Genomic DNA, 57,671 nt, shown 5'->3' on the forward strand with positions numbered 1-57,671 from the left:
GGCGGCCCGCTCGCCGCGAGCCCACGCGCCGGGGAGCCGGTGCTCGGCGGCCCGCTCGCCGCGAGCCCACGCGCCGGGGAGCCGGTGCTCGGCGGCCCGCTCGCCGCGAGCCCACGCGCCGGGGAGCCGGTGCTCGGCGGCCTGCTCGCCGTGGGCCCTCGCGCCGGTGGCCCGGTGCTCGGCGCCCCGCTCGCCGCGAGCCCACGTCCCGGGGGGCCGGGGCCTTTGGGGGCGGAGCCCTTAACGGGTGAGGGCCCCGCGGCCGGTCGGCGTCAGGGCACGTGGCCGTAGGGCATCCTCGGCGAACCGGACGCCGGAGGGACCGGGGTACCGGGCAGAGCCGTCATCCGACGCACCGCGCAATCTTTCGACAGCACCGCCGCAGGCGGTACGCACCACCTCAAGGAGACTCGTGAAACCCGGACCGGACATTCTCATCGTCGGCGGCGGCCTCGGCGGCGTGGCGGCGGCACTCGCCGCGTGCCGCGCCGGGCGCGGCGTCGTACTGACCGAGGAGACCGACTGGATCGGCGGCCAGCTCACCTCGCAGGCCGTCCCGCCGGACGAGCACCCGTGGGTGGAACAGTTCGGCACCACCGCCTCGTACCGCCACCTGCGGGAATCCATCAGGTCGTACTACCGCCAGTGGTACCCGATGCGCTCGGAGGCGCTGGCCCTCACCGAGCTGAACCCCGGCGCCGGACGGGTCAGCAAGCTCTGCCACGAGCCGCGCGTCGGCCTCGCCGTGCTGGAGTCGATGCTCGCGCCGCACCTCGCGTCCGGCCGCCTCACGCTGCTGACCGAGCACCGCCCGGTCGCGGCGGCGGCCGAGGACGACACCGTACGGTCCGTCACGGTGGAGAGCCTGCGCGACGGCAGCCGCCGCACCATCGCGGCGCGGTACGTGATCGACGCGACCGAGACCGGCGAACTGCTGGAGCTGGCCGGTGTCGAACACGCCGTCGGCGCCGAGTCGCGCGACGAATTCGGCGAGCCGCACGCCCCGGAGACCGCCGACCCGCTCAACCAGCAGGGCATCACGGTGTGCTTCGCGCTCTCGCACCACGAGGGCGAGGACCACACCATCGACAAGCCCGCCGACTACGAGTTCTGGCGGGACTACCGCCCCGACTTCTGGCCGGGCCCGCTGCTCGGCTTCCTCGCCCCCGACCCGCGCACGCTCGAAGCGGTGCCGCGCACCTTCGTCCCCAACCCCGACCTCGACCCGCTCGACGTCAACGCCGACCAGTCGGAGGACGCGGGCGACAAGGAGCTGTGGGGCTTCCGCCGCATTCTGGCCCGCCGGTTGCACCGGCCCGGCGCCTTCGACTCCGACATCACGCTCGTCAACTGGCCGCTCAACGACTACTGGCTCAAGCCGCTGATCGGCGCGGGCCCCGAGACCTCGGCCCAGGCCGTGGCCGAGGCGCGGCAGCTGTCGCTGTCCGTCCTGTACTGGCTCCAGACCGAGGCGCCGCGCGCCGACGGCGGCAAGGGCTTCCCCGGCCTCAGGCTCCGCCCCGACATCACCGGCACCGCGGACGGCCTGGCCAAGGCGCCGTACGTCCGCGAGTCCCGCCGGATCAAGGCCGTCACCACCATCACCGAGCAGGACCTCGCGATCGACCTCGTCGGCCCGCACGGCGGCACCACGTACCGCGACTCGGTCGGCGTCGGCGGCTACCGCATCGACCTGCACCCGTCCACCGGAGGTGACAACTACATCGACATCGGCTCCGTGCCGTTCGAGATCCCGCTCGGCGCGCTCATCCCGCGCAGGGTCCGCAATCTGCTGCCCGCGGGCAAGAACATCGGCACCACCCACATCACCAACGGCTGCTACCGGCTGCACCCGGTGGAGTGGAACATCGGCGAGGTCGCCGGTGCCCTCGCCGCCCACTGCCTCGCCGAAGGCGTGGAACCGCACCGGGTCCAGGCCGAGGACAAGCGGTTCGACGCGTTCGCCGCCGTGCTCGACCGCGCCGGGATCCAGCGCCACTGGCCCGACGTGCGCGGCTACTGAGCGGGACCTGCCGCCCCCAAGGGAGAACGGCCGGACGGAAGCAGCTCCACCTGCCCCGCCCGGCCCACCGCCCGCGTATTCGCCAACACTGCACAAGGAGGTGCCCAGACCATGACCACCCACCGTATCCGCGTCGGCATCGACGTGGGCGGGACCTTCACCGACGCCGTGGCCGTAGACGCCGCGACCCTCGAACTCCGGGGGCAGGTGAAAGTGCCCACCAGCCACCACCACGAGGACGGCGTAGCCCACGGCATCGTCGAAGCGCTCGACCGCCTGCTGGAGCAGACCGGGAACGCCCCTGAGGACGTCGCCTTCCTGGCCCACGGTACGACCCAGGCTACCAACGCCCTCCTGGAGGGTGACGTCGCCACCGTCGGCCTGATCGGCATCGGTACGGGTCCGGGGGCCGCGTTCACCCGTCGGCTCGCGTCCTTCCGCAACCTCGAACTCACCCCCGGCAAGCGGCTCCCGCTGCACTACGCCCATGTCGCCGACCCCGACGACGCGGCCGATGTGCGCAGGGCCGTCGACGAGGTCGTACGGGAAGGCGCCGAAGTCCTCGTCGCCAGCCAGCCGTTCAGCGTCGACCGCCCCGAGGGCGAGGAGGCCGTGCTCGAAGCGGCCCGCGGCAAGGGCCTGCCGATGACGGCGGCCCACGGGATCACCTCGCTGTACGGGCTCCAGAAGCGGACCCGTACCGCCGTGGTCAACGCCGCGATCCTGCCGCGCATGCTCGCCACCGCCGACCTGGTCGACGCGGCCATCACCAAGGCGGGCGTCACGTCCCCGCTCATGGTGATGCGCTGCGACGGCGGCGTGATGTCGCTGGACGAGATGCGGCGCAGGCCGCTGCTGACCGTCCTGTCGGGACCCGCGGCCGGCGTCGCGGGCGCCCTGATGCAGGAGCGGATCAGCGAGGGCCTGTTCCTGGAGACCGGCGGCACCTCGACCGACATCAGCGTCGTACGGCGCGGCAAGGTCGCCGTCCGGCACGCCACGATCCTCGGCAAGACGTCCTATCTGTCCGCGCTCGACGTGCGGACGGTCGGCGTCGGCGGCGGGTCCATGGTCAGGATCAGCGGCGGTACGGGCGGTACGGGCGGTACGGGCAGGACCGGCGGCTCCGGCGGCTCCGGCGGGACGGGCGGCTCCGGCGGGACCGGCGGCTCCGGCCGGAAGGTCACCGCGGTCGGACCGCGCAGCGCCCACATCGCGGGCCTGCCGTACGCCTGCTTCGCCGACCCCGACGACCTGCGCGACGCCGCGCTCGCCACGGTCAGCCCGCTCGCCGACGACCCCGCCGACTACGCGGTCCTCGACGCCGCGGGCGGCCGGTTCGCGATCACCATGACCTGCGCGGCCAACGCGCTCGGCCGGGTCCCCGAGGGCGACTTCGCCCGCTCGGACCAGGAGACGGCCAAGGCCGCGCTGGCGCCGCTGGCCGCCGCGCTCGGCGTGGACGTCGCCACCGCCGCGACCCAGGTGCTCGACGCCGGTACGGCCCAGGTGAAGGCCGTGGTCGACACCCTGATCTCCGAGTACCGCCTGGACAAGGACAACGCCGTCCTGGTCGGCGGGGGCGGCGGCGCCGCGTCCGTGACACCGCACCTGGCCGTCGTCTGCGAACGCGAGGGCAGGATCGCCGCCCACAGCGAGGTCATCAGCCCCATCGGAGTCGCCCTCGCGCTGGTCCGCGAGCAGATCGAGCGGATCATCCCGGGCGCCGGACAGGAACAGATCCTGGCCGTACGGGCCGAGGCGGAACGCGCGGTCGTCGCCCAGGGCGCCGCCGCCGACGGCGTCGAGGTCGAGGTCACCGTCGACCCGCAGACCAGCACCGTACGCGCGGTCGCCACCGGCGCCACCGAACTGCGTACCCAGGACCGGGCCCACCGCGCCGACGACGGGGAACGGCTGCGCGCCGCCGCCGCCAGCCTCAAGGCCGACCCCGCCGAGGTGCGGGTGCTCGCGGGCACGCCCTCGCACACCGTGTACGGCACGGAGCTGCGCCGCCGGTACCGCGCCACCCGCCACCCCGTGCGGGTCGTGGACGCCGACGGAGTGGTCCGGCTGCACTCGCCCGACGCCCGCGTCGAGACCACCACGGCGGGCGCCGCGCCCCAAGTCCTCGCCACGCTCGTGGACGAGGTCACCTCGTACGGCGACGGCGGGGTCCGCGCGCCCGCGCTGCGGCTGCTCATCGGGTCCCGGATCTCCGACCTGTCGGGCGTCGTGGAACCGCAGTCGCTGCTCGCGCTCGCCCGCAGCGAACTGAGCAGCCGCGCTGCCGACGAGCCGGTGGTGGCCGTTGTGGAGGCACGGACATGACGGCATCCGTCCTGACCCGTACGCCCGACCTGGCCGCGCTGCGCCGCCTCGCCGACCTGGACGACGTCGAGTTCGGCGTGCGGCTGCTCGCGGGCACCCCGACCCACGAGGGCCGCGACCCCGCGCTGCTGCGTCAATGGGCCCGCGCGGCGGCCGAGTTCGGTGCCGCGCTCGCACCCGTCGCCTGCGCGGCGGACGTCGTGGAGAGCGACGGCGGCCTGGAAATGGGCCTGTTGGCGCGCTACACCTCGTGGCCCGACGCCATCGAGCTGTTCACCGACACGATCGCGGCGGCCGACGGCCTCGCGGAGCGGCTCGGCTGGCGCGACTGGTACCCGGCCGGTTCCGTCCGCGCCGCGGCCGTCGCCCACGAGGCCGCGCACGCGCGGCTCCACCACGGGCCGGCCAAGGCCGAGTTGAGGCGCGCGCTCGGCCATGTCGTGCTGCGGCTCGGCAGCCGCCGCTGGTACGGGCACGTCGCCGGCGCCGACGAGATCGCGGCGCACGCGTACGCCCGTACGGTCTGCGGTCTCGGCCGCAGTCCGCTGCTGCTGACGGCGGCGCTCGCCGAGTGGGTGACCGCGTCGCCGGGCACTGCGCCGGAGTCGCGTACCTCGCGGGCAGGCGCCTCTGTGGCGACCGCTGGGCAGGCACGTACCTCGCAGACACGCGCCCCTGTGGCGACCACCCCGCAAACACGTACCCCGCAAACACGGACCCCGCGGAGACGCACACCGCACGGAAGAGAGAAGTGACGCCATGGGTGTCGTCATTCTGCTGATCATGGCGGCGGGTGTCGCCGCGATGCTCACCCGCAAGCTCCCCACGGCCTTCGCACTCATCCTGCTGGCCGTCGCCATCGCCCTGGTCTCCGGGGCGCCGCTGACCGGCAAGAACAGCGTGCTGGACACGGTGCTCCAGGAGGGCGCCCCGGCGCTGGCCGCCACCATGATCGCGATCCTGCTCGGGTCGTGGCTCGGCAAGCTGCTGGACGAGACGGGCATCGCGGGCACCCTCGTCCGCAAGATCGTCGAATTCGGCGGCGACCGGCCCGTGGTGGTCGCGCTCGGCGTGCTGGCCGTCTCCACGCTGGTCGGCACGGTCACCGGCTCGGCGCCCGCCGCGATGCTCGCGGGCATCATCGGCATCCCCGCGATGATCGCCGTCGGCATCCCCAAGGCCACCGCCGCGGGCACGATCCTGATGGGCATCGCCGCCGGCATGCCGTTCGAACTGCCCGTCTGGCAGTTCTTCTCCACGGCGCTCGAACTGCCCGTGCACACCGTGCGCGGCTTCATGATCAAGCTGTTCCCGTTCGCGCTGGTCGCCGCGGTCCTCTTCGTCCTGATCGAGAACCGCCGCAAGGGCGTCGAGCACTCCTGGTCCCTCAAGTCGGTGGCCGAGCGGCCCGGGCCGAACTCCGGCACGCGCCGCAAGCAGCTCGGCGACGCGCCCTGGTACGCGCTGTTCACCCCCGCCGTGCCGCTGATCCTCGCGCTCGGCTTCGACATCGCGATCATCCCGTCGCTGCTGGCGGGCGTGCTCTACGCCCTGGTCACCACCACCCGGCCGCGCGAGATGAACAAGCGGCTGCTGCGTACGCTCTACGCCGGATTCGAGGTCGCGGCGCCGCCGATCACGCTCTTCATCTCCATCGGCATCCTGCTGGCGGCGGTGAAACTGCCCGGCGCGGTCGACGCGCTCGAACCGCTCGTGAAGGCCGTCAGCCCGCAGAACGCCGTGCTGTTCGTCCTGGTCTTCACCGTGCTCGTGCCGCTGTGCCTCTACCGCGGGCCGCTGAACGTGTTCGGTCTCGGCGCGGGCATCGCCGGGGTCCTGATCGCCGCGGGCGTGTACCCGGCGATCGCCGTCCTCGGCCTGACCACCTCGTACAACCAGGTCTTCGGCGTCGCCGACCCGACCAGTACGCAGACGGTCTGGGCCGCTCAGTACGCGGGCGTCACCCCGCAGACGGTGATGGTCCGCACGCTGCCGTACGTCTGGTGCGTCGCGCTCGGCGGCTTCTGCGTCACGGCCGTGCAGTACCTCTGAGCGGCTCGTCCGCGTTCCTTCGTACGTCCCGTACTTCCCGCTTCCCGTACTTCCCGTACTTCTGCCCTTTCCGACATCCCTCCGGGACGGAGTTCCCCATGTCAGAGCAGCAGAACCCGCAGAGTCCGCAGAGCCCGAGCCGTCGCGTCATCCTGCGCGGGGCCGTCGCCACCTCCGCCGCCCTCGCCGTGGGCACGACGGCGGGCACGGCGACGGCCTCGGCCGCCACCCCCGGCGGATTCCCCGACTACCGTTACGTCAAGACCCTTCTGACGCCGTCTCAGCTCGCGTACAACCCGACCGGCGAGATCATCTTCCCGTGCATACGCGGCACGGTCGGCCGCCTCACCGCGCCGCTCGGCCGCTACTACCTCTACTACGCGCCGCACGACGCCCCCGGCGGCGTCTGCCTCGCCTACGGCGACCACATCGAGGGCCCGTTCACGGAGTACGCGGGCAACCCGGTCGTCTCCCGCACGTGGTCGCCCCACTACTCGGTCAGCCATGTCTCGTCGCCGCACGTCATATGGGTCGAAGGCGCCAAGGAGATGTGGCTCTACTTCCACGGCGAGAACACCACGACCCGGCTCGCCCGGTCCAAGGACGGCATCCACTTCACGTACGACAAGGTGGTCCTGTCGACCTCGATGCTGCCGTCCGGCACCACCGAGACCTCCTACGCCCGGGTCTTCGCCCACGAACTCCCCGCGAAGAACGCCCACTTCGTCATGCTGTTCATGCTGAACAACACCACCAACCACCGTGACATCGGCTGGGGCTGGTCGGCGGACGCCCGCAACTGGACCTTCTCCCAGACGCCCCTCATCCGCCACACCGACGTCGGCGCGGGCGACGTCGGCGGCCCCCACCTGCTCACCCGCGACGGCAGCGCGTACGTCACCTACAACAAGGACAAGGCGCACGGCGGCGACCTGATGATCACCGAGGTCGGCAACGACTTCAGCCTCCGCAAGCACCTCGGCGTCTTCTTCAACTCCTCCGACGGAGCCCCCGACAACGGCCGCAGCGCCGCCCCCAGCTTCGGCACCGAGAACGGCGTCCCCTACATGGTCTACGAGTCCGGCGAACGCCTGGCCGGCAAAATCGCCGTAGCCCGCGGCTGACCCCCGCCCCTCACCCGCCCCCTCCCCGAACCGAGCCCGGCCCCGACGCACATCGCGCCGGGGCCGGACTCGTCGGACCGAGATCTGTGGTGCCCCCAACGGGATTCGAACCCGTGCTACCGCCTTGAAAGGGCGGCGTCCTGGGCCACTAGACGATGAGGGCTGGATGGCCGACCGTGGGCGCCGAGGCGCACGTCGGGGACGGGTGCAGCATATGGGATGGGCCGGGGGTTCGCCAAAACGCTTTTCGCGGCGGGGTGGCGGACAATGGGCAGCGTGCTGGAGATGACGCGTGAGGAGTTCGAAGAGCTGGTCGGGGAGGCGCTCGACCGGATTCCCGGCGAGCTGACCCGGCTGATGGACAACGTGGCGGTCTTCGTGGAGGACGAGCCCGCGCCGGGGGAGCCGGACCTGCTCGGGCTGTACGAGGGGACGCCGCTGACCGAGCGCGGCGAGTGGTACGCCGGGGTGCTGCCGGACCGGATCACCGTCTACCGGGGCCCGACGCTGCGGATGTGCGCCACGCGCGAGGAGGTCGTCGCCGAGACGGAGGTGACCGTCGTGCACGAGATCGCCCACCACTTCGGCATCGACGACGAGCGGCTGCACGCCCTGGGGTACGGGTGACGGTTTCGGGGGCCCTTTCGCGCTGACGGCCGCGGGCGGCGGCGCGGCTGCGCGCCACGGGTGACGCCAGGGACGCGGGGCGTGTCCTGGCGGGAGGCGCGGCGTTGGACACGGCGATCCGACCGCCGACCGGTGCGTACGGACGTGCGGCGGTACGACGACCGTACGACCGTACGCGTCCGCCTGTACCGAGCCCGAGGTGCGTACACGTGCTCCCTGCCCCAGACCGCCCCCGCGACCCCCGCCGCGACCGGGCCCGAGCCGTCCGTACGGGGCTGCGGTCCGCCGTCCTCGTCACGCTGGTGGCCGCCGGGGTCGCGGCGTGCGTGAGCGCGGGGAGCGAGTCCGACCCCAAGGCGCCGAAGCACGCGCCCGGCGTGAGCGCGGGGACCGTCGCGGACGGTTCGCGGGTCCCGCAGGGCGCGGGCGACCCGCACCGCGGCGGCGGCCCGATGTCCCCGTCCCCGTCCGTCACCGGTACGGCCTCGCCCGGCGACACGCGGGCCCCCGCGACGGCCCGGGCGGGCGGCGCGGGCGGCGGCCCGGCAGGACCCGGCGGCGTACCGACCGCCTCCGACGGCACCTCGGCGCCGCAGCCGACCGCCCAGCCCTCGCCGACGGCCTCCCAGCCGACCGGCCAGCCGACGACGGACGCGCCGACCGCGCCGCCGACCACCGACCCGCCGACCGCCAGCCCCAGCTCCGACCCCAGCGGGTCGCCCGACCCGAGCGCCGAACGGCGCGGGGACCGCCGCGACCGCTGACCGCATCGTGGCGGTATCGCCGCTGGTCAGCGCCCCGTCCGAAAGGCGATTGGCAAAGGCGCCGGCAGATGCGTATGCTGGTAGATCGTTTGATCCCACTGCCTGGCGCCTGATCCGATGTGCGCCGCGTGGCGCGTTCCTTTTCTCCTGTGGCTGACCGCATCGAGGCGGTTGTAAGCAACCTACGGAGCTGGCGCGTGCCGTAAGTCTCCGAGAGGTTTAGCTTCAGCATGTCCATTGACAGTGCCGACCGTTCCGTCATGCCCGAGAACGACGAGATCCTCGCCGTAGCGGACGTGGTGGACATCACCACCGCCGACACCGCAGAGAACACCGACATCACCGACATCACCGGCGCCGACGACGCGACCGACGTCCTCGACACCGGCATCACCACCGGCATCACCGACGTCATCGACGCGGACACCGAGGCCGACGCCGAGGACGACACCGACGCCGAGCCCACCGTGACCTTCGCCGACCTCGGCCTCGCCGACGGCATCGTCCGCAAGCTCGCGCAGAACGGCGTCACCACCCCCTTCCCGATCCAGGCCGCGACCATCCCGGACGCGCTGGCGGGCCGGGACATCCTGGGCCGCGGCCGTACCGGCTCCGGCAAGACGCTCTCCTTCGGCCTGCCGCTGCTGACCCTGCTGTCCGGCGGCCACACCGAGCGCAAGCGCCCCCGCGGCGTCATCCTCACCCCGACCCGCGAGCTGGCCATGCAGGTGGCCGACGCGCTCCAGCCGTACGGCGACGTCCTCGGCCTGAAGATGAAGGTCGTCTGCGGCGGCACGTCCATGCAGAACCAGATCTACGCGCTGGACCGCGGCGTCGACGTCCTCGTCGCCACCCCCGGCCGGCTGCGCGACCTGATCAACCGCGGCTCCGCCGTGCTCGACCAGGTGCAGATCGCGGTCCTCGACGAGGCCGACCAGATGGCCGACATGGGCTTCCTCCCCGAGGTCACCGAGATCCTCGACCTCATCCCGGCGGGCGGCCAGCGCCTGCTGTTCTCCGCGACGCTGGAGAACGAGATCGACAGCCTCGTCCGGCGCTACCTGGTCGACCCGGTCACCCACGAGGTGGACGCCGCCCAGGGCGCCGTCACCACCATGAGCCACCACGTGCTCGTCGTGAAGCCGAAGGACAAGGCGCCGGTCACCGCCGCCATCGCCGCCCGCAAGGGCCGCACGATCATCTTCGTCCGCACCCAGATGGGCGCCGACCGCGTCGCCGAGCAGCTCATCGAGGCCGGTGTCCGGGCCGACGCGCTGCACGGCGGCATGACCCAGGGCGCCCGTACCCGCACCCTTGAGGACTTCAAGGCCGGTCAGGTCAACGTCCTGGTCGCCACCGACGTCGCCGCCCGCGGCATCCACGTCGACGGCATCGGCCTGGTGCTCAACGTCGACCCGGCCGCCGACCACAAGGACTACCTGCACCGCTCGGGCCGTACCGCCCGCGCGGGCGAGTCCGGCACGGTCGTCTCGCTCGCCCTGCCGCACCAGCGCAAGCAGATCTTCCGGCTGATGGAGGACGCGGGCGTCGACGCCTCGCGCCACATCATCGGCGGCGCGGGCGTCTTCGACGAGGACGTCGCCAAGATCACCGGCGCGCGCTCGCTGACCGACGTCCAGGCCGACGCCGTACAGAACGCCGCTCTCCAGGCGGAGCGCGAAGTCGCCGACGTCACGCGTCAGTTGGAGCGGCTCCAGCGCCGCGCGACCGAACTGCGCGAGGAGGCCGACCGCCTCACCGCCCGTTCGGCCCGCGAGCGGGGTGAGGACCCGGAGGAGGCGGTGGCCGCCAAGGCCGCCGAACTCGCCGCCGAGGCCGCCGCGTTGGCCGCCGCCGCCCCGGCCCCCGTGCCGGAGCAGCGCGAGGACCGCCGCGACGACCGCGGCAACTTCGACCGCCGCAACGACCGTTCGTCCTACGGCAACCGCGACTCCCGTCCCTCGTACGGCAACCGTGACGACCGTCGCGACAGCCGCCCGTCGTACGGCAACCGTGACGACCGTCCCTCGTACGGCAACCGCGACGACCGCCGTGACAGCCGCCCGTCGTACGGCAACCGCGACGGCAACCGCGACTCCCGTCCGTCGTACGGCAACCGTGACGGCAACCGCGACGACCGCCGTGACAGCCGTCCGTCCTACGGCAACCGTGACGACCGCCGCGGCGACGACCGTCGTGACTCCCGCCCCTCGTACGGCGAGCGCAGCGGCCGTCCGTCCACCCCGTACACCAGCCGCGACAGCCGCGACTCGCGCCCCTCGTACGGCAACCGTGACGACCGCCGTCCCGCGTACAACAGCCGCGACGACCGCGACCGCCCCTTCAACCGCGACCGCCGCGACAGCAGCCGTCCGTCCACGTCGTCCTCGTACGACCGCCGCGACAGCCGCCCCTCCTACGGCGACCGCGACTCGCGTCCCTCGTACGGCAACCGTGACGACCGCCGCGCCCCCGGCGCCGCCCCGGCCGCCGGCTCCTCCTACGACCGCAAGCCCCGCTGGAAGCGCAACGGCTGACCGCTGACCGCTCAGCCGCAGAACGGGCCCGCCCGGTGTGATCACTTCACACCGGGCGGGCCCGTCCGCGTAGCCGGTTGCTAAGCTCTGCCGACTCTGCCGGGGGGCGGAGCGTATGCCCTGGGGAGGGAACCGGATGTCACGCCGTCTGGGATGGCCGCGGCGCGGGGTGCTCGCGGTGGTCGCCGCCGTCCTGACCGCCGGTCTCGGGCTCGGACCGCTGCCGGGCAGCGCGGCGGCCGACACGGCGCAGAACCCGGCCATCGCGCCGATCGGGACCACGGGCCCCGCCGGGGGACCGGTGACCGGCGTCGGCGCCACCGGGTACGTCCAACGCACCGACCACAGCGCTGTGTCGTTCAGCTACACCTGGCACTCCTTCGACGGCGTCGTGACCCGCGACCTCGGCGTGCTGCGCAACGCCCCCCGGCCGCTGCCGGGACCCGACGGCACCGAAGTGCTGGGCGTGCTGCCCGCGCTGGACCACCTCGTGCGAATCTACGACCTCGCCTCGGGGAAGTGGACGCAGTACCCGGTCCCGCCCGCGTACTCGCCGCTCGCCTTCTTCCCCAACGGCACCGGATGGACGATCCTCAGCCGGACACTCGCCACGGATTCGGGCGGCCACGTCACCTCGCAAGTCCTCCATCTGCTCGCCCCGGCCGCCGACGGCCAACTCTCCGAACGCCCGGTGACCGGCTGGCCCACGACGGGCGTCACCGGGCTGGACGGCTGGCGCAACAACCAGTCGCGCCTGGCGGTGGGTTACTCCCTCGGAGACGACCACCGGCTCGGCCTGATCGACTTCGCCACCGGCACCTTGGTGTCCTCGCAACCGCTGCCCGAGGCCGCTTCCATTTCCCGGCTGCCGCTGATCAACGACGTGTCCTTCGGCTGGTACGCCCACGGCACGGCCGAACTGCGGCCGATCGCGGACCCGCAGGCCGCACCGCGGCGCCTTACGGTGCCCGGCGGCGACACCACCGAATTCGTCACCAAGCTCACCGGCGACGCCCTGCTCGCCGTGCACGTGGATGCCACCATCCAGGACAGCAGGCGGGACCCGCTGTACTCCGTGCCGCTCGACGGCGGACCCGCGCGCGTACTGCTCGACGACGCGGGTCAGCCCGGTGTGGCCTCGGACGGCGGCTCCTATGCCGAGGGGAGCGACGGTTCCGGCGGCTGGGCCACCTACCGGATACCTGCGGTCGACGGTCCCCTCACCGTCCTGGGCCGGTTCACGACGTACACCCCCGAGCGGATCGGCCTCTCGCTCGCCCGCGGCCGGCTCACCTTCGTCCAGACCGCGCCCGGCACGTCCGTCACCTCGCGCACGTACACCGCCGACGTGGGCGACAATCTGACTCCCGGTCTGTTCAGCGAGCCGCAGCCGCTCAATTCGGGCACGCCGATGGACGACGCCATCCCGCGCTGCGGCGGTCAGGCCCGCTGCGTGCCGCTCGCCGACGGCGGGGGCACGACCGGCACCGGTGCTATCGAAGTGGACTACACCACAGGGCACGATTACGTGAAGGCGGTGGACGCCCCGTCGGGAGTCCTTCTCGACTCCAGCGGCGGCCGGATCGTCGCGGCCGGCAACCAGTACGTGCTGTACGAGAGCGGCTCCAACGGCAAGCAGTACGTCGTGAATCTCGCGGAGGGCCAGGTCACCTCCTCGGGCCCGATCACCACCGCCACGCTGTGGGGGGACACGATGTGGTCGGCCACGGCGACGGCGGGGCGGTTCATCACGACCGACCTCCTCACCGGCGGCGTGACCGGAACGGTGACGACGGACGTGCCGTGCGTACCGCGGGAGATCCAGGTACTGGGCCGCTGGCTCTACTGGTCCTGCGGCACGAACGGCCCCGCGGGTGTCCACGACCTCGACACGAAGAAGTCCGTCCGCGTACCAGCGGGCAACGCCCTGCTCGGCGACGGTTACGTCCTGCGGCACACCGACGGCCGGCTCACCCTGACCGACGTCCGCGGCGGCACCGCCGTCGACCGCACGATCGCGGATCTCCCCGCGAACGCCTACCCGGACGACCGCGGCGTCGTCTGGACGCTCGACAAATTCCGCGGCTTCCTCGCCTACACGGACGCCGACGGCACGACCCACGTCGTCCCGTCCGGTCTGCCGAGGACCGCGACCACGGTGCTGACGACCAGGAACGAGCCGCTCATGGAGGTGTACTACGCCCCGTGGACACCGCGGTGGGACCTCACGGGGCCGATCACCCACTGGACGGTGGAGCTGAGGAAGAAGGGGGTGTCCGCGGTCGTCCGTACGTTCCGCGGCACCGCCCGGGACACCGTCTCCCTGACCTGGGACGGTGCCAGGGACAGCGGCGCCGTGCCCGTGACCGGCGACTACATCTGGACACTGAGCCTGTGGACCCGGGACGCGCTCGTGCCGGTCACCACGAGCACCGGCACCGTGGCCGTCCACGGCGGGAGCGCCGAGCCGCGGGACTACACGCGCGACGGCGTCGGCGACCTGCTCGCGGTGACCTCGGCCGGCCGGCTCGACATCAGGACGGGTACGGGCACCGGTTCCGTCAGCGGGGGTTCCGGCCCGCAGGGGGCGGGCTGGCCGATGTCGTCCACGCTCGTCGCGGTCAACGACCTGACCGGCAACCGGTGCAACGACCTGCTGGTGCGCAACTCCGCCGGTCAGCTCACGCGTTACGACGACAAGTGCGGCGCGGCGCTCACACCCGCACTGTCGCGCAGGGTGATCGGGTCGGGCTGGAACACGTACAACTCCCTTGTCTCGCCCGGCGATCTGACCGGCGACGGCCGCCCCGACCTGCTCGGGCGGGACGCCGCGGGCGTCCTGTGGCGGTACGACGGCACGGCCGCCGGCGTGTTCACGGCGCGGGTGAGGATCGGGTCCGGCTGGAACACGTACAACCTGCTGGTCGGCGCCCAGGATGTGACCGGTGACGGCCTCGCCGATCTGCTCGCCCGTGACGCGGCGGGTGTGCTGTGGCGCTACGACGCCACGGGCGCGGGCACGTTCAAGCCGCGCGTCAAAATCGGCTCCGGCTGGAACGTCTACAACGCCCTCGTCGGCGTCGGCGACATCACCGGAGACGGCCGCGCCGACCTCGTCGCCCGTGACGCGGCGGGCGTGCTGTGGCGCTACTCCGGTACGGGCACCGGGCAGTTCGGCGCGCGGGTGAAGATCGGCACGGGGTGGCAGACGTACAAGTCCCTGTTCTGAGACCCGGCCCGCGGCGCGGAGCCGCGCTTCTTCGCCTGTGCTCCGCGCCTCTTCGCCCGTACTCCGCGCTTCTTCGCCAGTGCTCCGGGCTTCATCAGGCGTCCGCTGCGGACGCCTTCCTCAGGGATCAGCAGGAGGAACGGGTGGCCAAGCGCACCCTTGTCCGCGGCGGCGTCGCCGTCGCGATATCGCTCGCCCTCGCGGCGGGCGCGGCACCGTTCACGGGCGCGGGGCCGGCCGCCGCGGCGGAACCGGCGCCGTACGACGTGGTCGTGCCGCCGGTGAACAAGCCCGTGCTCGCCGAGGAATGGGTCGTCTCGTCCGGCGCCACCGGCTACCTGAGGGTGTTCGGCGGCGTCGACCAGTGGGTGCCGTACGGGACCGGGGCGCCGCGGACGCTCGGCAGCGGGGGCACCAATCTCGTGCTCCTGCCCGGCGGCGCGGAACGGTACGCCAGCACGAACCTCCGGAAGGGCGTGCGGCTGCTCGACCCGGCGGCCGGCACCGCCGTCGACTTCGCGCTGCCGCCCGGCCACACCTACCGCAGCGCGATCGGCACGCCCGACGGGTGGGCCGTGATCACGACGACGGACGACACCGACGGCACCACCGTCACCGGCCAGACCGTCCACCTGCTGACCGTTGCCGGGGACGCGACCGCCTTCACCGAGCGCCCGCTGACCGGGCTGCCCACGGGCGCCACGTACACCGCCACGCTGCTGCGCGGCGAGCGCGCGACGCGCGTCGTGGTCGCCACCACGGTCGCGGGCCAGATGAGCCTCAGCGTCCTGGACCTCACGACCGGCGCCGTCGTCCGCACGATGGAGCCACCCGCGGGCGTCCCCAAATTCAGCAACACGCGTTCCTTCGGCTGGTACAGCGCCGGTGTTCTGACGTACTACTCCCTGGACGACCCGCAGGCCGCGCCCCGTACGGTCGCCCTGCCGCCCGAGGCGCACGCCGACACCACCACGTACGCCGTCACCCTGTCCGACACCGCGCTGCTCGCCGTCCGCAAGGCCTCGGTCTGGAACGACGGCCGGGCCGACCCGCTGTACTCGGTGCCGCTGGACGGCGGCCCGGTCACCCAGCCGCTGCCGGACGCCGCGGCCCCGACCGCGTCGCAGGACGGCGGCACGGTCGTGAGCGGCGGCGCCGACTCGGACCACTGGAACTCCTACCGTTTCGCGCCGTCCGGGGCTGCCCCCGTCACGCTGTTCCACCACGAGGTCGAGAAGCCGGTACGGTACGGGCTCGCGCTGGCCCGAGGCCGTCTGAGCTTCATGGAGGGCATGCCGGACTGGACGGGTGCCGTCCCCGGAGCGCGTTTCTACGCACAGGACGAGGGGACGGGAGCGGTCCCGCAGCCCGTCACCGGGCCCCCGCACACCGTCGTGGAACCGAGCCCGGTCTCCACCTGCGGCGCGCCGGGCCACTGCGCGGTCAGCCTGGTCGCGGGCAGCGAAGGGCAGGGCACCGCCTACATCCGCGACAGTGTCGGCGGTGTCGGCGGTGACGTGGTCGACGTCATGAGCGGCGGCGGGTTCTACGGCGTCCAGGTCGCCGCGACCGGCGGCCGGATCGTGGACGCGTCGGAGAGATTCACGCTCTACAACGGTGGCTCCAACGGCCGTCAGTACGTCATCTCGCCCGGATACCGGAAGGTGGTCATCTCCCGGCCGACCGTCCCGGCGGCGCTGTGGGGCGACATCCTGTGGAGTGCGACCGCCGCCAAGGGGCAGCTCACCTCGACGGATCTGCGGAGCAACGACTCGACGGGGCCGGCCGCGCCGTCCTCGCTCACCACCGACGCGCCCTGCGCGATCAAGGAAGTGCAGGCGCTGGGACGCCTGTTGTACTGGTCCTGCGGCGCGAGCGGTCCGGCCGGTGTGTACGACCGTACGGCGAAGAAGTCCGTCGCCGTACCCGCGGGACCCGCCCTGCTCGGCGACGGCTTCGTCGTACGCCACTCCGGTGACCAACTCACGCTCACCGACGTGCGGTCGGGCACGTCGGGCGCGGGGAAGACGCGTGTCGTGGCCGAGCTGCCCGCCGACCCGAAGGCGCCCGGCGGTGACCGCGGACTCTCGTGGACGGTGGACAAGTACCGCGGCGGGATCGCGTATACGGCCCCCGACGCGTCAATTCACCTGATTTCCGCGGGGATCGCCCCGTCGGCGCTCAACGCCCTCTGGTCGCAGGTCGATCTGCCGGTCAGGCCGCGGCAGGCGAACAGCCGATGGCAGGGCTGGTGGGTGCTCAGCGGTGCCACCTCCGGGTGGAAGATCGACTTCCGCAACGCGGCGACCGGCGCGCTCTTCGCGACCGTCACCGGCGGGGCGGCCCGCGCGGAGGTCTTCGCGAACTGGGACGGCAAGAACGCCAAGGGCGCGTACGCCCCGGACGGCACCTACCGCTGGACGCTGACCGCCACCCCGGCCAACGGCCTGAGCCCCGGCACCACGGCCTCCGGCATGGTCGGGGTCGCCCGTTCCAGCCCCAACCACCACGCCCTCACCTCCGGAGCCGACGGCGGAGTCGTCGGCCTCACCCCGGGCGGCGTTCTGCGGCTGTACGTGGGCAATGGTTCCGGCGGCCTGTTGTCGCCCCGGACCGCCGACCACGGCTGGCCGACCACCGCCGCGTATCTCGCCTTCGACGACCTGGACGACAACGGCTGCGGCAATCTGCTGGTGCGCACCAGCGACGGTCAACTGCGTTCCTATCCGGGTGGTTGCGAGGGCTCCTTCCTGCGGTCCCAGCCGTCCAAGCTGATCGGATCCGGCTGGAACATCTACAACTCCCTTCTCTCGCCCGGTGATCTGACCGGCGACGGCCGCTCCGACCTGCTCGCGCGTACGCCCGGCGGCGATCTCTACCTCTACGCGGACAACGGCGCGGGCTCCTTCAGGACCCGGGTCAGGATCGGGCACGGATTCGGGATCTTCTCGGCGATCGTCGGGACGGGCGACCTGACGGGCGACGGCGTCGGCGACATCGTCGCGCGGGACACGTCCGGCGTGCTGTGGCGGTACGACGGCGACGGCACGGGCGGCCTGAAGGCGCGGGTGCGGATCGGCTCGGGCTGGAACACGTACAACGTCCTCGTCGGCCCCGGTGACCTGAACCGGGACGGTCGCGCGGATCTGCTGGCGCGGGACGCGGCGGGCGGGCTGTGGCGGTACGCGGCGACGGCGAACGGGCAGTTCGGCGCGCGGGTGCGGGTCGGGACGGGGTGGAACGGGTACGGGCGGCTCTTCTGAGGGCGTGTGCATGTCATGCCCTGGGTGCGGGAAGCCTGGGGCATGACACCTGAGGACGTCCCTGTCTCCGCGGCCCCCGTTTCCTCGTCCGTTACCTCTCCCGTTTCCTCGTCCGTGTCGGACGAGGAGCGGCTCGCGCAGCTCGGCTACACGCAGAATCTGGCGCGCCGGATGTCGGCGTTCTCGAACTACGCGGTCTCGTTCACGATCATCTCGGTGCTGTCCGGCTGTCTGACGCTGTACCTGTTCGGGATGAACACCGGCGGCCCGGCCCTGATCACCTGGGGCTGGGTCGGGGTCGGCCTGATGACGCTGGTCGTCGGGCTGGCGATGGCCGAGATCTGTTCGGCGTACCCGACGTCCGCGGGCCTGTACTTCTGGGCGCACCGGCTGGCCCCGGAGCGCAGCGCCGCCGCGTGGGCGTGGTTCACCGGCTGGTTCAACGTCCTCGGCCAGGTCGCCGTCACCGCGGGCATCGACTTCGGCGCGGCGTCGTTCCTGGGCGCGTATCTGAACCTCCAGTTCGACTTCCGCGTCAGCCCCGGCCGGACGATCCTGCTCTACGCCGCGATCCTGCTCCTGCACGGCCTGCTCAACACCTTCGGCGTACGGATCGTCGCCGTCCTGAACAACGTCAGCGTCTGGTGGCACGTGCTCGGCGTCGGCCTGATCGTCGGCGCGCTCGCCTTCGTGCCCGACCACCACCGGTCGGCGAGCTTCGTGTTCACGCACTACGTGAACAACACCGGCTTCGGCAGCGGCATTTACGTGGTGCTGATCGGCTTGCTGATGGCGCAGTACACATTCACCGGGTACGACGCCTCCGCGCACATGACCGAGGAGACGCACGACGCCGCCACCGCCGGTCCGCGCGGCATCGTCCGTTCCATCTGGACGTCCTGGATCGCGGGCTTCGTGCTGTTGCTCGGCTTCACCTTCGCGATCCAGTCGTACGACGCCGAGTTGGGCTCACCGACCGGCGCGCCGCCCGCGCAGATCCTGCTCGACGCGCTCGGCGCGACCAGCGGCAAACTCCTGCTGCTCGTCGTCATCGGCGCCCAGCTCTTCTGCGGCATGGCGTCCGTGACCGCCAACAGCCGTATGATCTACGCCTTTTCACGCGACGGCGCGCTGCCCTACTCGCGCGTCTGGCGCACCGTCAGCCCGCGCACCCGTACCCCCGTCGCCGCCGTCTGGCTCGCCGCGGCCGGCGCGCTCTGCCTCGGCCTGCCGTACCTCATCAACGCCACCGCCTACGCCGCCGTCACCTCGATCGCCGTCATCGGCCTCTACATCGCCTACGTCATCCCCACCCTGCTCCGCCTCCGCAAAGGCCCCGCCTTCGAGCCCGGCCCCTGGCACCTCGGCCGCTGGTCCCGCCCCATCGGCGTCGTCGCCGTCGCCTGGGTCGCCCTCATCACCGTCCTCTTCATGCTCCCCCAGCTCTCTCCCATCACCTGGAAGACCTTCAACTACGCCCCCATCGCCGTCCTCGTCGTCCTCGGCTTCGCCACCACCTGGTGGCTCGTCTCCGCCCGCCACTGGTTCCTCCGCCGCCCCACGGACACCCCCCAGCCCTAGGGCCTGTCCGGCGCCAGGCGCCGCCTGGACCGCCCATGATCCGCCGGACAGGCCCTAACCGGTTCGGCCTCCCCCGCAGGTCCCAGCTATGCTGCGGGGAGCGGGCCCTTAGCTCAATTGGCAGAGCAGTGGACTTTTAATCCATTGGTTGTGGGTTCAAGTCCCACAGGGCCTACAGGGTCAGGTCTCGTGACGAGGCGCTGACCTGCGGTTATAGTGCCCCGGTCGCCTGATGGCGGCCGGGGCACCGGCGTGCGGGGGCCGTGCGTGAGCGGGAGCGCGACGGCGAGGTTGTCGTGGCCGCAGCCACGCGGGGCACTGCCGCGGTGAGGACAGGTGACGGCTGTACCGCACCGCGACGGGTACCTACAGCTCCTTTGGCCGCCGACGGCGCGGCCAGGCGTCTACAGCCTGCTCAGGTCGGTGTCGCTGCCGCCATTTGCGCGCGGCCTCTTCGTTGAATCCGTGGGACCGGAGGACATCGAGGGCGGCTGCTCGCACGGCCCGCGCGTCGTCTGCCCGGTTAAGGCGGCCCTTCATGCGTGTCACCACGTCGTCGAGTTCGTACTCGTAGCGGCCGTTGACCTTCTGAGCGAACAGCGGCAATAGCTTGTAGTAGCGACGTTCGCTGATACCGACCTGCGTCCAGGGGTACCGTTCCGGAGCCTCCCCTTTCCTTCGCAAACCTCCTCCATGCTCGATCAACGGGGCGTTGAACTTGCTCGGTCCGGATGCGCGCGACGAATGCCCCGTCTGCGCTGTCCCTGGAGCCGACGATGAGATCGGGGACGTCCACAAAGGGCAATCCGGCCGCGCACAGCGAAAGGCTCCGGCCGTTCGGCGGGGGCGACGTGGGCTGGGCCCGGCGTCACGCCTGGGCGCGGACCAGGAGCGTACCGATGTGGTCGGGTTCGGGGGCGTCGAGGACGCGGGCTTGGGCATCGGTGAAACCGGCCCGGGCCAGCAGGCGTTCCCATACGGGCGGGCGGTAGCTGTAGCGGTAGGTGAACATGGCCTTCCCCGCGAAGCCACCCTTGTACATGCCCTGTGGGCCGTAGGCGCCCGGGATCGCGGGTGGCTGGGAGAAGACGAAGGTCCCGCCGGGATTGAGCCGGCGGCGGACGAGGGGGAAGAGCTTCGACGGGTCGGCGAACCAGGCCGCGCCGAAGATCGAGTACACCGCGTCGTAGGTCTCCGCGGTGGAGCCGAGGTAATCCAGCACTTCGGCGCAGTGGAACTGCGCTCCCGACGGGGCCCAGCGCTCAGAGATCTTCTCGACCATCACCGGAGACAGGTCCACGCCCGTGGCCTTCACGCCGCTCTGCGCCAGGTGCGCGAGCGCGCGTCCGGTGCCGCAGCCGATCTCCAGGACGCTGCCGGGGTCGCCCAGGAGCTCAGGGCCGGGGCCGTGTCCGGCGTACTGCGTCCAGTGGAAGACCGGCTCGGCTTCGTCCTTGAAAGCAGCGCGGGCGTAGGTGTCCCACAGTTCGGTCTCGGCGACGATGTCGTGTTGCGCAGGCATATCTGTCCTCTGCTTGCCGAAGAAGGCGGCGCCCCGCCCCATGATGCCCGCAGGCACCGGACGAGCGGGGCACCGTTCGGTTCAGTGGCTGTCGGGGACCTTGTTGTCGCACGGCGAGCAGTCCGTGCCGTCGATCGCCCACAGCTCGGTGTCGATCTCGAAGCCGATCGAGGTGAGGAAGTCGGCGGTGCGCAGGCACAGTCCGTCGCTGCGGCGCTCGATGAACGGAGCGTGGTGCTTGTACCGCCCGCCGTTGTAGAGATCGCAGAGGGCGAACCAGACAGGCGTGTCGAGGATGAGTTGGTGGACGCCGATGTCGACGAGTTTGCCGACCCCGAGGTGCACCTCGGGGTGCTCGATGCAGGCGAGGGTGTACATGACGGCGTTGCCGAGGATCCGTTCGGCCATGTCGCGGACCATGGTGTGGTCACGCAGCAGGAGGGCGATCTCGCGGTCCCAGAGCGTCATGCCGCTGTCGCGGATATTGACGGTCAGGTGCGCGATGTGCGGCTGGACGGCGTTGAGGAGTTCCTTCGGGTCCCGAGTGCGTGACTCGACACCACTGTCGATCTGCGGGGCTGTGGTCATGATGCTGTCCTCCTGATCTGGGGAATCGATAAGGCTTCTGGTTCGCCCGTGACTGCTGGAACCTCCTCGGCACCCTGAAGGCGTGACGTCGTGCAGTCCGGGGTCCGGTAACCGATGACGTCCACTGGCGCCGGCGGCTCTCCATGGGCGCTCGCACAGCCGCGCCAACAGGGAAGGGGAAGGGCCGGGGCGCCGAGTGTGCGGGTTATGTGCGGCCCGGCGGACCTGAGGCTGGCGAGCGATGCTGGGCTGACGGTTGGTGGGCGGCCCAGTCCTCGCGGGCGGCGATGAGCGCGGGGCGTACCTTCTCGTCGAGGAAGTTGGCGTGGGCGCGGAGCTTCGCGGCGGCCTCGGCGACTCCCGGCGGGTCCAGGCCGAGGATCCAGCGCCCCACGCAGACCTGGAGGTTGACGACTGGCACTCGGAGGTGCGGGTCCTCGTCGTACGGGTCGCAGTCGATGCTTCCCTCCAGGACGGCGTCCTCCTCGGCTCCGTCCCAGTGGTCCGGCGCGACGATCGGCATCATCAGGCCCTCGAAGAAATTCCGGTGGTTGATGTGTGCGAGGCGGGACGGGAGTTGGTCGGAAGGCACCCCAACCTCCGACGGGTCGTCCTCGGCCCACGCGGGCAGGTAACCGGAGGTCGCAGAGCCGTCGGTGGTGGTGATCCTCCACAGCCCCGGCGTGCTCCACGGTTGCGGCTGATGCCGTGACGCCGCCGCGAGGCTGTGGTGGTCATCCGGCCCGACCTCGAACCAGACGACCTTGCCCGCCGGATCAGGACTGCTTCCCCACACAGCGGACAGAGCCTCCACCAGGAGCAGGCCCCGCCCGTCCTCGGCGTCCACCGAACCGTGGCGTGGTCGCGGGCGAGCCGGGTCCGAATCGGTGACCTCGACCCGGATCCGTACCCCGGTCCATCGCACGGCCACCGCGCACGGGGCTCGGCTGTAGCGGATGGCGTTCGTGATCAGTTCCGTCGACAGCAGTTCCAGGTCCTCGTACGCCCCGTCCGCCAGAGGTATGTCCCAACTCCGCACCAGCGCAGCGATCTTGCGCCGAGCGTCGGGCACCGCCTCGGACTCGGCTTCGACCCGGAATCCGAATGGGCTCGCGCGATGGCCGGCCATCATGTGCGGCCCTGCACGTGAAGTCGGCCGCGATGACGCGGAAGTACGGTGCTGGGCATGGTGCTTGACCTCTCAGAAGCGTGACGGAGGGATTGACGACGCACCGTTGCGTCACCAGGAGCAACGGAGCACCCTCAGTACACGACTGCGTGCCGCACGCAAGAGACTCCAGCGCGTGACCCCAAGTTGGAGTCAGGGGGCGGATGCGGGCCGTAGCCTCGGACCAGACCGGTACGGAAGAAGGTGCTCGTGACCGTTGCGGAGCGCGAACCGCGCGAGATCGTCGCGGGACTTCTCGCCGACCGGCGGCTGCTCGCCGCCTGCGCGGAGCGGGACATGGGCACGCTGTTCCGACTGCTCAACCACCGTGGCATCAGCACTCGACGCATTGCCGCGGCCGTCGACATCACCCAAGGCCGACTCTACGACTACATGAACGGCAAGAGCAGGGTTGAAAAGCTGGCCATCTTCGAGCAGATCGCCGACGCCTTCCAGATTCCCGGTCACCTGCTCGGCCTGGCGAAGCGGCCCTGGGAGCCTGCCTCTCCTTCGTCGCCCAACTGTGTGAGCGAGCCCTTTCCGGATGGCGACGACATGGCCGCCATGGACGCCTTCCGCACCGCCGACCGTCAGGCCGGAGGGGGGCGTCTCTACAGTGCCGTGCTCCGGCACTTACGGGACAACATCGGCCCGCGGCTGGTCGATGCCGACGGTACGGCGCAGGTCTTCGCGGTGGCGGCTGTGCTCACGGAGATGGCGGGATGGATGGCCCACGACTCGGGCCAGGACGCTGTGGCCGGGCGCCACTTCACCCGCGCTCTGCCCCTCGCTCACGCCTCCGGTGACACACCGCTCGCGGCCAGCATCGCGGCGAGCACCAGCCATCTCGCCCTCCAGACCGGGGACCCGGCAGCAGCCGTGCACTGGGCGCAGACCGGACTCGACCTGGCGGAAGCCGGGCCGATCGTCCCCACCCTGATCGCTCGCCTCCACGCGATGTCCGCGCGTGCCCTGGCTGCCGCCGGCCAGCCCACTCCGGCGCTGCGGGCGCTCGGCCGCGCCGAGGAAGTTCTCGACAGTGCTTCGGAAGCGGAGCGACCCTGGCTCAGCCCCTTCGATGCCGCAGCGCTGGCGCTCGAATCCGCCCTCGTACTGAGCGACCTCCGACGCCACGATGAGGCCCGCACGCGTGCCGAACACGCCATTCACCTGCGGGAGTCGAACCGCGCGCGGTCGCTGGCCCTGAGCCGTATCACTCTGGCGGACCTGCACCTGCGTTGCGACGACCTTGAAGCCGCCGTCGCGGTCGGCCACGAGGTGCTCGCCGCTGACCCCAACCTCGGCTCGATCCGCGTGCTCCGCCAGCTCGACGGTCTCCACGCGGCGCTCGCCGTCCACCGCAGTCATTCTTCGGTCCGCGCTCTGCTGCAGCGTTTTGACGAAACGCGTCGGGCGAGAATGCTCTTACTCGCCGACATCGTTCCCCCGCCCAGCAAAGGCGCCACCCCATGAGGCCCACCCCCGCCGACCCCGAAGCCTGGAACGCCTACCTCGCCGAAGGCAACGCCACCCAGGCCCGCAAACGCGTTTCCGCGGACGTCCTCCTCCGCGACGAGCAGGGCCGCGTCCTCCTGGTGAAGCCCACCTACAAACCCGGCTGGGACCTCCCGGGCGGCATGGCCGAGGCCAACGAATCCCCCGACGACGCAGCCCGCCGCGAACTCAAGGAGGAACTCGGCCTCGATGTCACCCTCCACGGCCTCCTCGTCGTCGACTGGGTCCCACCCCACGGCCCCTGGGACGACCAACTCGCCTTCATCTTCGACGGTGGAGTCCTAAGTGCAGACCGCATAAGCGCCCTAAGTCCCAGCGACGACGAACTCGGTGACCTCCACTTCTTTACCGTGGGACATGCGGCTGATGCGCTGGGTCTCCGTCTGCGCCACCGCTTCCAAAGGTCACTCATGGCCCTAACATGTGCAATCCCAGAATTCCTCCACGACGGGACGCCCATGGGTTGGTCAAGACTCAGTTGAGGATGCTATCGGTGCTCGCCTGGGGGGCTTGAAGGATGCGCCAAACCCGGCTAGTCATGCCACGGACCGGGAGATAGATCCGGTTGCCGCTGGACTTGGCGGGGGCGATGAGTCCAGCTGCCGTGAGCTGCCGGAGCGCCTCCGGGACGAGGGCCCGGTGCGCGTCGTCAAGCCCTCGGAAAAGGGCGGAATCCTTCCGCCCAGTGCCTCGCTGGGCGTAGATCTTCTTCAATATGGTGAGCAGGACCTTGTTTATCGGTGTCATCTTAAGTGCGAGAATCCCCTTTGCTGTCGAGATCTGCGCGTCGAACTGGGCCACCTCGCATTTAACGAAGCAGTCTTTCTGGAGGGCCGACCAGTCGGCTACACCGGTCATCTGACCAATGAGGCAGCTCTGGAAATGCGGGAGCGGATACCCGTCGTGATCAGTGAGGTCCAGTTCCTGGATGACGCAGTCATGGAAGCTGAGCCAGTCATAGCCCGTGGCCTCAGCTGACAGAGAGAAGCCACGGAGCTCGATCCCGTGGAGAGAGATTGGTGTGCGGGGCGTGTCTCCGGGCCAGAGCCGGATTGCCACTCGGGTAAGATCTGCGATTACGGCGTCAGCGGTCCCCCGACGTCGGAGGGCGCTGGCAGACGAGTAAGCGCGCCCGGAACCTGTGATGTCCTCCCGCTCCAGTCGTACGGCGGCCACGTCTACGCCGACCTCGTCGAGGCAGGCGACACTGCCTGTCATTTCCAGCAGCGGGGTTTCCATATTGGGGTCGAGTAGACAGGTCACGACATCTCCCGCGCGGGCTGCATCGGCGAGGGAGACATCAACGAAGCTCCGGGAACCATCGACGCTGTCCATGGCCCCGAGGCCGGGGAGTCGTTGCAAGAGTTGGTACGAACCCTCGTCCGGCGCGTAACCGCACACGGAATGGAAGACGGATGTCAACTCATCCTGTGAGATTGGCCCTAGCCCGTCTGTGGAGCGCCGCGCCTGGGTGGCGAGCCGTTCCAGCACTTTACGGATGGTGAATCCATCTATCCCTACCTCCATACTGGCCTCTCGTTCGGCGATGCGGTCCAGCATCAGGTCCCAGCCCTCGCCTGCCGAGCGGCCAAACGTACCCTCGATGGATTCCTGAAGCGTGTCCGACGAGCCGAGGTAGCTCAGCAGCAGCGGGCGTGAGGGTAGCCAGCTCGGGAGCGCGTCGTGCCATCCGTAGGCGGCGAGTATCTCCTTCGCCTGTTTTTCCGTTGGTTCGCCCGCCATGAGAAAGAGGGAGTTGGCTCGGGCATTTAGCGCTCCGCGCATCTCGCGCTCGCTGTCGAAAAAGTGCATCCGTCCCGCAAGGACGACCGAGGTCGAGGCGCGCGACTCATCACAGAACCTGCGCACGAGCTCAACGGAGCGGCGGCGGATGTCACGCATCGCCGATGTCTTGCCGATCCAACCAGGCGTGGCAATTTCGTCGAAGCCATCCAGGATGAGTGTTACGTCACCCGAACGCCACGCGCGGACCAACTGTGAGGGGGCCGGAAACCCAATCGAGCGGGCGTGGCGTTCCAGTGCCTCGATGGGATAGACCTGGCCTTGGTGATCGCGCAGGTTAAGGAGGATCGGGAAGGTCCCGAACCTATCTCGGCGATGGGCCCTGGCCAGGAGCTGGAATAGTTCGCGCAGGAACATGCTCTTGCCCGTACCGTAATCACCGGACAGGAGAACGGACCTGCCGTCCTTCACTTGTTGCATCACGCGATCGACCGAGAATGGCGTGCCAGTACCGCTCTCCACCGGGTCGACCGCGATGTAGGGTTTGAGGTCTCCGTAATCGCCGCTGCTTGGCTCGCGTGCGCTACCGAACGGGTAAGAGTTGCGTAGCTCGAGATACCGCAGCGAGTCAACCAGTTGGCTCCGCAATTGGGCGAAGCTGCAGGCAACCAGGTGTGGACCAAACCTGTTGATGACTCTGCGTTGATCGGCGTGAGGTTCCTCGCTAGTGACGAAGAAGCCCCTGACGGATTTGAACGGATACTGACGGTTCATAGCTGCGCACGCCTCGTCGAGCTTCTTGCCGTCTTTCTCCGCTTTTTCCTTACGCCGGGAGACCGTGCACTCGACGATCACGACAGAGTCCGGTCCGATGAAGACGCCGTCACGTTCTGCGTTGCCGATATAGGTCGAGCCCTGGAACTCATTCTCCGGGGCGAAGAGCGCGCGGGATATCCGCAGAACGTCAGCCTCGAAGGCTGACTCATCCTGCTGCTTGTCGTTCGCTGGCATGGAGACCCCCTCTGATCTATCTCTGACGATGTATCATATGCTTTGGTTGGAGACTTGATCGTCCGATCTGTGCGTTGTGACGCCACATATGCCGGATCGCTGTCTACGGTCCAGTCCTCGGTCTTCAAGGTGCCGCCGTGCGTGAGCGATGCGTGAGCGGACGCGCTGGCACCAGGCGCTGCGGAGTGGACTGAACAGAAGACTCGGTCCAACTGACCAGCGGGTTTCGGATGGCGGCCTACCGCTCACAACCACCCGGCACGCTCTGGCCAGGACTTTTAATCCATTGGTTTGTGGGTTCAAGTCCCACAGGGCCTACGGGGTCAGGTCTCGTGACGAGGCGCTGACCTGCGGATTCACGGTGCCCCGGCCGCTCGAAGCGGCCGGGGCACCGTCGCGTGCGAGCCTGCGTGCCAGCGTCGTCGCGTGCTGCGCCATCGCCCTTTTCCACGGCCTGGCGTCCTGTTCGGCGATCTCCCGCCACAGAGTCGCGGTCGCCGTGCCGAACGCCGCGAGGGCCTCGGGCGCCGCGCTGCGCCAGGACGGGAAGCGGGTGGCGAATTCGATCGCGGCCTCGGCCGGGTGGCCAGCCTCCATGAGACGCAGGGCCAGGGCGCCCGGGTCGATCCAGGCGGCGCCGCGCGTCGGCCACGCCCAGTCGACGAGCCGCGCCCGCCCTCCGGCGATCAGGACGTTGTCCGGGGCGAAGTCCGTGTGCAGCAGCGCGTCACCGTCGAAGTGCTGAACGGTGCCTGGCGGCGCGTACTGCGCCCACCGGTCGACGGCCTGTTTGATCTCGACGTCCGCCGGTGCGGTGATCCCTTGCAGTTCGGCGAGCGCCGCTTCCACGAGCGGCAGGTCGGGAGAGCCGGGCGCGTAGTCGGCGTGGCGGCCGTCGATGACCTCGTAGCCGAGGAGGCTCCAGCCGTCCAGCTCCAGGTGCCAGTACAGGTGCGGGCAGGAGGCGGGCAGGTGCGCGGCCACCGCCGCCTCACGGCGCTGCGCACCGACCTGCGGATGGTCGGCCCGGATGCCCTTCACGAAGACGGGGCCGCTGTCCGTGTCGAGCACGCAGCCGAGGCCGGAGTTCATGCCGCCGGGCGCGGTCACCGCCTGGCGCAGGAAGCCGGTCTTGTCGGCGACAGCCTGGCGGACGTCGGCGGGAAGCTGCTCGAAGGGGATACGGGACATGGACACGACGCGCGGTTCCTTGGCTGCGGGGGGAATGGGGGGTGGGCATCTCCTCTGGGGTTAGTACGGTTGATCGTCGCCTGCCGAGCACGAGCACTCTGCTCCTTCGGCCGCTTCGTCAAGGTCGGCGATGATCTGGAACTCGTCGTCGCCGATCGGAGCGACGGTCAGCGGTACCGGCAAAACGCCCCTCGGTTCGGCAGGCGGTCGCAGGCCGATGGCGACCATCACCAGTTCGCGCGGCGGGGCCGGTGCTGCGGTTGGTGGTGTCATGATCCATAACCTCCGTGTTGGCAGTAGAGAACTCTGCGGTCCCCCGCCTCCTGGTAGAGCTTGGCCAGCGGCCGACACGTACGGCACGCGCCGGTCTTCGTACAGCCGGAGCAGCCACCGGTGCGGAGCTGTAGGGACTCGGCGATCGCGCCGAGCCGGGGGAGGGCTTCGACGCCCTCGGCGATGAGGTTCACGCTCGGATCGCGGCCGACCTTGCAGATCGACGCGATGCCGTGCGGGTCGACGTGAAAGAACGTGTGTCCCGCGTTGCAGCCGGTGAAGACGCTCCGGGGCCGCAGGTGGTCGTACGCCTGGGTCGCCAGCGGGTTCGCCGCGCCGTCGATCGTGGGCGACCGTTGGCGGTGACGCCCCGCAGCTCCTCGTAACGGACTTCGGGGATGCGTATGCCCGCCGCGTGACCGGGCTGGACGAGCAGGTACTGGCCGAGGAACGGACTGGCGACGAGGCGCGGTGTCTGGCTGACGCGCGGGTATGCGGTCATGACGACCTCCACGGGTAAGCGAGCGGTTAATCCGGATGGTGGGCGGCCCAGTCCTCGCGGGCGGCGATGAGCGCGGGGCGCACCTTCGTGTCGAGGAAGTCGGCGTGCGCTCGTAACTTCGCGGTGACCTCGGCCAGCCCCTGCGGGTCCAGGGCCGGAATCCAACGTCCGACGGCGACATGAAGGTTGACCACCGGCATGCGGAGGCGGGGGTCCTCGTCGTACGGATCGCAGTCGATGCTCCCCTCGAAGACTGCGTCTTCCTCCACTCCGTCCCATACGTCCGGGGCGGCCAGCGGCAGCATGGGGCCTTCGAAGAGGCTCCGGTGGTTGATCTGCGCCAGCAGCGACGGGAGCAGATCCGGCGGCACGCCGACCTCGGTGGGGTCGTCCTCGGCCCATTCGGGAAGGTACCCGGACACCACGGCGCCGCCCTCGGTGGCGATGGTCCACGTCCCTGGCGCGGTCCACGGCGCGGGCCGGCGCCCGGCACAGGTGTCAGGCTCGCCCACGGCTCCCGGTGATGCGGAGGAGCGTGGCTCGGTCACGGCCGCGCCCTCGGACGGCCAGGCGTCGGCCATGGTGAACGAAACGGCTGTTCCGCCGTACTGACTTGGCCTCACCTGCCAGGAATCCGACAGGGCGTCCACCAGCCACAGGCCGCGGCCATGCTCCGAATCCTCCAGAATCGCCGGGCGCTTGAGCAACTGCACCTTGAAGGGCGATCCCGGGTTGTGCACCTCGACGCGAAGGTCTGTCCTCTCGCGCCACCACTCGATTCGTACACGCCATGCGTCTTCTGACTCGCCGTAGAGGACCGCGTTGGTGACCAGCTCCGAGATCATCAGAACGCAGTCGTCAACGGAACACGCGAGTCCGTGGGGTTCGACGAAGTGCCGGAACCAACGACGCGCCCGACCCACGGACTCCGGGACGGGATAGAGCGTCATCGTCCCGTTCGGCTCCGGGCTTGTGTCGGAGCCGTGGGGATCAGCTGTGACGTCATTCATCGGGTGTGCTCCTTTACGCATGCCGATTCGGCCAAGGCGGCGCTCGGCGCGAGTTCCGCACAAGTGGCCTTAGCCACTTAGTGGATAGTGGCATTAGCCACTTGCGGTGCGCAAGTGGTTCGGCACACACGGTGGCGTACGTCAGGTCAGTTCGTAGCCCTGCTCGAACGCCCACCGGTCGGGCGGGTACGTGGCCTCGGCGAACTCCAAGGGCCGGTCCTGTGCGTCATAGACGACGTGATGTACGACGAGAACCGCCGACGCCGCCTCCAGCCCCAGGTCCGCGGCCTCCTCGTCCGTCGCCGCGCGGGCGCACATCCGGTCCTCCGCGTAGCTTCCCCGCCGACCCGTAGCGCGCTCGACGTACAGGAGCGTTCCTTCCCGGATGCGTTCCGGATTCAGGAGCTTCGGGGCCTGCTGCCCGACGTCGGCCGCGAACCAGGACGTGGACAGCGTGATCGGCCCGGTCTCGTTGTTGGTCACGCGCCGACGCTGGACGACTCTGCGGTCGTTCGTCAGCCCCAGCGCCGTCGCGACATGATCCGGGGCCTGCGACCACGCGGCCATGGTGATCACGGCGTATTCGCCGGGTGTGTAGATGTGCCCGGTCTGACGCGCCCGTCCGTACAACTCCCGCGCCCGCCGGTTGACTTCGAGACCCCGCACGTACGTGCCCGAACCCTGCCGCTTCTCGACCAGACCCTGACTGCTCAACGCCTCCAGCGAGCGGGCGGCTGTTGGGCGGGACACGTTCCACGAGGCCGCGAGCTGCCGTTCCGAGGGCACCTCGTCTCCGGGCCGCAAGTCGCCGCGCAAGATCTGGTCGCGGATGTGGTGCGCGATCTGGAGGTACTTCGGCTGAGCCTCCTCGATCTGCGGCATCACGCCTCCTCTTGTCCACAAGTGGCTATTACCTCTGGCCACTATAGGTGAGTGGCCAACCCCCGAGGCTCGTACGCTGGCCGCATGACGCGCTTGATCGTGGCAGCCGGCGGCGGGGGCGACGCGGTCGCCGCCGCAGTGGTGGACGCCGCCCTCTATGGAGGTGACGAGCCTGCCGTGATCCTCACGTACGCGTGGGACCGTCTGATCGTCGACCCCGTGCCGGGGCCCCGCGGGGCGGCGGATTTCAGGGGCCTTCGGCGGCTTACGCATAGCGTCCGGGCGGTTCCCGCCGACGCCAGGCCCGTCACGCCCGCCGGTTCCACGCTGCCGCGGCTCGCGGCGGAGCTGACCTACACGTTCGCTCTCTTGGACCCGCATCACGGCGTCGAGGGCATGACACGTCAACTGGACGAGCTGATCGCGGAGTTCTCACCGTCGACCGTCGATCTCCTGGACGTCGGGGGCGACATCCTCGCGCGCGGTGACGAGACCGGGTTGAAGAGTCCGCTCGGGGACGCGCTCTCTCTCGCAGCCTGCGCTCGGGCCGACGTGCCGATCCGCCTGTTGGTGGCCGGACCCGGTCTCGACGGCGAGATCCCGGCCGATGTCCTGCGCGATCGCGTGGGCTCTCGCGTTCATACGCTTACGGCCGAGCAGGTCGAGCCCGTCAGCGCCGTACTGGAGTGGCATCCCTCCGAGGCCACCGCGATGCTGGCCGCCACAGCCCGAGGCATTCGCGGCCTCTGCGAAATCCGGGACTCCGGACTCCCCGTCCCGCTCACCGACGAGGGACCGGCCGTCTACGAGGCCGACTTGAGGAAGGCGGCCGAGCGCAACGCACTGGCTCGCGCGGTCCGCACCACGACGAGCCTGGCTGAAGCCGAGCGGCACAGCCGCGAGGTCTGCGGCTTCTCGGAGATCGACTACGAGCGCGCCAAGGCCCAACGGCTCTCCGACCGGACGTCCGTGGCGTTCGACGATGCCGCCGTCCTGGCCCGCGTCGCCCACATCGCGGCAGCGGCCCGGGCCCGGGGCGTCACTCATACGACCTTCCGCCGCCTCACCGAAGCCCTCGGACTGCCCGGCACCCAACGCCGTGACCTGCGCGCGCTCCTGATCTCCACCCGCCCGGAGAACTCCACGCCACCCCTGTGGCACTTCGGAGGGGAGGGGTAAGCAACAGTCGCCGACCTGACTCGCGCACCCTGCGGAGGGACCGCCCCCATGAAGCCGAGCCCCGCCGACCCCGAAGCCTGGAACGCCTATCTCGCCGAGGGCAATGCCACGCAGGCCCGTAAACGGGTCTCCGCCGACGTTCTCCTGCGCGATGAGGAAGGCCGGGTCCTGCTCGTGAAGCCCACCTACAAGCCGGGTTGGGACCTCCCGGGCGGTATGGCCGAGTTTGTGTCCCCGCCCGAAGCCGCACCAGCGCACGCGACCGGCCGGCGACCCACGCGGCCATCGCCGAAGCGCAGTTGCAGTTCGGGCAGGTCGGATCCGCGGACGACGACCCACCTTGGGTGAGTTACTTCGACCGGACCAAGCTCACCGTGGACATCGGCATCGCGCTCGGGCAACTCGGGGACGTGGATGCCGCCGAGCCGTTGATCGCGGAGGCGCTGCGCGATGAGCCGGAGACCAATCTGCGCGGCCGGGCCTTCCATTCCTTCTGGCTGGCGAGGACCCGGTTACAACGCGGCCTGGTGGAGGAGGCATGCCAAGCGGCCAGTGACGCCCTGAACCTGTCCGCGACCATCGACTCGCCCCGTGTGACCTCACATTTGCGGGACTTCCGTCGCCTGCTCACACCATTCCGCACGTTTCGGCCAGTCGCGGAACTGGACGCCAGGCTGGCGGGGCAGCGGGCTGACTAGAGTCCGGCCTCGTCCAGCAGCAGGTAAAGGACTCCCACGAGTGTTCCGCTGCTGACGATTTCGCGGCGGTCGATCATGCCGCGCAACGTGGACAACGGGACCCACTCAAGCCGGTCGGACTCGTTGAGTTCGGTCGGCGGACCGGCGTACTCCACCGCGTCGGCGCGGAAGACGAAGTGCTCCGAGTCGGTGATCCCGTTCGCCGGCTGGGCGTAGATCAGGGGCGTCATCTCGCCGGTGCGCCAACCGGTCTCCTCCATCACCTCGCGGGCGGCGGCCTCGGCCGGGGTCTCGCCGGGTTCCACCAGACCCATGGGCAGTTCCCAGGCCCAGGAGTCCGTGATGAAGCGGTGGCGCCACATCATCAGCACCTGCTTCTCGCTGTTCACCACGGCTGCCACTGCCAGGTGCCGCAGCTTGAGCACATGGTGCTCCCACCGCCGCCCGTCCGGCTGCTCGACATCGACCAACCACACGTTCACCCAAGGGTTCTCGTAGATCGGACGTTCCCCGTGGATCTTCCACTGCATCGCTGCGGCCCCTCTCGATCGCCCTCAGCATCCCAGATCCGGGACTGTCGGGCCGCTGTTCAGGGCGACTTCACGTCACGCTGACGAGTACCGGGCAAAGCGACGGCCGGGCAAGGGGGCTGGCCTTGTGGCGCGCGGGTGCGGTGGAACTTCGCGGACGGGCTTCGAGTGGAAGGGCTAGGCGTTGGCGTCGGTCTCGGGCTCCTCGTCCGAGGCGCCGTACATCGCTTCGACCAGCCGCTGTCTGGCTTGGTCCAGCCTGAGGTTGTAGTCGGGCATGAAGAGTTCTACGAGAGTCTTTTCGAGCGTGCCCGAGATGGCGTGCAGCGGAGACCAGACCGCTCGGTCGTTCACGATGGTGTCGAGAGCGCCGGAGCCCTCCACCTCGTAGAGCCAGTGGGACAGCACGAACGCCTGGTCACGCGACAGCTTGATGGTCACCTCTTCGTCCACCTGGGCACCGTAGCGCGCGGGATCAACGGCGTCGCCCGAGTAACAAGCGTGGAGCCCAGCCCGACAGGTCGCACCGGTCCGTGCGGCCGGCGTGGAATCTGCCGCTCGGGGCTCGGGGCTCGGGCTCGGGGACGGGCCCGCTTCAAGACGGGGGCGGGGGCAGGGGGCGTTGGCGGGAATTGGGGGGAAACCGTCGTCGTACGGGAAGCGTCACATGCCAGGCGTTCCGCCGCCCACGGCGCGGTAGCGGATGAACGCCTCGCGTCCGTCGGGCACGAACTCCGGGCCCCGGGCGAGGGATTCGAGTTCGGAAGCGGTCAGCCAGGTGTGCCAGGGGACTTCGTACGGGTCGGGCCGGATCGCCGTGGTGACGACGGTCTCGTGGATGCCGAGCCAGTAGGGGCTGATGGCCCCGGCGCAGCGGAACTTGAGGACGAAGCGGGGCGCGGCCCGCACGCCCAGCTCCTCCAACAGCTCGCGGGCCGCCGCCTGTTCGTACGACTCGCCGACGTCGGCGGCGCCGCCGAGGAGCCAGTTGTACTGGTCGGGGAAGCGCGAGGAGTCGCGCGGGCGGCGGTGCACGAGGAAGCGCCCGGCCGGGTCGCGGCACACGATGGTGGCCACGCGGTGCAGCCAGCCCTCACGGATCGCCTCCGCCCGGTCGACGACCGCCAGGACGCGGTCCTGCTCGTCGACCCGGTCGACCAGTTCACTCATACGACGTCACGCCTACGCGGTCACGCATGCGACGTCCCCCACCCGGCCCGCGCTCACCGGAGCGTGAAGACGGCCACGTCGTAGCGCTCGTCGACCGGGGCCGGTTCGTCGTACGGCTCGCGGTCCGCCGCCGCGGCCAGTCGGTCGAGGCCGGACGCGAACTGGGTCGGCGTCAACAGGGCGAATTTCGACTGGGGTTGGGTCGTCATACGGGCGTGGTAGTCGCGCAGGCTGCGGGTCACGGGCTGGACGAAGGAGCGGATCTCGCGCAAGTCGAAGCCGGCGGCGGTGAATTCGGCCGTGACGTCGTCCTCGGCGGGGAAGCGGAGGGCGTCGGTGGCGCGCAGGGGCGGCCAGTAGTCGTAGACGACGGCGTCCAGGCGCTCCTTGAACGTGGTGCGGACGACGACCGAGCCGCCGGGGCGCAGGACGCGGGCGAGTTCGCGGGCGGCGGCGGTGCGGTCGGGGAAGTGGTGGATCACCCGGGAGAGCAGGGCGAGGTCGAAGGCGTCGTCGCCGGCGGGCAGCGCTTCGGCGGTGCCGTGCGCGTACCGCACCGACGGGTGCGGGTGGTGCCGCCGGGCCTCGGACAGCATGGCCTCGGAGGCGTCCACGCCCAGGACGCTCGCGCCGTCGATCCACCGGGCCATCGCCGCCGCGAACATCCCGGTCCCCGAGCCGACTTCGAGCACGTCGGGCGCCGGGCGGTCGACGTAGGAGCCGATCAGGCCGACCCACGCGCGCAGGGCGTCGTCGGGCATCTCGTTGCCCGACTCGTAGGAGCGGGCGAGCCGTTCGTCGTCGTAAGCACGCTTCATGCGGAACCGTCCTCAGGGTTGGCGGGCAGCGGCGTCGTACGTGGCCTGGCTCTGTTCGATCGCCGGATTGTTGTCGACCGCCCACTCGGCCAGGGCCACGGCGGGGGCGATGAGCGTGCGGCCCCGCGGGGTCAGCTCGTACTCGACGCGGGGCGGGACCTCGGCGTAGACGGTGCGGGAGACCAGCCCGTCGCGTTCGAGGTGGCGCAGGGTGCGGGTGAGCATGCGCTGGGAGATGCCGGGGACGCGCTGCTGGAGCTCGGTGAAACGCAGGCGCTCGCCGTCGAGGGTGGCGACGACCAGCAGCGTCCACTTGTCGCCGACACGGTCGAGGATGCCCCGGATCGCACGGCCGCCGTCGCCGCGGATGAGGCAGGAGTGGCGGTACTTCGACATCGGCGCCCCCCGTCGGTCACACAGCGCAAGCCCACAACGCAAGCCCACAGCACAAGCCCACAGCACAAGCCCGGAGCACACAGACCGTCGTACAACAGCCGGCACCGCGGCCGGTCCGTGTGCGTAAGGCACACCCATGTGCCTTTTGTAAGCGCCTCCATAGTCACCGATCATGTGCTTACTTACAAGTCGTAACCATGACGGAGGACGCACCCATGGAGACCGCCTACTGGATTCTGGCCGGGCTGCTCGCGGTCTTCTACCTCTACGCGGGCGGCAAGAAGACCGCGCAGAGCAAGGAGCGGCTCGCGCCCATGATGGGCTGGGTCGACACCGTCCCGATGCCCGCGGTCCGCGCCGTCGGCGCCGTCGAGATCCTGGGCGCCGCAGGGCTGCTGCTCCCGCCGCTCACCGGCGTCGCCCCCGTCCTCGCGCTGGTCGCCGCGCTCGGCTTCCTCGTCCTCCAGGTGCTGGCCACCGCCCTCCACCTCTCCCGCGGCGAGGCCAGGGTCACCGGCCTCAACATCGCCCTCATCGCCCTCGCGGCCGTCACCGCCTGGCTCGCCACGGCCTGGTGAGCGACGGCGCGCCGCCGTCCCGGCCGGTGATGTTGGCGAGTTGAAGCGGGTGGGAAATGTGGGCGTCACAGTCCGGGGTTAAGGTGCGCTCACACATGATCGGGGAAAGGCGCGCGGCCTCGGGGTTCCAGGGCCGTCGGCGGCTCGCGCCCGCATGGTCGGACGGCGGGCTCTGGGGGGTTCGCACGGAGGGCGAAGGAGTATCGCGATAGCACTTCGGATATGGCTCAGCAGCGCGGGGGTGGCCACGACCCAGGTGATGGGGATGCTGCGCGACAACCCGGACGCGGTGGACGTACGGATCTACGGGACCAATGTGCTGCGGGACGCGCCGGCGCTCGCGGCGTGCGATGTGGGGGAGTCGGAGCCGCGGTACGTCGGCGACGACGAATACGCCGCCTTCGCGGTCGAATTCTGCCGGCGGCACGCGATCGACGTGCTCATCCCGCCCAGACGGCTGGCGGCGCTCGCCGGGCGGGCGGAGGAATTCGCGGCGGTCGGCACGCGGCTGATGTGTTCACCGCCCGAGGCGGTCGACGTGCTGACGAGCAAGGGCCGTACGTACGAGGCCGCGCGGGCGGCCGGGGTGCCGGTGCCGCCGTGGCGCGTGGTGTCGGACGCCGAGGGGTTCCGGGCGGCGGTCGGGGAGTTGGGGGAGACCGGGGAACGGATTTGCGTCAAACCCGCCGGTGAGTTCTCGGCGTTCGGCTTCCGCATCCTGGAGGACCGGCCGCTGCGGCTCAAGGATCTGCTGGCCGCGCCCGTACCGCTGGCGTCGGTGGCCTCGGTGGCGGGCGCGCTGAAGCGGGCGGCGGACGAGGGCGAGGCCGTACCCGAATTCCTGGTGATGCCGTATCTGGACGGGCCCGAGGTCAGCGTGGACTGCCTGTCGGCTCCGGGCGGCGCCATGCTCACCGGCATCGCCCGCTCCAAGCAGGGGCGTTACCGGCTGCTGCTGGACGATCCCGCGCTCGTCGCCATCGCTCGGCGGCTGGTCGGGCACTTCCGGCTCGCGTATCTGTCCAACGTCCAACTCCGGTACCGCATGGGGCGACCGGTGCTTCTTGAGGCCAACCCCCGTGCCTCGGCGGGCATTTTCCAGACCGCCTTCACCGGGGTGAACCTGCCGTGGTCGGCGGTACGGCTGCTGCTGCGCGGTGACGCGGGCGCGCTTCCGGCGCCACGGCTCGGCGGGCGGATCGCGATCACGGAGAGCGCGACGGAGATGGCGGCGGCCATCCAACTCCCGGAGCCCGCACCGCTTCTGGAGCCCGCACCGCTTCTGGAGCCCGCACCGCTTCTGGAGCCCGCGGCGCTTCTGGAGCCCGCGGCGCCGCTCCCCGAGCCCGTACGCGTCCTCACCGGCATCGACGGCGCCCGCAGCGCCGCCCTGCGCACCGCCGCCCGGGACGCCGTCCCGCCGGCACCGCTCCTCGGAGAGACGGCCACAGCGGCGAGCTGAGCCCCCTCCAGGGGCGGCGCGAGGCCCCACGTAATAGGTCCCGCCCAAGCTCCCCCCAAGGCCCCCGGCCCCCGACCCCGCGTCAGTCGATCGTCCCGCCCGACCCGTCCGACCGCCACAGCACACCGGGCGCCGTCTCCTTCGGCTCCTCGTACCACCCTTCCGGCCGCTGCGGCCGGGGAATCTCGCCGCCCTGCCGCAGCATCCGCCCGTCCCGCACATGGCGCCCGAGCAGCGCGCCGCCGAAGACGACGAAGCCGACGCCGACCAGCCAGGTGACGACGGTGAGCACGGTCCCGACGGGGCCGTATGTGACGGCGTTGGAGACGATCATCGGGGCGAAGAAGAGGTGCGAGAAGAGCCGGAGGCCCGCGAGGCCGAGCATGGTGAACACGGCGCCGGGCAGGGCGGTGCGGACGTCCACGCCGCCGCCGAGCAGGAAGCGCTGGCCCCAGGCGAAGAAGACGACGCCGAGGACGAAGGTGAGGACGATGCGTACGCCGCCGCGCAGCAGCCCGCTGCCCATGAGCGCGGCGCTCTGCGACTCGCAGAACAGATAGGCGGTGAGCACCGCGAGCCACACCGCGCGCCGCACGTCGCGGTGCCAGGGCCCGGACGGCAGGTCCCAGATCTTGCGGTAGCCGGTCTCGACGCTCGCCACGAAGGTGAGGCCGAAGTAGGCGAGCGAGGCCAGGCTCCACGCGCTGGTGGCGCTCAGGATGTTGCGCGGCGCCGCGAACAGGCTGCGGACGCTGTGCGAACCGTCCGCGTTCAGACCCATGCCGTCGACGACCCACTGCGCGAAGCCGGGCCGGTTCTCCCACGGCGTCGCGGCGGCGACCACGACCAGCAGCGGCATCAGCGTGACGAAGCCGAGCGCGGCGAAGCCCATCGAACGGTGCATCAACTCTATGTGGGTGGCCTGCTTCCACAGCCGTCCCGGCGCGGACCGCTTCCAGGCAGCCGTCAGTCCAGCCATGGCCATGGTGTCACCTTCCCCCGCAGCATCACCGCTTGTGGATACCTGGCGGAGGACCCCGCGCGCAACTCGGGCCCCACAAAGCGCCGTTACGGGACACCGAATCGGGACAAGTGGCAGCGGCGGCCCGAGGGGCGGGGCCGCCGGGGGCTACTCCGGGACCGCGTCCGCCGCCACCGCGTCGTCGATGGCCTGGTGCACCTTCGACACCAGGGTGTCCGTGTCCAGCGCCGGATTCGCGGTGGCCAGCGCCTGCGCGAGGGTGTTGACGGTGGCGGTCAGCGCGGTCACGCGCGTGATCAGCGTCTTCACGTCGGCGTTGGTGCCGCGCAGATAGCTGTACGCGTCGTGCGGGTCGGCCTTGCCGTTGATCTGGCCCTTGTAGGCCCACAGGTCCTTGGGATCGGGCATGTCGTCCTCCGGGGTGCCGCTCGCCCACGCGCGCAGGGCGGCGGGGGAGAGATAGGCGAGATTTCGGTCGGTGGGAGTGCTGGTGAACTGCCAGAACAGCGGGCGCAGTCCGGACGGCGACGGCTGCGCGCGCTTCTCCGCGTCGGCGTACGACATGGCGCCCGCCGGATACGCCGGGTACCAGAGGAAGGCCGAATTGGCGGGCAGGTGCTTGGCCGCGATGTCGTCGGCGGAGGTGTAGACGCCGACGCGCTGTCCGGGGAACGCCTTCTGTACGGCGGTGATCCAGGTCTGCGCGTAGGCGCGGATCTGGGCGGCGGTACGGCCCGAGTAGTTGGCGCCGTCCGAACGGCGCTCCAGGTCCAGGACGTGCAGGAAGCCTTTTCTGGCATGGGACTTCACGGCGCCGACGTAATTGGCGGCCTCCGTGGCCGCGTTCTGGTTCGGCCAGCCGAAGTGGTAGGCGCCCGGCACGAGTCCGGCGCCGATGATGCCCGCGATGTGCGTGGCGAAAGCGCTGTCCTTGGTGTGCTCGCCCTCGCTCGCTTTGGCGAAGGCGAAGGTGATGCCGCTCCGGGCCAGGGACTTCCAGTCCTGATTGCCCTGGTACGACGAGACGTCGAGACCGCGAGACGTCGGCATGAGCCCTCCGGGTGGTCGTGGCGGGGCAGGCGTACAGTCCACCGTCACTCGCGGTGTCCGCGCAAGCGGAACGGGAAATGCCGCTCCACCAGAGGGCGTACGCGCAAGGGCTCGCGCCGGGCGCACTCCGCCGGTGACATCGCTCACCGCCTGTCACAGCGGATGCCTCAGGTCACGCCCTGCCTCATGCGTCACGGGTACGTACGCGTCAGCCGCCCGGCCGCTCCAACAGCCCGCGCGCCGTGGCGAGTCCGTACGCCGACAGCGTGTAACCGTCCGAGATCGCGCCGTCCACCAGCATGGTGTGGAACGCCTCGGGGGTCAGCGCCAGCCTCCGGGCGATGCCCTCCTCCAGCGCGCCCTCGTCCGGCTCCTCGCTGAAGTCGTCCGCGTCGACGCGCGCGAGGTACAACTGGTCGGCGATCGAGCTGAGTCCGGAGTCGGAGACGAAGGCGCCGAGGTGCACGACCTCGCGCACCTCGCAGCCCAGCTCCTCGCGGGCCTCGCGCCGCGCGGTCGCCTCGCCGCCCTCGCCCGCGTCGCCGAAGCCGCGCGGGATCTCCCAGTGCCAGGCGCGGGTGGCGTGCCGGAAGTGGTGGAGCAGGACGATCCGCCCGTCGCTGAGCACCGGCAGCGCGGCGGCCCCGCCGATCGCGGTGTCGCCCACCGCGCGGATGTACGTGCCGAGCCGTCCGCTCCTGAACCGGACCGCGTCGCGGACCAGCCGCAGATACGGGTCCCGGTAGACCACGCCGATGTCCCCGACGTCCTCCGACAGGCCGCAGGCGACCGCCGACTCGGCCGTCCGCCGGGTCACTTCGTCCTGGTCCGCGCTGTCGAGCAGGATCTCGACGGCCGCACCGGGCGGATTCTCGAACAACTCGGGACGCAGGGCGCGCAGTTCGTCGTACGCCGCCAGCCGGGCGCGGCGCCGCTCACGGACCCGGTCGGCCTCAGGGCCCCGGTCGGCCTCCCGGACCCGGTCGGCCTCCCGAGCGGCGTCGGCCCTGTCGGCGGCGGAGGCGGACCCCTCCGCGCCGCTGGAACCGCTCTCCGACGTCTCGTCCTCGGCGATGCCCATCCCCGTCTCCTGCCCCGTCGTCGGTGATCGGCGGCCTGCCGGCCGTCGCCTGGCCCGATCATAGATTCACAAGTACAGCGCCAGCGGCAGGCGTTCGACGCGCGCGGCGAGCCCGTCGTACGTCTCGATGTCCTGCCGGTAGTGCCGGTGCAGGGCCTCGACCACGTCGAAGACGCCGGTGCCGGCCGGACCGGGGCCCAGCACGCGGCGGCTCTCGCGCAGCAGGGCGCGCACGGTGGCGACCATCGTGGTGTCGAGGACCTTCCACAGCGGGACGCCGATCGCGCCCGCGCCGCTGACCATCAGCGACCGCATGAAGCCCAGGACGTCGCCGCCGTCCGAGCGCATGCCCTGGCCCGCGAGGCACGCGCCGAGCACGGTCAGCTTGTTGCGCGGCAGGCTCAGGTGCAGGGCGAGGTCGAACTGCGTGAGGACGTCCTCCTGGCCGAGGTTGAGCAGCGGCCCCGCGCCCTCGGCGGTGTCCACGTACGTGCCGTGCCCGGCGTAGACGAAGAACTCGGGCTTGCACTCCACGAGCGCCGCCACCCCCGACCAGTCGGCCGGGTGCCGCTGCGCGGCGCCGGGGGCCGTCGTGGGGTCGGGGAAGCCGCCGAAGACGTCACCGGCCAGCACGATGTGGTCCGGCGGCCAGCCGGTGCCGACGACCTCGCGGCCCGTCGCGTGCGCGTCGGTCACCAGCAGCGCCGCCAGATCGTCGTCCCGCTCCGCCAACTGCCGCTTGAGCAGGTGCCGTCCACGGGTCACGAAGGCCGCGACGCTCACCGAGTGCGACAGCGGTACGCGCGCCGCCAGCGGCCGGGCGTCGCCGCGCTCGGTCGCGACATGCAGCGGCATCGCGAAGAGGTCGTCGGTCGGGACGATCGTGAGATGCGTCAACGGGCCGCCGCGCGTGGCGTGTTCCCAGACCGGCGCGATCAGCAGGTCCCAGATCCGGTGGCAGGTCTCGGCGCCGGGCGCGCCCGCCTCCAGGTCGGCGGTCACCTCCCGCGCCAGCGCGGTCACGTCGTCGTACGGGACGGCGGGCAGCAGCGTCAGCAGGCCGTCGCGGCACACCATGACCCCGAGCCGGTCCGCGACGGCGGCACCCGCGCCGCCGTCGCGGCGCACCCCGTCCGGCGCCACGTAGCTGAAGTACCGCACCACACAGGACCCTTGGTGGTTGAGGGTGTACTGCACGAGCTGGTGGGCGATGTCCTCGTCGTGCGTGACCGAGGTGAGCGGGTGCTGGAGGAACCACTCCTCGTACTCCTGCTCGCGCCGCACGATCAGCGTCCGCAGCCGCTCCGCCTCCTCGTCCGCCAGGGTGCCGGGAGCGGCGCGCCGCCCCGTGCCAGGCGGCGGCTCCGCCCCGGACTCGCCTGCCTCGGCCCCCGCCTGACGGTCCGTCGGCGGCGCGAGCAGCGGCGGCCGTGAGGAGCCGAGCAGGTCGAGCAGTTCACGCCCCGAGGACTCCTCGACCAGCGACAGGATCTGCTCCAGATTCTCCCGCGACCCGTCGCCCGTCTCGACCCGCGCCGCGATGGCCTGGAGGTACGCGGGCCGCATGTGCCGCGCGTAGGCCCGCTTGTAGACCGGCAGCGCGACCGCGCCGCGTACGGTCCTGGCCATCGTCAGACGGCGGTCAAGGACGTCGGCGGGACGGCTGTCCTCGGGGAGCTGCCCCGCCACCCGCGCGTAGCCGCGCACCGTGTACGCGTAGAAGTCGACGTCCATCCCGGTCTGCCGGCCGATACCGCTGTCGTCCTGCTCCAACTCGTCCAGCAGCGCCGCCAGTTCGGCCAGCCCCTCGGGGCCGCCCCTCCTGATCGCGAGATTCTGCCGGGCGATCCGGGCACCGCGCGCCCAGGGCTGGTCGAGCAGGTCCTCGTAGTACGCGACGGCGTTCGCGGGGTCGCACTGCGCGCTCAGATTCGCCGACTGGGCGACCCGGTAGGAGTCGCCGAGGGCCCGACTGACGACCAGCGACTCGCCGATGACCTCCAGCGCCCGGCCCGCGTCGCCGTCCTGCCGTACCGCCGTCGCCAGATTGTGCAGGGCGTTCGCGTAGCCGCGCAGGAACTCCCGGTGCCGGGGCGGCGCGTCGGGCGAGGTGGGCAGTGCGATCCCGAACTCCGCCAGACCGGCGCGGACATCGGCGCACAGCGCCTCCAGCTCCGGTACGAGACCGTGCGCGTCGGTGCCTCCCGGGCGGTCGCGCGCGGTCTGGCTGCGCTCCTCGAAGGCGGCGCGCGCCTGATTGCTCCGCAGGTCGGGCAGCACCCACCACAGCCCGGCCGTCACAGCCGTGCGCACGGCCGTACCGAAGGCGATCCTGGCCGGGGTGAAGTCGCCCAGCCGGTACCGGATACGGCCGACGCCGTCGTACCAGCGGGCCACCGCGTAGGAGGCGAACTCGTCGGGCGCCTGCGCCAGGCGCGCCAGGAGCCCCTCGGCGTCGGCCCTGGACGCGTCGATGAGCTGCAGGCCGGTCAGCGGCTCGTACGCCATGTCCGCCCGGACGATCTCGCACCAGTACGCGCCGACGCGCCGCGCGGTCGTCCGCGTGCCGCCGCCGGGGGCGGGGGCGGGGCGGGACGCGAGCCGCAGCATGCCGACGGCGTCGGACTGGCGCATGGGGATGTCGAAGTCGACGTCGAAGCGGGTGATCAGGTCCTCGACGTCCAGCGTCTCGACGAAGGCGCGGATGGCGGAGGAGGCGGATCGGCCGCCGGGGGCGGGGGCGGGGCGGGACGCCGGGCCTAAGGCGCCTTCTGGGGAGGGTGACGCGGATGTCATGGGAAACCTCAGTGCCGTCGGGTGAGCCAGCGGGATGCGCCGTACGCGATCAGCCCCGACACCACGGCGCAGGGCAGTGTCACGGCGACGGGGAGCGGTCCGAGATCGAGGTGGCGGCGGACCAGGACGGTCACCAGCCAGCACAGGGACGCGCCGACCAGCCCGGCCGCCCAACTGACCAGCCACGCGTACGAGGTGGTCGCCCTGACCCCCGCCCAGCGCAGCACGGTCAGCGGCAGCGCCAGGGCGAGCGCGGTGAGCACGGCGATGGTGGGGGACTGGAGGAAGCGGGAGAGCGGTACGTGGTACGAGAACGACTGGACGGCGGCGAGCGCGGTGGCCGCCGCGCCCAGCACCGAGCCCTGGATGAGCGTCAGCTTCCCGCGCCGGTCGTCGAAGGCGCGGTCCACGATGGTGGTCGCCAACGCCCGTGCCGCCTCGGCGCGTTCGCGCGTCGTCTCCAGATACACCTGGTCGCTCTCGGCCTGCGCGATCAGCGCCTCGGCCGCCGCGAGGTCGGCCTCGGGCCAGGACGCGCCCGGGCCCCGGCGGTGGACGACGGGCGCGTGGATGCGCATGTTGGCGGCGGCGATGGCGACCGTACGGCTCAACTGCCGCAGCCCGGTGATCGTCCACGTCATGCCCTGCGCGCCGAGCTGCGTCCCGTCCAGCAGCGCCGCCGCGCGCAGCACCCGGCCGAGCGCGATCGGCTGCCCGGAAGCCGCGGGCTCCAACTCCCGTAGCAGCTCGCGCGTATGACGCTCACTCACTTCCACCCGTACGTGCACCGGCTCGTCGGCCGCGTACTGCCGTGCCTCGTACCGCAGTTTCGAGGCGTGCAGCAGATAGCGGGTCAGCGGCCGCAGTCCGCTCTCGCCGTCCACGGCCCAGGCCCAGGCGTCCAACTCGGCCTCCAGCGCGGCCGGGGCGAGCACGTAGAGGTGGGAGACGGCGTCGTGCGCCGGGTCCTCCTCGGGCCGCCACACGTCGAAGCCGTCGTCGGTACGGTCGAAGCCGCGCCACCAGGCGCCGTCGCGGCCCGAGCCCGAGGCCGTAGCGCCGAAACCCGTGCCGCCCGAACCCGTACCGCTGACCGACCCCGTACCGCTGACGGAACCCGGTCCCGGCACCGGCGGGCCGTACCGGCGTATCTCCTCGCACACCGTCTGGTCGTTCACGCCGACAGTGCGCCGGCGCAATGCCTCGAAGACGCGGAATTCGCCGAGGATTCCGTCCGGCGGGGGCCCGGCGCCCGGCCGTCCGGTGCTCGCGACCGCCGTGTTCCATTCGGTCAGCAGGTCATTCCACTGTTCGAGGCCGGAATGGGTGTCATTCGGGGCGAGCAGCGCGATCAGGCCAACGCTGTCGTGTTCCGCGAAGACGAAGGCGGAGTGAACGGAGGTCGCGCCGCCGCGTTCGGCCGCCGCGAGGATTTCCAGGTCCTTCGTATGGCCGGGAATGGCCGGTAAGCGGGCCGCGTGAAACGGAAGTCCGGTAATCGGCGATGTCATGCCGAGCGCTCGGCACGCCTGCCAGAGATCGTTGAGATAGGCGTGTGCGGATTCGTCGTCGGCGGAAGCGGTGGGGGCGAAGCAGGCGATGAGCAGGGCCGGTTTGACGATGCCGCGCATCAGGCGGCGGGGCCGGTCGACGAGGGGCCGCCGCCCGTCGAAGGCCCGGCCGCCGGGCCCCGGTCCTCGCTGCTCAGGTCCAACGTGAGCCGCCGCACCAGGATGTTGCGCTGCTCGCGCTGCCGCTGCGGGATGAAGGACTTCACCGGGCCGGGACGCGCCAGCGCGCGCCGCGACTCCTCCAGCCTCTGGAGCGCGCCGAGCGCGTCGCGCACGCCCTCCTCGCTCCCGTCCGCCAGCGCCGTACTCAACGCGTCCAGCGCGGCCCCCACCGCACCCCATTCCTCCGAGGTCAGCAGCCAGTCCTCAATGGCCTCGACCCGCCCGAGAACGCTCCGCACACTGAGCCGGTCCGTCATGGCCCTCCCCCCTGCCCCGAGAATGCGAAAGCCCCCCGGCACGCGCATCCGTTTCGGCGGAAGCGTATACCGGAGGGCTGACGGCGCACCCGGGAAATACCCGGAAGGATCTCTCCGCGGATCTCGGTACGGATCTCGATACGGATCTCTGTACGCCGATCGCCACGGGTTCAGTGCCGCGACGCCAACGCGCGATTGAGGTCGAGGACATTGACGTGCTTCTGGCCGAGAAAGCCCAGCTCGCGCCCCGACACATGGTCGGCCACCAGCTCGCGTACCGCGTCCGCGGAGAGCCCGCGGGCCTTGGCGACCCGGTTCACCTGCTCGTACGCGTACGCGGGCGAGATGTCCGGGTCCAGGCCGGAGCCGGAGGCGGTCACCGCGTCGACCGGGACCGAGGCCGGGTCGACACCGTCGAAGGCGGCGACGTCCTTGCGGCGCTGCTCGATCGTCTTGACCAGGCCCGGGTCGTTGGGGCCGAGGTTGGACGCGCCCGAGGCCAGCGGGTCGTAGCCGCCGGCCGACGGGCGCGGCTGGAACCACTTGGGGTCCGGACGGGCCGCCTCGTCGGCGTCGTCGGGGTTCTTCTTCGGCAGGTCGAAGCTCTGCCCGATCTGCCGGGACCCGACGACCTGGCCGTTCTGCGTGACTTCGGAGCCGTTCGCCCGGTCGCTGAAGGCGACTTGGGCGACGCCCGTGACGGCCAGCGGGTAGACGATCCCCGCGATCACGGTCATCAGCAGCAGGACGCGGAGCGCCGAGAGGTGCCTGCGGACCGCGCTGGAGTGGAACGTGAACATCGTGTCGCACCTTCCTTTCGTGAAGAGGTGTCGCTCGCCCGGAGGCGGCGGTCAGCGCAGTCCGGGGATGAACTGGATGATCAGGTCGATGAGTTTGATGCCGATGAACGGCAGGGCGAGGCCGCCGAGTCCGTAGACCCAGATGTTGCGGTTGAGCAGGGCGGCGGCGGACGACGGCCGGTAGCGGACACCGCGCAGCGCGAGCGGGATCAGCGCGACGATGATCAGCGCGTTGAAGATGATCGCGGAGGCGATGGCCGACTGCGGGCTGTGCAGGCCCATGACGTTGAGCTTGTCCAGGCCCGGATAGGCGACGGTGAACATCGCGGGGATGATCGCGAAGTACTTCGCCACGTCGTTGGCGATCGAGAAGGTCGTCAACGCGCCACGGGTGATGAGCAGTTGCTTGCCGATCTCGACGATCTCGATCAGCTTGGTCGGGTTGGAGTCCAGGTCCACCATGTTCCCGGCCTCCTTGGCGGCCGAGGTGCCGGTGTTCATGGCCACGCCGACGTCGGCCTGCGCGAGCGCGGGCGCGTCGTTCGTACCGTCGCCGGTCATCGCGACGAGCTTGCCGCCCGCCTGCTCACGCTTGATGAGCGCCATCTTGTCCTCGGGGGTGGCCTCGGCGAGGAAGTCGTCCACGCCCGCCTCCTCCGCGATGGCCTTGGCCGTCATCGGGTTGTCGCCGGTGATCATCACCGTGCGGATGCCCATCGTCCGCAGCTCCGCGAAGCGTTCGCGCATCCCGGCCTTGACGACGTCCTTGAGGTGGATCACGCCGAGCACGGTCGCGGTCGTCCCGCCGTCGCGGTGCACGATCTCGCCGACGACCAGCGGTGTGCCGCCGCTCGCCGAGATGCCGTCCACGATCTCGCCGACCTCGGGGCCCGGCTGTCCGCCCGCGTCGCGGATCCACCGGATGACGGCGGAGGCCGCGCCCTTGCGCAGCGACCGCTGGCCGCCGTCCTCGACGAGGTCGACGCCGCTCATCCGGGTCTGCGCCGTGAACGGCACGAACTCCGCGTGCGGCAGCTCCCCTTCGGCCCGCGCGCGCAGCGCGTACCGCTCCTTGGCGAGCACCACGACGGACCGTCCCTCGGGCGTCTCGTCCGACAGCGACGAGAGCTGCGCCGCGTCGGCCAGCCGGCCGATGTCGGCGCCGCCCAGCGGCAGGAACTCGGCGGCCTGCCGGTTGCCGAGGGTGATGGTGCCGGTCTTGTCCAGCAGCAGGGTGTTGACGTCGCCCGCCGCCTCGACGGCCCTGCCCGACATGGCCAGCACATTGCGCTGCACCAGCCGGTCCATGCCCGCGATGCCGATCGCTGACAGCAGCGCCCCGATGGTGGTCGGGATGAGCGCCACGACCAGCGCGACGAGGATCACGATGGACTGCTCGGCGCCCGCGTAGATCGCCATCGGCTGGAGCGTGACGACGGCCAGCAGGAACACGACGGTCAGCGAGGCCAGCAGGATGTTCAGCGCGATCTCGTTCGGCGTCTTCTGCCGTGACGCGCCCTCGACCAGGGCGATCATCCGGTCGATGAACGTCTCGCCCGGCTTGGAGGTGATCTTGACGACGATACGGTCGGACAGCACGCGGGTGCCGCCCGTCACCGCCGACCGGTCACCGCCCGACTCCCGGATGACGGGAGCCGATTCACCGGTGATCGCGGACTCGTCCACCGACGCGATGCCCTCGACGACGTCACCGTCGCCGGGGATGATCTGCCCGGCCTCGACCACCACGTGGTCGCCGAGCCGGAGTTCGGCGGCGGGCACGGGCTCCTCGGCGACCGCCCCCGCGGACCCCGCGGCGGAAGTGCCCTGCCCGTGACTCCAGTTGGCCAGCCGACGCGCCACCGTCTCGGTCTTCGTACGCCGCAGCGTCTCCGCCTGCGCCTTGCCGCGGCCCTCGGCGACGGCCTCCGCCAGATTGGCGAAGACGGCGGTCAGCCAGAGCCACGCGGTGATCACCCAGGCGAAGATGCTCGGGTCCTTGATCGCGGAGAGCGTGGTCAGCACCGCGCCCGCCTCGACCACGAACATGACCGGGTTCCTGGCCATGACACGCGGGTCGAGCTTGCGGCACGCGTCGGGCAGCGAGATCAGCAACTGCTTGGGATCGAGCAGCCCGCCGGAGATCCGGTGCGACGGCTGCGCCGCCGCGGCGCCGTGGCCCCCCGAGGGGGACGGCGGCCTGTCAGTGGTGACGGACATCAGTGCAGACCTTCCGCGAGCGGGCCCAGCGAGAGTGCGGGGAAGTAGGTGAGGCCGACGACCACGATGATCACGGCCGTGAGCAGGCCGACGAACTGCGGCCGATGGGTGGGCAGCGTGCCCGCGGTGACGGGCACCGGCTGCTGTCCGGCGAGCGAACCGGCCAGCGCCAGCACGAAGATCATCGGCAGGAAGCGGCCGAAGAGCATCGCCAGACCGAGCGCGGTGTTGTACCACTCGGTGTTGACGCTGAGGCCCGCGAACGCCGAGCCGTTGTTGTTGGCGGCCGAGGTGAAGGCGTACAGCACCTCGGAGAAGCCGTGCGGACCGGAGTTGAGCATCGCGGCGCGCTCGCCGGGCAGCGCCATCGCCGTACCGGTGCCGATCAGGACGACCGCGGGCGTGGCCAGGATGTACAGCGACGCGAATTTCATCTCGCGCGCGCCGAGCTTCTTGCCCAGGTACTCCGGCGTGCGGCCGACCATCAGCCCGGCCACGAACACCGCGATGACCGCGAGGATCAGGATGCCGTAGAGACCGGAGCCGGTACCGCCGGGCGCGATCTCACCGAGCATCATGTTGAAGATCGTCATGCCGCCGCCGCCCGGCGAGAACGAGTCGTGGAAGGAGTTGACGGCGCCGGTCGAGGTCAGCGTGGTCGAGGCCGCGAAGAGCGTCGACGCCCAGATCCCGAACCGCTGTTCCTTGCCCTCCATCATCCCGCCCGCCGCGTGACCGGCCGAACTGCTCACGCTGTGCAGCTCGTTGACGGTGATGAGCGCCACCGACGCGGCCCAGATCAGACCCATCACGGCGAGGATCGCGTACCCCTGGCGGTGGTCGCCGACCATCTTGCCGAAGGTGCGCGGCAGCGAGAAGGAGATCACCAACAGCAGGTAGATCTCCAGAATGTTGGAGATCCCGTTGGGGTTCTCGAAGGGGTGGGCGGAGTTGGCGTTGTAGAACCCGCCGCCGTTGGTGCCCAGTTCCTTGATGACCTCCTGCGAGGCCACGGGACCGCCGGTGATCGACTGCTTGTCGCCGATCAGTGTGGTGATCTCGTGGACGCCGTGCAGATTCTGCACCGCGCCCGCCGCGACCAGCACGATCGCGAAGACGAACGCCATCGGCACCAGCAGCCGTACGACGATCCGCGTCAGGTCCACCCAGAAGTTGCCGACCCGGTCCGTCCTGCGGCGCGTGAAGCCGCGGATGAGGGCGGCGACCACGGCGATGCCGACGGCGGCCGACACGAAGTTCTGCACCGCCAGACCCGTCATCTGGACCAGGTGACCCATCGTCACCTCGCCCGAGTACGACTGCCAGTTGGTGTTCGTCACGAACGAGGCGGCCGTGTTGAACGCCTGGTCGGCCTTGACCGGCGCGAAGCCCAGTGACAGCAACAGGTGGTTCTGAAGCCGCTGGAAGGCGTAGAGGAAGAGCACGGACACCACGGAGAACGCCAGCACGCCCCGCAGATACGCCGACCACTTCTGGTCCGCGTCGCCGTCGACGCCGCCGAGCCGGTAGATGCCGCGCTCGACGCGCAGGTGCTTGGCGGTGGTGAGGATGCGGGCGATGTAGTCGCCCAGCGGGCGGTAGGACAGCGCCAGTGCCGCGATCAGGACGGTGATCTGGAGCCAGCCCGCGAGAGTGTCGTTCACTAGAACTTCTCCGGGAAGATCAGGGCCAGCACGAGGTAGACGAGCAGGCAGGCAGCCACGACGAGGCCGACGACGTTCTCGGCGCTCACAGCTTCTCGACCCCCTTGACCACCAGGGCGAGCACGGCGAACACCGCGACCGTCACGAGGACGAAGACAACATCGGACATGGGCGAGAACCCCGGATCGTGTGGAGAGGTGAACGGAAGGACATCGCTCATGAGACGGCCTGACCGGGGCCCGTCCGGCGCTGTTAACGCTTCCCTGGCGCGGCGGACGGCCACGTTGACACCGTCTTGACGGCGCAGGCCGTGTCCTGCCGGGCTCTGCCGGGGTGTACGGCCGCGCCGCAGGTCAGCGGGGCGGCGCGCGAACGATTACGGCAGCCGGGTGAGCGGCGGCGGCGGGCTGGCGTCGGGGTCGCGGGGTCGCGGGGTCGCGGTCGTGTGGGCGCGGCGGGCTGGCGTCGGGGCCGCGGGGGGCGCGGCGGCGTGGCGTCAGGGTCGCGTCAAGACCGCGGGCGGGGGCGTCAGGGCCACGTCAGCGGTCGGTACGGGGCCGCCGGACGCTCGTAGCGTCGGAGACATGGGATACGGCGAGGCGGTCGAGACGGCGCGGTCGGGGGCTTCCCCGGTGTCGGCCGGGCACGCGCCCGCGGCCGGGCACGGGTACGGGCCCGCGGCCGGGTACGGGCCCGGTTCGGCGTACGGACGCCCGCGCCCGCGCGGCGCCGCGCACGTATCAGCGCACGTATCCGCGTACGGGCGGCTGCCCGGTCAGGTGCGCGTCCATCGGCCCGCGACGGCGTACGACCACGGGTGGCGCGCCGGATTCCGGGTCGCCCTCGGGGTGGCGGGCGGCCTGCTCGCCGCGCTGACCGCGGCGGACTGGGCGCTGGGCACCCTCGACCCCGTGCGGGCCGCGTTCTGGACCGCGCTGGCCGCCGCCGTCTTCGGGGCGCTGTGTCCGCCCCTGGTCACGGCGGGTGACGGCTGGCTCCGGGTGCGGGGCGTGCTGCGCGGCCACCGCGTCCGTACCGACCGCCTGGTCCGTATCCACCTCTTCCCCGGCCGCACCCCCCGGCTCCTCCTCATCGACGCCGAGGGCGGGCGCGCCGCCTTCGACCCGCGCGTGCTCGCGGCCAACCCCGGCCTGTGGCGCCTGCTGGAGGCGGGCGGGCGGCGGTCGTACGGCAGGGGGCTGCTGGTCGCGGGGCTGCCGGTGCTGGACGGACTGGCGGACGAGGCCGCAGGGGGCGCGGGGCGGGAGCCGGGACCGGAACCGGGCGCGGAATCGGGTTTGGAATCGGGCGCGGAATCGGGGCGGGAGCCGGGTCCGGGGTCGGGCGGCGGGCCGGGCCGGTCGGGTCGCGGCTGATCCGGGGTGCGGACCCGGGGCAGGCGGGGCAGGCTGGTGTCATGGACACTCCGCCGATCACCGTGCACCCGCCGGGCCCCGGCGGCGGGCGGCGGGTCACCATCCGCGGCACCGACGTGGGCCGCGCCCACCGCATAGCCGACCTCGTCGAATTCCTCCGCCGCGCCGGTCTGGACGACATAGAGGTCGAGGAGACCGACCTGATCCAGTGGGTCGGCGGCGACGCGGACACGTGGTCGTAGCCGATACGAGGCCGTCGGCCGTACGGCCCACGGCGGACGTGTCGGTGCGGGTAGGTTCGGACCCGGCGTAACGCCCAACGGGGGCGTCGGCGACATCCTGGAGGACCGGGCCGGTGTCAGAGCGAGTCGAGCGCAATCAGTTAATCATTGACCAATTCCGCGCCAACGGAGGCCAGTTGGGCGGCGGAGGTCTCCCTCTGCTGCTCCTCACCACCACCGGCGCCCGTACCGGCCGCCGCCTCACCTCCCCGATGGCCTACGCCACGGACGGCCCGGACCTCGTCGTCTTCGCCGCCAACGGGGGCCGTCCCACTCACCCCAACTGGTTCTACAACCTCCGCGCCGACCCCGCCGCCCACGTCGAGGTCGGCACCGAGTCCTTCGACGTCACGGCCACCATCACCGAGGGCGCGGAACGCGACCGGCTCTGGGCGCAGCAGTTGCGCGCGGCGCCCTTCTTCGCGGACTTCCAGCAGCGTGCGGGGCGCACGATTCCGGTCATCACGTTGAGCCGCTGATGTCGCTAGGGCGCTGAGTCGCTAGGGCGCTGAGCCGCTGAGCCGTTGGCCCGCTGGATTTCAGGCCCGCGCCGCCGAGGCCCGACGAGCGTCCTTCGGGGTGTTCCGTGATCGCCGCCGCTGCGTGTCAGTTCCGGCGGTGGCTCGTTGACCAGGGTGTGGCCCCGCGAATATGCGGCGGGCATGGGCGGTATCAGCGGCGGGACTCGGTCCCGGACCAAGGAGGAACGTGATGGGCGCAGAGGTGCGGGACATGGTCGGCGGCGTGGGCAAGCTGGGCGCGCGGGCCGCCGTGCTGGGCGCGGTCGCGGGAGCGGCGCTGCTTCCGGCCGGTGTCGCGCACGCGAGCGTCCTCGGGGTCGGCGACGCGGTGTTCGGCAACGCCTGCGTCAACCAGGACCACGGCGTACGGTCGGCGGGCGCGACGGTCGCGGGCAGCGGGGTGGGCGGCGGCAACCAGACCGGTCTGCCGCTCAGCCTGCCGCGCAACCACTGCGGCGGCAGCGGGATCGTCTGCACCGCCGTCTTCATGTCGTCCGTCTGACCCGGGCGGGAGCGGCGGAGCGGCGAGCGGCGACCGGTCGGATGACGGCAACGGCGGGCACAACGGTGGTTACGGTGGCGGGCGTTGGTACGGGCGTGGGTACGTGCGCTGCGCCGGGTGTCGGTACGGGTGTGGCCGCGAGTGCCGCGCCCGGCGACCGGGCGGTGGCCGAACTGCTCGCCCTCAGCGGGCAGGCGCTGCCGTCGCTCCGCCGGTGGGCGGCCTCGGAACCGGACTGCGGCCTGGCCCGTGCGCTGCTCACCCTGGCGACCGGCGACGGTCTCGGCGACGCGGAGCTGAAGGCGGAGTTGGCCGTCGCGTACCGCGACGCGCAGGCGGCCGGCGAGCGCGAGGCGAGCGTGGTGTACGGCGTGTTCCTCTTCACGCACCGGCAGTACGCGCTCACCGCGGACCACTTGGTGGGGCACTTCGCCCGGTGGCCGGCCGACGAGGTCGCCGGGCTCATGCTCGGCGCCTTCGCCGCGGACGCGGACCCGGCCGGACGCGCGCGGGGCGAAGCCCTCGTCGAGGAACAGGCCGCCCTCGCGGGCCCCGCCAACTGGCCCTGGACGAGCTGGCTGGCCGCCGCCCGCGCCGAGCAGGGGCGGGTACGCGACGCCCACCGCCTCGCGGTACGCGCCCTGGAAATCTGCCCGCGCTCGGGTGTCGCCGCCCACGCTCTCGCCCACGCCGAGCACGAGTTGGGCACCGGGCGGGCGGGCACGGAATTCCTCGACGCGTGGCTCGCGGCGGACCCGCGCGCGGTGCAGTCGCGCCATCTCACCTGGCACGCCGCGCTCCACTCCATCGCCTGCGGCGACTTCGCCGACGCCCGTCGCCGCGCGGACGCGGCCCTGTCCAGGTCCGACGTCGGCATGCGGGCCGCGACCAACTGGCGCCTGCTGCTGGCCGGACAGGAACCGGCCGGGCGCAACGACCCCGCGCACGTACGGGAGTTGCTGGCCGGACCGGGCGGCATGGCGGAGGTCTTCCACACCTTCAACCTCGCCCTCGCCCTGGCCGTGGAGGCCGCGACCGACGACCTGCACGCCCTGGCCCGCCGCGCCGCCGCCGACCCGCGCACGGAGTTCCGCGACGTACTGGCACCGGTGGTACGGGCGTTGGCGGAGATCACCGCGGGCCGCCCCCGGGCGGCGGCCGACCTCCTCGCCGACCTGGGCGAGGCGGCGGACCGGATCGGCGGGGTGCGCGTGGAGCGCGAGATCATCCACGACACCCTCGCCCGCGCCCTCGCGGACGCCGGAGAACCCGCCCGCGCCGCCGCCCTGCTCCACGACCGCGTCGCGGCCCGCCGCCACCACGTATACGAAGACCTTCTCCTTACGCCGGGCGGCCCGGTCGGCTCCGTTGACCCGGCGGCCGACCGCCGATCGCCACCTACTCCGGCGTGACCGCCACACCGCCGACCGCGTACCCCCGCGCCGTCCGTGGCCGTCCCGTCCGCCCGGGCGGCCGACCGCCCCTCGCCCCGCGCGTCCCCGTGCGCCGCACGCCTGGCCGTGTCCCGGCGGCCTTACGCGTGCGTGCGCGCCACGCCCAGGGTGGCTCCGATCGGACGGCCGCACCAGCCGCGCGGGTGCGGGCGCGGGCACCACGCGCTACGTACGTCGGTGTGACTCGCGTACGGGTGGCCCCTCGCGGGTGGCGACCCACCGTTTGGCCGCGCACCCGCGTGCACCACGCGCAACGTACTCCCGTGCGGCCCGCATACCGGTCGGCCACACGCGGGTGGTCACGTACCCGCGACCGGGCCCCGTGGCCGTGAGCGCCACGCGCCCACGTACCCCCGCCATGGCGCGCTCATCGCCGGGCATCAAGCCCGGCCCGCCCCGACTTCTTCGGAGAGTTACATGTCCGCTGCCCACTTGATCGTCGTGTCTTTGCCGGGCAGTGGGACGCCGGTGGTGGCCGGGATCACCGGCGCGCTCGGGTATGCCTCGCTCGGCACGATGAGCGGAGATCAGTCGGCCGGGCCGCGGCAGCCCGGTCCTGGCGAGGTGTATTCGCTGCTCACGGCCGCCTACGGTCCCGAGAGGGCCGCCCGCCTGCTGAACCCGAATCCGAGTCCGAACCCGAATGCGGAGCCCGCTTTTCACGAGGCGGTCAGCGCCCTGTGGCGGGTGTGGTGGACGCGCCTGGGCCAGCCGGTCACGCACGGCTCACCTGTGGACCCCGGCGCCGAAGCCCGGCTGGCCCGGCTGCCCGCCGCCGAACTGCTCGATCTGCTGCCGGGCAGGGGCTGTTGGTACGTCACCGGCCTGGACCTGCGCCGGGCCGACGCCGACCTTCTGCGCGTCTGGCACTCCGGCGGACGGCCGCCGATCGTCTTCCACCACCGGGACATCCGCGACCGGATCATCAGCCAGATCCGCGCCCTCACCCGGCCCGAGGGCCAGGTGGGCTCCCTGCCGGAACACCTCGTCTACCGCGACATCCTCACCGCCCTGCCGACCCTGGACGCCCGCATCACCCTCGCGCTGACCGACCCCGGCTTCCCCGGCATGCACGAGGCCCGCCGGAGCCAGTGGCTCCTCCGCCACCCGGCGGTCTGCGTGATCACCGACGAGGAACTCGCGGGCCCCGCGCGCGAAGAGGCACTCGCCCGCCTCCTGCGCGCGACGGGCCACACGTCCCTCCCGGCCACCGCACTCCCCCCGCCGGCCGCCCCCGGCGACGTACCGCCGGACACCGGCCGCGCGCTCTTCACCCCCGCCCACGACCGGCTCCTCCGCCTCCACCACGGCGACCTCCTGCCTCCCCTGGACGCGGCCACGTCCACGAGGTGAAGGCCGCCGTGCGCTCGGGCACCGTCCCCCGAATCCGCGCCGAATCCGCGCCGAATCCGCGCCGATTCCGCGCCGGAGGCGTCAGGTGCCGTTGACCAGGCGGATGTAGCGGACCCAGTCCCAGTTGGGTCCGGGGTCGGTGTGGTCGGTGCCGGGGACCTGGACGTGGCCGATGATGTGGTCGCGGTCCTTGGGGATGCCGTACTTGTCGCAGATCTCGGCGGTGAGGGCGGCCGAGGAGTGGTACATCGCGGTGGTGAAGTAGGCGGGCTGGTCGACCCAGCCCTCGTGCTCGATGCCGATGCTGCGGGTGTTGTAGTCCCAGTTGCCCGCGTGCCAGGCGACATCGCGCTCGCGGACGCACTGGGCGATGGCGCCGTCGCCCGAGCGGACGACGTAGTGGGCCGCCGCCGCGTGGGAGGGGTCCTGGAAGAGGCTGATGGTGTCGGTGAAGGACTCCTGGGTGACGTGGATCACCACGAGGTTGATCGGGTAGGTCGAAGTACGGTTGGACGCCGTGTAGTTGCCGGAACTGGCCGGGGTCCAGGAGGCCGACGGGTAGTCCACGGTGGCGGCCGACGCGCGGCCGATCCCGGACGTCAGGTCCGCCGTGACGCCGACGGTGACGGCGGCCCCGAAGGCGAGGGTGCCGCGCAGCAGCGAGCGCCGGGTGGGCGTCTCCGCCGCGAGCGGGACCCCGGCGGGGGCGCCGGGTATGCGCCCGGGTGAGCCGGTGGGTTCGGCGCCGGAGACGACCCCGGACGGGACCGGGACCCCGGACACGGCCCCGGACGTACCCGAGGACGTAACCCCGAGCGTGCCCCCGGACGTACCCGTGGACGTCACGCCGGGCGTGCCCCCGGACGTACCCGTGGACGTCACGCCGGGCGTGCCCGTGGCGTCGACTTCGCGCCCAACCTGGCCGGATTCACCGGCCGGGCTCAACGGGCTTGACGGCGCGGGTACTTGGGGGTCGCTGGGGCGTGCCATGAAAAGCTCCCTTGGGCGTCATGGAGAGGACGAGTGCATGACAGAAGTACGGGGCCTGCTCATGGTGGGGTCCGGGTGCGTGACCTGCCAAGCGATTCGCGAATTGGCAGAGGTCCACACCGGTGGCGAGACCGCGGCGGCCCCGTCGCCGCCCGTTGCTTGGCTGCCGGACCCCGGCCGTCGGTCGACGCCGTACACAGCCGTGCACACGGAATCGGCGCCGCGCCCTGACCGTACGTAATCGAACCGTCCCCCTGTGCATAACAACTGACACACACTCACATCACTACCCGGCCACATCCGGTGCCGGGTTTACCCGTATCACGCACTCCGTGACCGTTTGGTTCCCGACGTCAACTCTTTGATTCGGCTTGGAAAACGACCCCGGCTCTATTAACGTTCGATAACGCAGCGCGGTTGTCACCACCGCCACAGAGGCGGCACCGCGCGCTTGCCGAATCCCGTCCGCGGGAACCGGGGACCCGCCCTCCTGCTCGCCACACCCTGGCGTACGGGAGGGGTCCAATGGGGTGAATCGGGCAGCATCCAGGCCCGTAGGAGACCTTCCTGCTCCGAACCCGTCAGCTAACCCGGTAGGCGACAAGGAAGGAAAGGAGTGCGCCCGCGTGGCGTCCAACCAGCCTGCCTACGCTCCCGCCCCGGCGGCCCCAGCGGCCGATCCCCCCGGCGAGTGGGACGACTGGAATTCTCCAGGGGATTCCGCCGCCTCTGCCGAAGCCACTGCTTCTGCTTCTGTCTCTGCCTGTGTCTCTGCCCCTGCCGAAGCCGCCGCGTACGTCGCGGCCCAGGGCGACGCCGGTGCCGCGGGCGCGCAGGGCGGATA

Annotated in this window: 47 protein-coding genes, 2 tRNA genes, 3 pseudogenes and 1 riboswitch; of the genes and pseudogenes, 25 read left to right on the forward strand and 27 right to left on the reverse strand. The window is 71.3% G+C overall.

The features are described from left to right. Positions 1-412 precede the first annotated feature (412 nt). From ACIQCJ_RS02980 to ACIQCJ_RS03000, 5 genes and pseudogenes are all read left to right on the forward strand, one after another. Positions 413-2,023 carry an FAD-dependent oxidoreductase gene (locus ACIQCJ_RS02980; RefSeq protein WP_355336180.1) on the forward strand — a complete coding sequence of 537 codons (1,611 nt, stop codon included), beginning with the start codon at positions 413-415 and terminating at the stop codon, positions 2,021-2,023. Between the two features lie 111 nt (positions 2,024-2,134). Next, positions 2,135-4,354, forward strand: coding sequence for a hydantoinase/oxoprolinase family protein (locus ACIQCJ_RS02985; RefSeq protein WP_402710516.1), 2,220 nt, complete (start codon positions 2,135-2,137; stop codon positions 4,352-4,354). Further along, positions 4,351-4,965 (forward strand): annotated as a pseudogene (locus tag ACIQCJ_RS02990) (hypothetical protein); the annotation flags it as partial. The gene ACIQCJ_RS02985 and the pseudogene ACIQCJ_RS02990, both read left to right, overlap by 4 nt. Before the next feature lie 148 nt (positions 4,966-5,113). Further along, the gene (locus ACIQCJ_RS02995) at positions 5,114-6,406 is read left to right on the forward strand and encodes a transporter (RefSeq protein ID WP_355336186.1); all 1,293 of its coding nucleotides are present in this window, start codon (positions 5,114-5,116) and stop codon (positions 6,404-6,406) included. A gap of 98 nt (positions 6,407-6,504) precedes the next feature. After that, entirely contained in the window at positions 6,505-7,530 is a 1,026-nt protein-coding gene (locus ACIQCJ_RS03000; RefSeq protein ID WP_355336188.1) for a hypothetical protein, read from the forward strand. A gap of 87 nt (positions 7,531-7,617) precedes the next feature. Here the strand turns inward: ACIQCJ_RS03000 and ACIQCJ_RS03005 are convergent. Then, a tRNA-Glu gene (locus tag ACIQCJ_RS03005) sits at positions 7,618-7,693 on the reverse strand. Between the two features lie 113 nt (positions 7,694-7,806). On the opposite strand from ACIQCJ_RS03005, the gene ACIQCJ_RS03010 reads away from it, so the two are divergent. The 7 genes from ACIQCJ_RS03010 to ACIQCJ_RS03040 all read left to right on the forward strand — a co-directional run bounded on the left by ACIQCJ_RS03010 (position 7,807) and on the right by ACIQCJ_RS03040 (position 19,706). Then, positions 7,807-8,157, forward strand: coding sequence for a metallopeptidase family protein (locus tag ACIQCJ_RS03010; RefSeq protein ID WP_355336196.1), 351 nt, complete (start codon positions 7,807-7,809; stop codon positions 8,155-8,157). Positions 8,158-8,366: 209 nt separating this feature from the next. Further along, positions 8,367-8,921: a hypothetical protein gene (locus ACIQCJ_RS03015; protein ID WP_355336197.1), complete on the forward strand. Its 555-nt coding sequence runs from the start codon at positions 8,367-8,369 to the stop codon at positions 8,919-8,921. Between the two features lie 230 nt (positions 8,922-9,151). Further along, positions 9,152-11,458 carry a DEAD/DEAH box helicase gene (locus tag ACIQCJ_RS03020; protein WP_402710517.1) on the forward strand — a complete coding sequence of 769 codons (2,307 nt, stop codon included), beginning with the start codon at positions 9,152-9,154 and terminating at the stop codon, positions 11,456-11,458. Positions 11,459-11,594: 136 nt separating this feature from the next. Further along, on the forward strand, positions 11,595-14,687 hold the full coding sequence (locus ACIQCJ_RS03025) for an FG-GAP repeat domain-containing protein (RefSeq protein WP_402710518.1): 3,093 nt from the start codon (positions 11,595-11,597) through the stop codon (positions 14,685-14,687). 143 nt (positions 14,688-14,830) lie between these two features. After that, complete coding sequence (locus tag ACIQCJ_RS03030) at positions 14,831-17,950, forward strand: FG-GAP-like repeat-containing protein (RefSeq protein ID WP_402710519.1); 3,120 nt, start codon at positions 14,831-14,833, stop codon at positions 17,948-17,950. A gap of 42 nt (positions 17,951-17,992) precedes the next feature. Continuing rightward, positions 17,993-19,531 (forward strand): amino acid permease, encoded by a 1,539-nt coding sequence (locus tag ACIQCJ_RS03035; RefSeq protein ID WP_402710520.1) that lies wholly within the window; start codon positions 17,993-17,995, stop codon positions 19,529-19,531. Positions 19,532-19,633: 102 nt separating this feature from the next. After that, positions 19,634-19,706 (forward strand) — tRNA-Lys (locus ACIQCJ_RS03040). 693 nt (positions 19,707-20,399) lie between these two features. On the opposite strand, the gene ACIQCJ_RS03045 is transcribed toward ACIQCJ_RS03040, so the two are convergent. The 3 genes from ACIQCJ_RS03045 to ACIQCJ_RS03055 all read right to left on the reverse strand — a co-directional run bounded on the left by ACIQCJ_RS03045 (position 20,400) and on the right by ACIQCJ_RS03055 (position 22,773). Beyond that, positions 20,400-21,053, reverse strand: a complete 654-nt coding sequence (locus ACIQCJ_RS03045) for a class I SAM-dependent methyltransferase (RefSeq protein ID WP_402710521.1) — start codon at positions 21,051-21,053, stop codon at positions 20,400-20,402. An 81-nt stretch (positions 21,054-21,134) separates the two neighbouring features. Further along, on the reverse strand, positions 21,135-21,641 hold the full coding sequence (locus tag ACIQCJ_RS03050; RefSeq protein WP_402710522.1) for a hypothetical protein: 507 nt from the start codon (positions 21,639-21,641) through the stop codon (positions 21,135-21,137). Between the two features lie 205 nt (positions 21,642-21,846). Further along, complete coding sequence (locus tag ACIQCJ_RS03055) at positions 21,847-22,773, reverse strand: ATP-binding protein (RefSeq protein WP_402710523.1); 927 nt, start codon at positions 22,771-22,773, stop codon at positions 21,847-21,849. Positions 22,774-23,019: 246 nt separating this feature from the next. On the opposite strand from ACIQCJ_RS03055, the gene ACIQCJ_RS03060 reads away from it, so the two are divergent. Continuing rightward, the gene (locus tag ACIQCJ_RS03060) at positions 23,020-24,282 is read left to right on the forward strand and encodes a helix-turn-helix domain-containing protein (RefSeq protein WP_402710524.1); all 1,263 of its coding nucleotides are present in this window, start codon (positions 23,020-23,022) and stop codon (positions 24,280-24,282) included. Continuing rightward, entirely contained in the window at positions 24,279-24,806 is a 528-nt protein-coding gene (locus ACIQCJ_RS03065) for an NUDIX domain-containing protein (protein ID WP_402710525.1), read from the forward strand. Before ACIQCJ_RS03060 ends, ACIQCJ_RS03065 begins: the two co-directional genes overlap by 4 nt. Here ACIQCJ_RS03065 and ACIQCJ_RS03070 read toward each other — a convergent pair. From ACIQCJ_RS03070 to ACIQCJ_RS03095, 6 genes and pseudogenes are all read right to left on the reverse strand, one after another. Further along, the gene (locus ACIQCJ_RS03070; RefSeq protein ID WP_402710526.1) at positions 24,799-27,078 is read right to left on the reverse strand and encodes an NACHT domain-containing protein; all 2,280 of its coding nucleotides are present in this window, start codon (positions 27,076-27,078) and stop codon (positions 24,799-24,801) included. The genes ACIQCJ_RS03065 and ACIQCJ_RS03070 overlap by 8 nt on opposite strands. Positions 27,079-27,393: 315 nt before the next feature. Then, positions 27,394-28,269, reverse strand: a complete 876-nt coding sequence (locus ACIQCJ_RS03075; RefSeq protein WP_402710850.1) for an aminoglycoside phosphotransferase — start codon at positions 28,267-28,269, stop codon at positions 27,394-27,396. Positions 28,270-28,329: 60 nt separating this feature from the next. Further along, complete coding sequence (locus ACIQCJ_RS03080; RefSeq protein WP_401309555.1) at positions 28,330-28,542, reverse strand: hypothetical protein; 213 nt, start codon at positions 28,540-28,542, stop codon at positions 28,330-28,332. After that, a pseudogene (locus ACIQCJ_RS03085) lies at positions 28,539-28,895 on the reverse strand (radical SAM protein); the annotation flags it as partial. The pseudogene ACIQCJ_RS03085 and the gene ACIQCJ_RS03080, both read right to left, overlap by 4 nt. 175 nt (positions 28,896-29,070) lie before the next feature. After that, positions 29,071-30,075: an ATP-binding protein gene (locus ACIQCJ_RS03090; protein WP_402710527.1), complete on the reverse strand. Its 1,005-nt coding sequence runs from the start codon at positions 30,073-30,075 to the stop codon at positions 29,071-29,073. Between the two features lie 120 nt (positions 30,076-30,195). Beyond that, on the reverse strand, positions 30,196-30,936 hold the full coding sequence (locus ACIQCJ_RS03095; protein ID WP_401309558.1) for a GntR family transcriptional regulator: 741 nt from the start codon (positions 30,934-30,936) through the stop codon (positions 30,196-30,198). Positions 30,937-31,020: 84 nt separating this feature from the next. Between ACIQCJ_RS03095 and ACIQCJ_RS03100 the strand changes: the two genes are divergently transcribed. From ACIQCJ_RS03100 to ACIQCJ_RS03110, 3 genes and pseudogenes are all read left to right on the forward strand, one after another. Next, on the forward strand, positions 31,021-32,115 hold the full coding sequence (locus ACIQCJ_RS03100) for a DUF1152 domain-containing protein (protein ID WP_402710528.1): 1,095 nt from the start codon (positions 31,021-31,023) through the stop codon (positions 32,113-32,115). A gap of 48 nt (positions 32,116-32,163) precedes the next feature. Further along, positions 32,164-32,364: pseudogene (locus tag ACIQCJ_RS03105) on the forward strand (NUDIX domain-containing protein); the annotation flags it as partial. Positions 32,365-32,459: 95 nt separating this feature from the next. Continuing rightward, the gene (locus ACIQCJ_RS03110; RefSeq protein WP_402710529.1) at positions 32,460-32,813 is read left to right on the forward strand and encodes a hypothetical protein; all 354 of its coding nucleotides are present in this window, start codon (positions 32,460-32,462) and stop codon (positions 32,811-32,813) included. Here the strand turns inward: ACIQCJ_RS03110 and ACIQCJ_RS03115 are convergent. The 5 genes from ACIQCJ_RS03115 to ACIQCJ_RS03135 all read right to left on the reverse strand — a co-directional run bounded on the left by ACIQCJ_RS03115 (position 32,810) and on the right by ACIQCJ_RS03135 (position 35,727). Next, on the reverse strand, positions 32,810-33,343 hold the full coding sequence (locus ACIQCJ_RS03115) for an NUDIX domain-containing protein (protein WP_391159428.1): 534 nt from the start codon (positions 33,341-33,343) through the stop codon (positions 32,810-32,812). The genes ACIQCJ_RS03110 and ACIQCJ_RS03115 overlap by 4 nt on opposite strands. A 177-nt stretch (positions 33,344-33,520) precedes the next feature. After that, a complete protein-coding gene (locus tag ACIQCJ_RS03120) occupies positions 33,521-33,796 on the reverse strand; it encodes a hypothetical protein (protein ID WP_402710530.1) in 276 nt (91 codons plus the stop codon). A gap of 210 nt (positions 33,797-34,006) precedes the next feature. Next, positions 34,007-34,513, reverse strand: a complete 507-nt coding sequence (locus tag ACIQCJ_RS03125) for an NUDIX hydrolase (protein WP_402710531.1) — start codon at positions 34,511-34,513, stop codon at positions 34,007-34,009. A gap of 53 nt (positions 34,514-34,566) precedes the next feature. After that, entirely contained in the window at positions 34,567-35,331 is a 765-nt protein-coding gene (locus ACIQCJ_RS03130; protein WP_402710532.1) for a class I SAM-dependent methyltransferase, read from the reverse strand. A gap of 12 nt (positions 35,332-35,343) precedes the next feature. Continuing rightward, complete coding sequence (locus ACIQCJ_RS03135) at positions 35,344-35,727, reverse strand: helix-turn-helix domain-containing protein (RefSeq protein WP_355336221.1); 384 nt, start codon at positions 35,725-35,727, stop codon at positions 35,344-35,346. A gap of 215 nt (positions 35,728-35,942) precedes the next feature. Between ACIQCJ_RS03135 and ACIQCJ_RS03140 the strand changes: the two genes are divergently transcribed. Both ACIQCJ_RS03140 and ACIQCJ_RS03145 read left to right on the forward strand, forming a co-directional pair. Continuing rightward, on the forward strand, positions 35,943-36,305 hold the full coding sequence (locus ACIQCJ_RS03140) for a DoxX family protein (protein WP_391159589.1): 363 nt from the start codon (positions 35,943-35,945) through the stop codon (positions 36,303-36,305). A 241-nt stretch (positions 36,306-36,546) separates the two neighbouring features. Beyond that, positions 36,547-37,767: an ATP-grasp domain-containing protein gene (locus ACIQCJ_RS03145; protein WP_402710533.1), complete on the forward strand. Its 1,221-nt coding sequence runs from the start codon at positions 36,547-36,549 to the stop codon at positions 37,765-37,767. A gap of 82 nt (positions 37,768-37,849) precedes the next feature. On the opposite strand, the gene ACIQCJ_RS03150 is transcribed toward ACIQCJ_RS03145, so the two are convergent. The 11 genes from ACIQCJ_RS03150 to ACIQCJ_RS03200 form a co-directional block, all read right to left on the reverse strand. After that, complete coding sequence (locus ACIQCJ_RS03150; RefSeq protein ID WP_355336225.1) at positions 37,850-38,752, reverse strand: YhjD/YihY/BrkB family envelope integrity protein; 903 nt, start codon at positions 38,750-38,752, stop codon at positions 37,850-37,852. Between the two features lie 144 nt (positions 38,753-38,896). Then, on the reverse strand, positions 38,897-39,799 hold the full coding sequence (locus tag ACIQCJ_RS03155) for a glycoside hydrolase family 25 protein (RefSeq protein ID WP_402710534.1): 903 nt from the start codon (positions 39,797-39,799) through the stop codon (positions 38,897-38,899). A gap of 208 nt (positions 39,800-40,007) precedes the next feature. Further along, the gene (locus ACIQCJ_RS03160) at positions 40,008-40,880 is read right to left on the reverse strand and encodes an NUDIX hydrolase (protein ID WP_401309581.1); all 873 of its coding nucleotides are present in this window, start codon (positions 40,878-40,880) and stop codon (positions 40,008-40,010) included. Between the two features lie 66 nt (positions 40,881-40,946). Then, entirely contained in the window at positions 40,947-43,676 is a 2,730-nt protein-coding gene (locus ACIQCJ_RS03165; protein WP_402710535.1) for a CHAT domain-containing protein, read from the reverse strand. A gap of 8 nt (positions 43,677-43,684) precedes the next feature. Then, on the reverse strand, positions 43,685-45,307 hold the full coding sequence (locus ACIQCJ_RS03170; protein WP_402710536.1) for a CATRA conflict system CASPASE/TPR repeat-associated protein: 1,623 nt from the start codon (positions 45,305-45,307) through the stop codon (positions 43,685-43,687). After that, positions 45,307-45,666 carry a CATRA system-associated protein gene (locus tag ACIQCJ_RS03175; RefSeq protein WP_391159444.1) on the reverse strand — a complete coding sequence of 120 codons (360 nt, stop codon included), beginning with the start codon at positions 45,664-45,666 and terminating at the stop codon, positions 45,307-45,309. Before ACIQCJ_RS03175 ends, ACIQCJ_RS03170 begins: the two co-directional genes overlap by 1 nt. Positions 45,667-45,836: 170 nt before the next feature. Then, positions 45,837-46,466: a potassium-transporting ATPase subunit KdpC gene (kdpC, locus tag ACIQCJ_RS03180; protein ID WP_355336237.1), complete on the reverse strand. Its 630-nt coding sequence runs from the start codon at positions 46,464-46,466 to the stop codon at positions 45,837-45,839. A gap of 51 nt (positions 46,467-46,517) precedes the next feature. Next, complete coding sequence (kdpB, locus tag ACIQCJ_RS03185; RefSeq protein ID WP_402710537.1) at positions 46,518-48,686, reverse strand: potassium-transporting ATPase subunit KdpB; 2,169 nt, start codon at positions 48,684-48,686, stop codon at positions 46,518-46,520. Continuing rightward, complete coding sequence (kdpA, locus tag ACIQCJ_RS03190; protein WP_355336241.1) at positions 48,686-50,350, reverse strand: potassium-transporting ATPase subunit KdpA; 1,665 nt, start codon at positions 50,348-50,350, stop codon at positions 48,686-48,688. The genes kdpB and kdpA overlap by 1 nt, the downstream gene beginning before the upstream one ends. Beyond that, positions 50,350-50,439 carry a K(+)-transporting ATPase subunit F gene (gene kdpF / locus ACIQCJ_RS03195; RefSeq protein ID WP_188283652.1) on the reverse strand — a complete coding sequence of 30 codons (90 nt, stop codon included), beginning with the start codon at positions 50,437-50,439 and terminating at the stop codon, positions 50,350-50,352. The genes kdpA and kdpF overlap by 1 nt, the downstream gene beginning before the upstream one ends. Beyond that, positions 50,436-50,570 carry a hypothetical protein gene (locus ACIQCJ_RS03200; RefSeq protein WP_355336243.1) on the reverse strand — a complete coding sequence of 45 codons (135 nt, stop codon included), beginning with the start codon at positions 50,568-50,570 and terminating at the stop codon, positions 50,436-50,438. The genes kdpF and ACIQCJ_RS03200 overlap by 4 nt, the downstream gene beginning before the upstream one ends. Before the next feature lie 364 nt (positions 50,571-50,934). On the opposite strand from ACIQCJ_RS03200, the gene ACIQCJ_RS03205 reads away from it, so the two are divergent. The 6 genes from ACIQCJ_RS03205 (at position 50,935) to ACIQCJ_RS03230 (ending at position 55,837) form a co-directional block, all read left to right on the forward strand. Beyond that, positions 50,935-51,726, forward strand: coding sequence for a hypothetical protein (locus ACIQCJ_RS03205; RefSeq protein ID WP_402710539.1), 792 nt, complete (start codon positions 50,935-50,937; stop codon positions 51,724-51,726). A 41-nt stretch (positions 51,727-51,767) separates the two neighbouring features. Further along, positions 51,768-51,968 (forward strand): hypothetical protein, encoded by a 201-nt coding sequence (locus ACIQCJ_RS03210; RefSeq protein WP_355336247.1) that lies wholly within the window; start codon positions 51,768-51,770, stop codon positions 51,966-51,968. 113 nt (positions 51,969-52,081) lie between these two features. After that, on the forward strand, positions 52,082-52,486 hold the full coding sequence (locus ACIQCJ_RS03215; RefSeq protein WP_391042774.1) for a nitroreductase/quinone reductase family protein: 405 nt from the start codon (positions 52,082-52,084) through the stop codon (positions 52,484-52,486). Between the two features lie 232 nt (positions 52,487-52,718). Further along, entirely contained in the window at positions 52,719-53,030 is a 312-nt protein-coding gene (locus tag ACIQCJ_RS03220; RefSeq protein ID WP_355336251.1) for a hypothetical protein, read from the forward strand. 131 nt (positions 53,031-53,161) lie between these two features. Further along, on the forward strand, positions 53,162-54,442 hold the full coding sequence (locus ACIQCJ_RS03225; RefSeq protein ID WP_402710540.1) for a hypothetical protein: 1,281 nt from the start codon (positions 53,162-53,164) through the stop codon (positions 54,440-54,442). A 459-nt stretch (positions 54,443-54,901) separates the two neighbouring features. After that, entirely contained in the window at positions 54,902-55,837 is a 936-nt protein-coding gene (locus ACIQCJ_RS03230) for a hypothetical protein (protein ID WP_402710541.1), read from the forward strand. A gap of 81 nt (positions 55,838-55,918) precedes the next feature. On the opposite strand, the gene ACIQCJ_RS03235 is transcribed toward ACIQCJ_RS03230, so the two are convergent. Next, entirely contained in the window at positions 55,919-56,554 is a 636-nt protein-coding gene (locus ACIQCJ_RS03235) for an N-acetylmuramoyl-L-alanine amidase (protein ID WP_391159591.1), read from the reverse strand. Positions 56,555-57,269: 715 nt separating this feature from the next. After that, positions 57,270-57,442: riboswitch (cyclic di-AMP (ydaO/yuaA leader) on the forward strand. Positions 57,443-57,671: the final 229 nt, after the last annotated feature.

Origin of the sequence: Streptomyces sp. NPDC093221 (assembly GCF_044753885.1) — a bacterium.
Lineage (GTDB): Bacteria > Actinomycetota > Actinomycetes > Streptomycetales > Streptomycetaceae > Actinacidiphila.

Bases quoted from the DNA above. Each gene is read 5' to 3' on its own strand.
- ACIQCJ_RS03205 (WP_402710539.1), top strand. From the start codon at position 50,935: ATGGGATACGGCGAGGCGGTCGAGACGGCGCGGTCGGGGGCTTCCCCG.
- ACIQCJ_RS03115 (WP_391159428.1), bottom strand. From the start codon at position 33,343: ATGCAGTGGAAGATCCACGGGGAACGTCCGATCTACGAGAACCCTTGG.
- ACIQCJ_RS02985 (WP_402710516.1), top strand. From the start codon at position 2,135: ATGACCACCCACCGTATCCGCGTCGGCATCGACGTGGGCGGGACCTTC.
- ACIQCJ_RS03160 (WP_401309581.1), bottom strand. From the start codon at position 40,880: ATGGGCATCGCCGAGGACGAGACGTCGGAGAGCGGTTCCAGCGGCGCG.
- ACIQCJ_RS03130 (WP_402710532.1), bottom strand. From the start codon at position 35,331: ATGAAGCGTGCTTACGACGACGAACGGCTCGCCCGCTCCTACGAGTCG.
- ACIQCJ_RS03170 (WP_402710536.1), bottom strand. From the start codon at position 45,307: ATGCGCGGCATCGTCAAACCGGCCCTGCTCATCGCCTGCTTCGCCCCC.
- ACIQCJ_RS03100 (WP_402710528.1), top strand. From the start codon at position 31,021: ATGACGCGCTTGATCGTGGCAGCCGGCGGCGGGGGCGACGCGGTCGCC.
- ACIQCJ_RS02995 (WP_355336186.1), top strand. From the start codon at position 5,114: ATGGGTGTCGTCATTCTGCTGATCATGGCGGCGGGTGTCGCCGCGATG.
- kdpB (WP_402710537.1), bottom strand. From the start codon at position 48,686: ATGTCCGTCACCACTGACAGGCCGCCGTCCCCCTCGGGGGGCCACGGC.
- ACIQCJ_RS03035 (WP_402710520.1), top strand. From the start codon at position 17,993: ATGACACCTGAGGACGTCCCTGTCTCCGCGGCCCCCGTTTCCTCGTCC.
- ACIQCJ_RS03065 (WP_402710525.1), top strand. From the start codon at position 24,279: ATGAGGCCCACCCCCGCCGACCCCGAAGCCTGGAACGCCTACCTCGCC.
- ACIQCJ_RS03070 (WP_402710526.1), bottom strand. From the start codon at position 27,078: ATGCCAGCGAACGACAAGCAGCAGGATGAGTCAGCCTTCGAGGCTGAC.
- ACIQCJ_RS03150 (WP_355336225.1), bottom strand. From the start codon at position 38,752: ATGGCCATGGCTGGACTGACGGCTGCCTGGAAGCGGTCCGCGCCGGGA.
- ACIQCJ_RS03000 (WP_355336188.1), top strand. From the start codon at position 6,505: ATGTCAGAGCAGCAGAACCCGCAGAGTCCGCAGAGCCCGAGCCGTCGC.
- ACIQCJ_RS03095 (WP_401309558.1), bottom strand. From the start codon at position 30,936: ATGCCGCAGATCGAGGAGGCTCAGCCGAAGTACCTCCAGATCGCGCAC.
- ACIQCJ_RS03165 (WP_402710535.1), bottom strand. From the start codon at position 43,676: ATGACATCCGCGTCACCCTCCCCAGAAGGCGCCTTAGGCCCGGCGTCC.
- ACIQCJ_RS03055 (WP_402710523.1), bottom strand. From the start codon at position 22,773: ATGATGGCCGGCCATCGCGCGAGCCCATTCGGATTCCGGGTCGAAGCC.
- ACIQCJ_RS03020 (WP_402710517.1), top strand. From the start codon at position 9,152: ATGTCCATTGACAGTGCCGACCGTTCCGTCATGCCCGAGAACGACGAG.
- ACIQCJ_RS03075 (WP_402710850.1), bottom strand. From the start codon at position 28,269: ATGTCCCGTATCCCCTTCGAGCAGCTTCCCGCCGACGTCCGCCAGGCT.
- ACIQCJ_RS03220 (WP_355336251.1), top strand. From the start codon at position 52,719: ATGGGCGCAGAGGTGCGGGACATGGTCGGCGGCGTGGGCAAGCTGGGC.
- ACIQCJ_RS03090 (WP_402710527.1), bottom strand. From the start codon at position 30,075: ATGCGTAAAGGAGCACACCCGATGAATGACGTCACAGCTGATCCCCAC.
- ACIQCJ_RS03230 (WP_402710541.1), top strand. From the start codon at position 54,902: ATGTCCGCTGCCCACTTGATCGTCGTGTCTTTGCCGGGCAGTGGGACG.
- ACIQCJ_RS03155 (WP_402710534.1), bottom strand. From the start codon at position 39,799: ATGCCGACGTCTCGCGGTCTCGACGTCTCGTCGTACCAGGGCAATCAG.
- ACIQCJ_RS03125 (WP_402710531.1), bottom strand. From the start codon at position 34,513: ATGAGTGAACTGGTCGACCGGGTCGACGAGCAGGACCGCGTCCTGGCG.
- ACIQCJ_RS03025 (WP_402710518.1), top strand. From the start codon at position 11,595: ATGTCACGCCGTCTGGGATGGCCGCGGCGCGGGGTGCTCGCGGTGGTC.
- ACIQCJ_RS03135 (WP_355336221.1), bottom strand. From the start codon at position 35,727: ATGTCGAAGTACCGCCACTCCTGCCTCATCCGCGGCGACGGCGGCCGT.
- ACIQCJ_RS03080 (WP_401309555.1), bottom strand. From the start codon at position 28,542: ATGACACCACCAACCGCAGCACCGGCCCCGCCGCGCGAACTGGTGATG.
- ACIQCJ_RS03050 (WP_402710522.1), bottom strand. From the start codon at position 21,641: ATGACCACAGCCCCGCAGATCGACAGTGGTGTCGAGTCACGCACTCGG.
- ACIQCJ_RS03140 (WP_391159589.1), top strand. From the start codon at position 35,943: ATGGAGACCGCCTACTGGATTCTGGCCGGGCTGCTCGCGGTCTTCTAC.
- ACIQCJ_RS03210 (WP_355336247.1), top strand. From the start codon at position 51,768: ATGGACACTCCGCCGATCACCGTGCACCCGCCGGGCCCCGGCGGCGGG.
- ACIQCJ_RS03200 (WP_355336243.1), bottom strand. From the start codon at position 50,570: ATGAGCGATGTCCTTCCGTTCACCTCTCCACACGATCCGGGGTTCTCG.
- ACIQCJ_RS03175 (WP_391159444.1), bottom strand. From the start codon at position 45,666: ATGACGGACCGGCTCAGTGTGCGGAGCGTTCTCGGGCGGGTCGAGGCC.
- ACIQCJ_RS03045 (WP_402710521.1), bottom strand. From the start codon at position 21,053: ATGCCTGCGCAACACGACATCGTCGCCGAGACCGAACTGTGGGACACC.
- kdpC (WP_355336237.1), bottom strand. From the start codon at position 46,466: ATGTTCACGTTCCACTCCAGCGCGGTCCGCAGGCACCTCTCGGCGCTC.